This is a genomic window from Vibrio sp. F13 (assembly GCF_020806305.2).
In the GTDB taxonomy this organism is placed as follows: Bacteria; Pseudomonadota; Gammaproteobacteria; order Enterobacterales; family Vibrionaceae; genus Vibrio; species Vibrio crassostreae_C.
In genome coordinates this window covers 1,556,557-1,614,227 of the sequence record NZ_CP170176.1, presented here as the reverse complement: position 1 = coordinate 1,614,227, position 57,671 = coordinate 1,556,557, and the positions used below count along the sequence as shown (strand labels likewise).

At 44.7% G+C, this 57,671-nt stretch carries 48 protein-coding genes, 2 tRNA genes and 1 pseudogene (2 of these 51 only partly in view); 29 read left to right on the top strand and 22 right to left on the bottom strand.

The window, feature by feature from the left end:
- Positions 1-8,099, bottom strand: partial view of a VCBS domain-containing protein gene (locus tag LMH68_RS22020; RefSeq protein WP_413755921.1) — the 5' portion only. 754 nt of this gene lie to the left of the window's left edge; 8,099 of the gene's 8,853 nt are visible here — the first part of the coding sequence; it begins with the start codon at positions 8,097-8,099; its stop codon lies off the left edge, out of view.
- A gap of 233 nt (positions 8,100-8,332) precedes the next feature.
- Between LMH68_RS22020 and LMH68_RS22015 the strand changes: the two genes are divergently transcribed.
- The 5 genes from LMH68_RS22015 (at position 8,333) to copI (ending at position 15,876) form a co-directional block, all read left to right on the top strand.
- Positions 8,333-8,797, top strand: a complete 465-nt coding sequence (locus tag LMH68_RS22015; RefSeq protein ID WP_229648414.1) for a hypothetical protein — start codon at positions 8,333-8,335, stop codon at positions 8,795-8,797.
- 99 nt (positions 8,798-8,896) lie between these two features.
- Complete coding sequence (locus LMH68_RS22010) at positions 8,897-10,339, top strand: TolC family protein (RefSeq protein ID WP_229648416.1); 1,443 nt, start codon at positions 8,897-8,899, stop codon at positions 10,337-10,339.
- 11 nt (positions 10,340-10,350) lie between these two features.
- The gene (locus LMH68_RS22005; protein WP_229648413.1) at positions 10,351-12,093 is read left to right on the top strand and encodes an efflux RND transporter periplasmic adaptor subunit; all 1,743 of its coding nucleotides are present in this window, start codon (positions 10,351-10,353) and stop codon (positions 12,091-12,093) included.
- Positions 12,090-15,233 (top strand): efflux RND transporter permease subunit, encoded by a 3,144-nt coding sequence (locus LMH68_RS22000; RefSeq protein ID WP_229648412.1) that lies wholly within the window; start codon positions 12,090-12,092, stop codon positions 15,231-15,233. The genes LMH68_RS22005 and LMH68_RS22000 overlap by 4 nt, the downstream gene beginning before the upstream one ends.
- Before the next feature lie 103 nt (positions 15,234-15,336).
- On the top strand, positions 15,337-15,876 hold the full coding sequence (copI, locus tag LMH68_RS21995; RefSeq protein ID WP_229648411.1) for a copper-resistant cuproprotein CopI: 540 nt from the start codon (positions 15,337-15,339) through the stop codon (positions 15,874-15,876).
- A gap of 126 nt (positions 15,877-16,002) precedes the next feature.
- On the opposite strand, the gene LMH68_RS21990 is transcribed toward copI, so the two are convergent.
- From LMH68_RS21990 to LMH68_RS21980, 3 genes are all read right to left on the bottom strand, one after another.
- Entirely contained in the window at positions 16,003-16,260 is a 258-nt protein-coding gene (locus tag LMH68_RS21990) for a hypothetical protein (protein ID WP_004731488.1), read from the bottom strand.
- A gap of 324 nt (positions 16,261-16,584) precedes the next feature.
- Positions 16,585-16,659: transfer RNA gene (locus LMH68_RS21985), tRNA-Gly, on the bottom strand.
- A 38-nt stretch (positions 16,660-16,697) separates the two neighbouring features.
- Positions 16,698-16,772, bottom strand: a tRNA-Gly gene (locus LMH68_RS21980).
- A 525-nt stretch (positions 16,773-17,297) separates the two neighbouring features.
- On the opposite strand from LMH68_RS21980, the gene LMH68_RS21975 reads away from it, so the two are divergent.
- The 6 genes from LMH68_RS21975 (at position 17,298) to LMH68_RS21950 (ending at position 22,698) form a co-directional block, all read left to right on the top strand.
- Positions 17,298-18,461, top strand: coding sequence for a threonine/serine exporter family protein (locus LMH68_RS21975; protein ID WP_004731486.1), 1,164 nt, complete (start codon positions 17,298-17,300; stop codon positions 18,459-18,461).
- A 179-nt stretch (positions 18,462-18,640) separates the two neighbouring features.
- On the top strand, positions 18,641-18,979 hold the full coding sequence (locus LMH68_RS21970) for a zinc ribbon domain-containing protein YjdM (RefSeq protein ID WP_004731484.1): 339 nt from the start codon (positions 18,641-18,643) through the stop codon (positions 18,977-18,979).
- A gap of 99 nt (positions 18,980-19,078) precedes the next feature.
- Positions 19,079-19,501 carry an N-acetyltransferase gene (locus LMH68_RS21965; RefSeq protein WP_017067098.1) on the top strand — a complete coding sequence of 141 codons (423 nt, stop codon included), beginning with the start codon at positions 19,079-19,081 and terminating at the stop codon, positions 19,499-19,501.
- Between the two features lie 46 nt (positions 19,502-19,547).
- Complete coding sequence (locus LMH68_RS21960) at positions 19,548-20,000, top strand: GNAT family N-acetyltransferase (RefSeq protein ID WP_229647860.1); 453 nt, start codon at positions 19,548-19,550, stop codon at positions 19,998-20,000.
- Positions 20,001-20,140: 140 nt separating this feature from the next.
- Positions 20,141-21,502 carry a DUF1800 domain-containing protein gene (locus LMH68_RS21955; RefSeq protein WP_017081500.1) on the top strand — a complete coding sequence of 454 codons (1,362 nt, stop codon included), beginning with the start codon at positions 20,141-20,143 and terminating at the stop codon, positions 21,500-21,502.
- An 8-nt stretch (positions 21,503-21,510) separates the two neighbouring features.
- Positions 21,511-22,698 (top strand): DUF1501 domain-containing protein, encoded by a 1,188-nt coding sequence (locus tag LMH68_RS21950; RefSeq protein WP_102394537.1) that lies wholly within the window; start codon positions 21,511-21,513, stop codon positions 22,696-22,698.
- Positions 22,699-22,766: 68 nt separating this feature from the next.
- Here the strand turns inward: LMH68_RS21950 and LMH68_RS21945 are convergent.
- Positions 22,767-23,373 (bottom strand): annotated as a pseudogene (locus LMH68_RS21945) (LysE family translocator).
- Between the two features lie 102 nt (positions 23,374-23,475).
- Here LMH68_RS21945 and LMH68_RS21940 point away from each other — a divergent pair.
- Positions 23,476-24,357 (top strand): LysR family transcriptional regulator, encoded by an 882-nt coding sequence (locus tag LMH68_RS21940; protein ID WP_229647858.1) that lies wholly within the window; start codon positions 23,476-23,478, stop codon positions 24,355-24,357.
- Between the two features lie 60 nt (positions 24,358-24,417).
- Here the strand turns inward: LMH68_RS21940 and LMH68_RS21935 are convergent, their stop codons facing one another.
- From LMH68_RS21935 to LMH68_RS21910, 6 genes are all read right to left on the bottom strand, one after another.
- Positions 24,418-25,362: an ADP-ribosylglycohydrolase family protein gene (locus LMH68_RS21935; RefSeq protein WP_229647857.1), complete on the bottom strand. Its 945-nt coding sequence runs from the start codon at positions 25,360-25,362 to the stop codon at positions 24,418-24,420.
- 192 nt (positions 25,363-25,554) lie between these two features.
- Positions 25,555-26,481, bottom strand: a complete 927-nt coding sequence (locus LMH68_RS21930; RefSeq protein WP_102428564.1) for an amino acid ABC transporter permease — start codon at positions 26,479-26,481, stop codon at positions 25,555-25,557.
- A 138-nt stretch (positions 26,482-26,619) separates the two neighbouring features.
- On the bottom strand, positions 26,620-27,429 hold the full coding sequence (locus LMH68_RS21925) for a transporter substrate-binding domain-containing protein (protein WP_017062665.1): 810 nt from the start codon (positions 27,427-27,429) through the stop codon (positions 26,620-26,622).
- A 12-nt stretch (positions 27,430-27,441) separates the two neighbouring features.
- Entirely contained in the window at positions 27,442-28,239 is a 798-nt protein-coding gene (locus LMH68_RS21920; protein ID WP_017072207.1) for an amino acid ABC transporter permease, read from the bottom strand.
- Positions 28,239-28,985 carry an amino acid ABC transporter ATP-binding protein gene (locus tag LMH68_RS21915; RefSeq protein WP_102333483.1) on the bottom strand — a complete coding sequence of 249 codons (747 nt, stop codon included), beginning with the start codon at positions 28,983-28,985 and terminating at the stop codon, positions 28,239-28,241. The genes LMH68_RS21920 and LMH68_RS21915 overlap by 1 nt, the downstream gene beginning before the upstream one ends.
- A gap of 225 nt (positions 28,986-29,210) precedes the next feature.
- Positions 29,211-30,359, bottom strand: a complete 1,149-nt coding sequence (locus tag LMH68_RS21910) for an iron-containing alcohol dehydrogenase (RefSeq protein ID WP_017072209.1) — start codon at positions 30,357-30,359, stop codon at positions 29,211-29,213.
- A gap of 193 nt (positions 30,360-30,552) precedes the next feature.
- Here LMH68_RS21910 and LMH68_RS21905 point away from each other — a divergent pair, with 193 nt between their 5' ends.
- The 9 genes from LMH68_RS21905 to LMH68_RS21865 all read left to right on the top strand — a co-directional run bounded on the left by LMH68_RS21905 (position 30,553) and on the right by LMH68_RS21865 (position 37,011).
- The gene (locus LMH68_RS21905) at positions 30,553-31,437 is read left to right on the top strand and encodes an AraC family transcriptional regulator (protein WP_017067592.1); all 885 of its coding nucleotides are present in this window, start codon (positions 30,553-30,555) and stop codon (positions 31,435-31,437) included.
- A gap of 569 nt (positions 31,438-32,006) precedes the next feature.
- On the top strand, positions 32,007-33,254 hold the full coding sequence (locus tag LMH68_RS21900; protein ID WP_229647856.1) for a RidA family protein: 1,248 nt from the start codon (positions 32,007-32,009) through the stop codon (positions 33,252-33,254).
- Positions 33,255-33,579: 325 nt separating this feature from the next.
- Complete coding sequence (locus LMH68_RS21895) at positions 33,580-33,930, top strand: hypothetical protein (protein ID WP_210472245.1); 351 nt, start codon at positions 33,580-33,582, stop codon at positions 33,928-33,930.
- Between the two features lie 19 nt (positions 33,931-33,949).
- On the top strand, positions 33,950-34,414 hold the full coding sequence (locus LMH68_RS21890; RefSeq protein ID WP_229647855.1) for a GNAT family N-acetyltransferase: 465 nt from the start codon (positions 33,950-33,952) through the stop codon (positions 34,412-34,414).
- 115 nt (positions 34,415-34,529) lie between these two features.
- Positions 34,530-35,183, top strand: coding sequence for a DJ-1/PfpI family protein (locus LMH68_RS21885; protein ID WP_229647854.1), 654 nt, complete (start codon positions 34,530-34,532; stop codon positions 35,181-35,183).
- Between the two features lie 56 nt (positions 35,184-35,239).
- Positions 35,240-35,596 (top strand): hypothetical protein, encoded by a 357-nt coding sequence (locus LMH68_RS21880; RefSeq protein WP_229647853.1) that lies wholly within the window; start codon positions 35,240-35,242, stop codon positions 35,594-35,596.
- A gap of 94 nt (positions 35,597-35,690) precedes the next feature.
- Positions 35,691-35,840: a hypothetical protein gene (locus LMH68_RS21875; RefSeq protein WP_017067591.1), complete on the top strand. Its 150-nt coding sequence runs from the start codon at positions 35,691-35,693 to the stop codon at positions 35,838-35,840.
- 118 nt (positions 35,841-35,958) lie between these two features.
- Complete coding sequence (locus tag LMH68_RS21870) at positions 35,959-36,423, top strand: acyltransferase (RefSeq protein WP_229647852.1); 465 nt, start codon at positions 35,959-35,961, stop codon at positions 36,421-36,423.
- Between the two features lie 69 nt (positions 36,424-36,492).
- A complete protein-coding gene (locus tag LMH68_RS21865; protein WP_017062656.1) occupies positions 36,493-37,011 on the top strand; it encodes a GNAT family N-acetyltransferase in 519 nt (172 codons plus the stop codon).
- A gap of 115 nt (positions 37,012-37,126) precedes the next feature.
- Here the strand turns inward: LMH68_RS21865 and LMH68_RS21860 are convergent, their stop codons facing one another.
- Positions 37,127-37,573 (bottom strand): DUF417 family protein, encoded by a 447-nt coding sequence (locus tag LMH68_RS21860; RefSeq protein ID WP_229647863.1) that lies wholly within the window; start codon positions 37,571-37,573, stop codon positions 37,127-37,129.
- Between the two features lie 281 nt (positions 37,574-37,854).
- Between LMH68_RS21860 and LMH68_RS21855 the strand changes: the two genes are divergently transcribed.
- Positions 37,855-38,217 carry a RidA family protein gene (locus tag LMH68_RS21855; protein WP_017062654.1) on the top strand — a complete coding sequence of 121 codons (363 nt, stop codon included), beginning with the start codon at positions 37,855-37,857 and terminating at the stop codon, positions 38,215-38,217.
- 129 nt (positions 38,218-38,346) lie between these two features.
- Here the strand turns inward: LMH68_RS21855 and LMH68_RS21850 are convergent, their stop codons facing one another.
- Positions 38,347-39,933: a BCCT family transporter gene (locus LMH68_RS21850; protein WP_017062653.1), complete on the bottom strand. Its 1,587-nt coding sequence runs from the start codon at positions 39,931-39,933 to the stop codon at positions 38,347-38,349.
- Between the two features lie 477 nt (positions 39,934-40,410).
- Between LMH68_RS21850 and LMH68_RS21845 the strand changes: the two genes are divergently transcribed.
- Positions 40,411-43,578: a chitinase C-terminal domain-containing protein gene (locus tag LMH68_RS21845; RefSeq protein WP_229647851.1), complete on the top strand. Its 3,168-nt coding sequence runs from the start codon at positions 40,411-40,413 to the stop codon at positions 43,576-43,578.
- Positions 43,579-43,872: 294 nt separating this feature from the next.
- Complete coding sequence (locus tag LMH68_RS21840) at positions 43,873-45,336, top strand: sensor domain-containing diguanylate cyclase (RefSeq protein ID WP_229647849.1); 1,464 nt, start codon at positions 43,873-43,875, stop codon at positions 45,334-45,336.
- A 135-nt stretch (positions 45,337-45,471) separates the two neighbouring features.
- On the opposite strand, the gene LMH68_RS21835 is transcribed toward LMH68_RS21840, so the two are convergent.
- Positions 45,472-45,726, bottom strand: a complete 255-nt coding sequence (locus tag LMH68_RS21835; protein WP_017068159.1) for a YgjV family protein — start codon at positions 45,724-45,726, stop codon at positions 45,472-45,474.
- Positions 45,727-45,994: 268 nt separating this feature from the next.
- Between LMH68_RS21835 and LMH68_RS21830 the strand changes: the two genes are divergently transcribed.
- The 3 genes from LMH68_RS21830 (at position 45,995) to LMH68_RS21820 (ending at position 48,414) form a co-directional block, all read left to right on the top strand.
- Positions 45,995-46,582: a DUF4136 domain-containing protein gene (locus tag LMH68_RS21830; RefSeq protein ID WP_102333490.1), complete on the top strand. Its 588-nt coding sequence runs from the start codon at positions 45,995-45,997 to the stop codon at positions 46,580-46,582.
- 178 nt (positions 46,583-46,760) lie between these two features.
- Complete coding sequence (locus LMH68_RS21825; RefSeq protein ID WP_017064476.1) at positions 46,761-47,945, top strand: D-alanyl-D-alanine carboxypeptidase family protein; 1,185 nt, start codon at positions 46,761-46,763, stop codon at positions 47,943-47,945.
- A 175-nt stretch (positions 47,946-48,120) separates the two neighbouring features.
- A complete protein-coding gene (locus LMH68_RS21820; RefSeq protein ID WP_080582263.1) occupies positions 48,121-48,414 on the top strand; it encodes a YkgJ family cysteine cluster protein in 294 nt (97 codons plus the stop codon).
- 166 nt (positions 48,415-48,580) lie between these two features.
- On the opposite strand, the gene LMH68_RS21815 is transcribed toward LMH68_RS21820, so the two are convergent.
- From LMH68_RS21815 to LMH68_RS21790, 6 genes are all read right to left on the bottom strand, one after another.
- Positions 48,581-50,257 carry an RluA family pseudouridine synthase gene (locus LMH68_RS21815; RefSeq protein WP_229647848.1) on the bottom strand — a complete coding sequence of 559 codons (1,677 nt, stop codon included), beginning with the start codon at positions 50,255-50,257 and terminating at the stop codon, positions 48,581-48,583.
- A 150-nt stretch (positions 50,258-50,407) separates the two neighbouring features.
- Positions 50,408-51,028, bottom strand: coding sequence for a glutathione S-transferase family protein (locus LMH68_RS21810; protein ID WP_229647847.1), 621 nt, complete (start codon positions 51,026-51,028; stop codon positions 50,408-50,410).
- A 34-nt stretch (positions 51,029-51,062) separates the two neighbouring features.
- The gene (locus tag LMH68_RS21805; RefSeq protein ID WP_229647846.1) at positions 51,063-52,094 is read right to left on the bottom strand and encodes an NADP-dependent oxidoreductase; all 1,032 of its coding nucleotides are present in this window, start codon (positions 52,092-52,094) and stop codon (positions 51,063-51,065) included.
- A gap of 143 nt (positions 52,095-52,237) precedes the next feature.
- Complete coding sequence (locus tag LMH68_RS21800) at positions 52,238-52,828, bottom strand: TetR/AcrR family transcriptional regulator (protein WP_017062643.1); 591 nt, start codon at positions 52,826-52,828, stop codon at positions 52,238-52,240.
- 180 nt (positions 52,829-53,008) lie between these two features.
- Entirely contained in the window at positions 53,009-53,482 is a 474-nt protein-coding gene (locus LMH68_RS21795; RefSeq protein ID WP_017062642.1) for an FKBP-type peptidyl-prolyl cis-trans isomerase, read from the bottom strand.
- A 76-nt stretch (positions 53,483-53,558) separates the two neighbouring features.
- Positions 53,559-54,185 carry a thioredoxin domain-containing protein gene (locus LMH68_RS21790; protein ID WP_017062641.1) on the bottom strand — a complete coding sequence of 209 codons (627 nt, stop codon included), beginning with the start codon at positions 54,183-54,185 and terminating at the stop codon, positions 53,559-53,561.
- Positions 54,186-54,443: 258 nt separating this feature from the next.
- Here LMH68_RS21790 and LMH68_RS21785 point away from each other — a divergent pair, with 258 nt between their 5' ends.
- On the top strand, positions 54,444-55,079 hold the full coding sequence (locus LMH68_RS21785; RefSeq protein WP_029235219.1) for an OmpA family protein: 636 nt from the start codon (positions 54,444-54,446) through the stop codon (positions 55,077-55,079).
- Positions 55,080-55,188: 109 nt separating this feature from the next.
- Here the strand turns inward: LMH68_RS21785 and LMH68_RS21780 are convergent, their stop codons facing one another.
- The gene (locus tag LMH68_RS21780; protein WP_017062638.1) at positions 55,189-55,548 is read right to left on the bottom strand and encodes a glutaredoxin family protein; all 360 of its coding nucleotides are present in this window, start codon (positions 55,546-55,548) and stop codon (positions 55,189-55,191) included.
- A gap of 89 nt (positions 55,549-55,637) precedes the next feature.
- Positions 55,638-57,230 carry a nitric oxide reductase transcriptional regulator NorR gene (norR, locus tag LMH68_RS21775; RefSeq protein ID WP_017062637.1) on the bottom strand — a complete coding sequence of 531 codons (1,593 nt, stop codon included), beginning with the start codon at positions 57,228-57,230 and terminating at the stop codon, positions 55,638-55,640.
- A gap of 368 nt (positions 57,231-57,598) precedes the next feature.
- Here norR and hmpA point away from each other — a divergent pair, with 368 nt between their 5' ends.
- Positions 57,599-57,671, top strand: partial view of an NO-inducible flavohemoprotein gene (gene hmpA, locus LMH68_RS21770; protein ID WP_017062636.1) — the beginning only. 1,124 nt of this gene lie beyond the right edge of the window; only the first 73 of its 1,197 coding nucleotides appear in the window; the start codon lies at positions 57,599-57,601; its stop codon lies off the right edge, out of view.

Here is a 57,671-nt window from a genome sequence, read left to right as displayed (position 1 = left end):
GGAATTCCGATTGAGGCATGCAGGTCCTGATTGCCTGCACTGCCGGTAATTTTTGCAGGGGCAACTAGGGTTGGCATTGGTGGAACATCGCTGTGTCCATCAATGCGCATTTCAACTTCTTGAGTTGTAATGCCCCCGTGTCCATCATCGACTAATAGAGAAAACTTATCGGTCAATTGTTCACCATTATTTAAAGCATTAACATGGCTATTGCTGTTATTAAGTGTGTAGACCCAAGTTTGTGTATTGCTATTATAGGTAACAGAACCATACTGTGGCTGATGTTGGCTATCAATACTGACAGAATGTTGATCGCTATGATCAACATCGCTGATAATAATTTGCCCAGAGGTCGCATTTGCAGCATCTTCATCAATGTTATGTGCACCTGCGATAGCTTCAGAAACTGTTGGTTTATCATTAGTGCCATGCACATTGATGGTAATAATTTGTTTATCACCACCAGCGGTCGTTACTTCATATTGAACCTGCTCGACTTGCCCTGCCGCTAAGTGCTGAATATTGGCATTGGGAACCGAATAAGCCCAATCACCGGCTTTTCCAATGGTCAGATGACCGCCATAGGGATCACTGACCGCATGGGCATTACGAGTGGCGTAAAAATGATCTTCACTGGCATCAGGATCGATAACATTCAACACGCCAGTGACAAATATCGTATGTTGAGCATCACCTTGTACATGGCGATCTTCTGTAATTTGACCGCTTTTATCTCCGGTGAAGATCGCAGCATCGCCAGCTGCCGAGAGCGTCGTTGATGCGCCAGTGTGGGTCACACCACCGTGAGCATCTTTAACGTCATAGCTGAAGTGTACATCGCCGTTATAGTCTTTTTCTGGGGTAAAGGTAAATGTGCCATCGGCATTTAACGCAATAGCACCATGGTCAGCCTGTAGGTTTTCAATGGATAATTTGCCAATATCGTTGTCGTCAACATCGCTAGAATTGGCCAGTAGCTGTGCTGGGGTGAGGACTATTTGGGTATCTTCCAAGCCATTCGCTAAACGCACTTCAGCCGATGCGACGGGAGCATCATTGGTGCCATGAACGGTCACTGTAATATCTTTTTTAGCACTGCCATCGATAGATTCAACGGTAAAGGTTTGCTGGAAGCTTTCCCCTGCGCCTAAATGTTGGACTTTATCATTGTCAATGTTGTATGACCAATGGCCTTGTGCGTTGATATTGAACTGACCACCTTCGGTGGTGGTGATGGTTTGTGCGATAAAACCGGCTTGGTCGTGATCCGGGTCAATGACCTGTAACGTGCCACCACTGCTGAGCTGATTGGTGGTATTGCCAAAGGAAGTATGATCTTCGTAAACATGATTATTTAGGCTGGAGTAGGGCGTCACTGCAATTTTTGCTTGGTTATCTTCACCGGTCACTTTCACCATAATGGTGAGCTTCTGACCATCAGTGGTTTCGACTTCGTAGGGGAGCTCCATCGACTCGCCAGCATGTAGGCTACTGATTAGATCGTCCGGATGATGATTGGTACCAGCATCTAATTTGAATTGATAAGTGCCATTAGGCCAAACATCAAGGTGACCAGGTGCAAAACCTTGACCTAAATACTTCCCGCTAAATACAAACTGAGTGTTATCGCCACTATCAGGGTCAATCAGCTGAAGCTGGCCTCTATAGGATTTAAATTCGCTATCCAGCGCTTGTGTTTCAGTGAGCTGAATGACATTAGAAACCAGTGTGGCTTTATCATCTGTCCCGGCAATCGTAAGCGTGGCGGTTTGTTGCGTACTTCCACCATGGCCATCTTCTACTTGATAAGTGATAGCGATTTGTTGCGACTGACCATTGGCCAAATGGTTAAATGCGGGATTGGTGGCATCAACAATTAATGTATGACCATCAGTATCTAAGGTAATGCCCGTTGGACGTTGGCCCGACTGAGGTTGACCATCGATGGCATATTCAAGGTGACTGATGGTTAAAGCGTCGCCGTCTTTGTCTGTGGCACCTACTAGCAGATTGAGGGTGTGATGATTATCGGCCCCCTCACTGACACTGTCGGTTAAAGGCGTCACATCAGGGGTGTCGTTAACCGCAGCTAAGTTGGTGGTTGCACCTGTATGTGTAATACCACCGTGGGCATCCTTAACGTCATAGCTAAAGTGTACATCGCCGTTATAGTCTTTTTCTGGGGTAAAGGTAAACGTGCCATCGGCATTGTTTAGAATGGATCCATGGTCAGCATGCAGGTTTTCAATGGTTAGTTTACCGGCGTCATTGGAATCCACATCGACGGTATTCGCTAACAGTTGCGCGGTGGTTAAGGTTTGGCGTGTATCTTCACTGCCATTTGCAAGCACCACTTCAGATGAACAGTAAGGTCTGTCGTTACTGCCGTGAATGGTGATGACAATATCGTGTGTTGTACCATCTTTTGAATGGACTGTAATCGTATCGGTTAAGCTTTGCCCTTCACCAAGTTGGTCAATTGCAGTGCCACGCGTTGTGGGTCTAGCACCTATACCTGATAGATGCCCGGCATCGGCATGGTAATGCCAGGTGCCATCGGTGAGTAAGATTAGATCGCCATAGGTGCCGTGATAGTCGTAACCATTGCTGCCTTGGCGTTCAAATCCTGACTCGCCTACATCGGGGTCTGTGATGGTCAGCTTGCCATCAGCATAGAGTGTTGTATTGCCAAGTGTGGCGATGCCTGAGTGAGCATAGTCGGGTGACATGTCGACACCCGCGCTGTTTTCGGTTATTGAACCAGTATCAACGCCAGCGATTTGGGCTTTATCGCCAACAGCCGAGAGCGTCGTTGATGCGCTAGTGTGGGTCACACCACCGTGTGCATCCTTAACGTCATAGCTGAAGTGTACATCGCCGTTATAGTCTTTCTCTGGGGTAAACGTAAACGTACCATCGGCATTGTTTAGAATAGAGCCATGGTCGACATGGAGGTTTTCAATGGTTAGCTTACCGGCGTCATTGGAATCCACATCGACGGTATTCGCTAATAGTTGCGCGGTGGTTAAGGTTTGGCGTGTATCTTCACTGCCATTTGCAAGCACCACTTCAGATGAACAGTAAGGTCTGTCGTTACTGCCGTGAATGGTGATGACAATATCGTGTGTTGTACCATCTTTTGAATGGACTGTAATCGTATCGGTTAAGCTTTGCCCTTCACCAAGTTGGTCAATTGCAGTGCCACGCGTTGTGGGTCTAGCACCTATACCTGATAGATGCCCAGCATCGGCATGGTAATGCCAGGTGCCATCGGTGAGTAAGATTAGATCGCCATAGGTGCCGTGATAGTCGTAACCATTGCTGCCTTGGCGTTCAAATCCTGACTCGCCTACATCGGGGTCTGTGATGGTCAGCTTGCCATCAGCATAGAGTGTTGTATTGCCAAGTGTGGCGATGCCTGAGTGAGCATAGTCGGGTGACATGTCGACACCCGCGCTGTTTTCGGTTATTGAACCAGTATCAACGCCAGCGATTTGGGCTTTATCGCCAGCTGCCGAGAGCGTCGTTGATGCGCCAGTGTGGGTCACACCACCGTGAGCATCTTTAACGTCATAGCTGAAGTGTACATCGCCGTTATAGTCTTTTTCTGGGGTAAAGGTAAATGTGCCATCGGCATTTAACGCAATAGCACCATGGTCAGCCTGTAGGTTTTCAATGGATAATTTGCCAATATCGTTGTCGTCAACATCGCTAGAATTGGCCAGTAGCTGTGCTGGGGTGAGGACTATTTGGGTATCTTCCAAGCCATTCGCTAAACGCACTTCAGCCGATGCAACTGGCGCATCATTGGTGCCATGAACGGTCACTGTGATATCTTTTTTAGCACTGCCATCGATAGATTCAACGGTAAAGGTTTGCTGGAAGCTTTCCCCTGCGCCTAAATGTTGGACTTTATCATTGTCAATATCGTATGACCATTGGCCCTGTGCGTTGATATTGAACCGACCACCTTCGGCGGTAGTGATGGTTTGTGCGATAAAACCGGCTTGGTCGTGATCCGGGTCAATGACCTGTAACGTGCCACCACTGCTGAGTTGACTGGTGGTATTGCCAAAGGAAGTATGATCTTCGTAAACATGATTATTTAGGCTGGAGTAGGGCGTCACTGCAATTTTTGCTTGGTTATCTTCACCGGTCACTTTCACCATAATGGTGAGCTTCTGACCATCAGTGGTTTCGACTTCGTAGGGGAGCTCCATCGACTCGCCAGCATGTAGGCTACTGATTAGATCGTCCGGATGATGATTGGTACCAGCATCTAATTTGAATTGATAAGTGCCATTAGGCCAAACATCAAGGTGACCAGGTGCAAAACCTTGACCTAAATACTTCCCGCTAAATACAAACTGAGTGTTATCACCACTATCAGGGTCAATCAGCTGAAGCTGGCCTCTATAGGATTTAAATTCACTATCCAGCGCTTGTGTTTCAGTGAGCTGAATGACATTAGAAACCAGTGTGGCTTTATCATCTGTCCCGGCAATGGTAAGCGTGGCGGTTTGTTGCGTACTTCCACCATGGCCATCTTCTACTTGATAGGTGATAGCGATTTGTTGCGACTGACCATTGGCCAAATGGTTAAATGCGGGATCAGTGGCATCAACAATTAATGTATGACCATCAGTATCTAAGGTGATACCTGCGGGGATTTTCCCTGCCTGAAGTTGACCATCGATGGCATATTCAAGGTGACTGATAGTTAAAGCGTCGCCGTCTTTATCTGTGGCACCTACTAGCAGATTGAGGGTGTGATGATTATCGGCCCCCTCACTGACACTGTCTGTTAAAGGCGTCACATCAGGGTTGTCGTTAACCGCAGCTAAGTTGGTGGTTGCGCCGGTGTGGGTCACACCACCGTGTGCATCCTTAACGTCATAGCTGAAGTGTACATCGCCGTTATAGTCTTTCTCTGGGGTAAACGTAAACGTACCATCGGCATTGTTTAGAATAGAGCCATGGTCGACATGGAGGTTTTCAATGGTTAGCTTACCGGCGTCATTGGCATCCACATCGACGGTATTCGCTAATAGTTGCGCGGTGGTTAAGGTTTGGCGTGTATCTTCACTGCCATTTGCAAGCACCACTTCAGATGAACAGTAAGGTCTGTCGTTACTGCCGTGAATGGTGATGACAATATCGTGTGTTGTACCATCTTTTGAATGGACTGTAATCGTATCGGTTAAGCTTTGCCCTTCACCAAGTTGGTCAATTGCAGTGCCACGCGTTGTGGGTCTAGCACCTATACCTGATAGATGCCCAGCATCGGCATGGTAATGCCAGGTGCCATCGGTGAGTAAGATTAGATCGCCATAGGTGCCGTGATAGTCGTAACCATTGCTGCCTTGGCGTTCAAATCCTGACTCGCCTACATCGGGGTCTGTGATGGTCAGCTTGCCATCAGCATAGAGTGTTGTATTGCCAAGTGTGGCGATGCCTGAGTGAGCATAGTCGGGTGACATGTTAACGCCAGCAGTATTTTCAGATATAGAGGCAGTATCAACGCCGCCAATAATAGCCGCATTATTTGTCCCATTGACGGTAATAGTAACTTGATGTGGCGTGCCATCGCCAGAATGAACGGTGATGATGTCAGTGGTTTTTGAACCTTGCGCTAACGCTTGCACGGTTGGGTTTGTATTGTCTAAATCATAGGTCCAATCACCGTTATCTTTAAGATGTAGGGTACCTAATTGACCTGCGATATCGGTATTTGAGAAGTGCGCTTCGCCTGTATCGGTATCAGTAATAGTCAGAGTCCCAGACGTTTGTAATTGCGACTCTTCCGTTACCGCACCAGAGTTAGTGCCTGCAATCACAGCTTTGTCATTAGTCCCATTTACAGTAACAGTGATTTGATGTGGCGTGCCATCGGCAGAATGAACGGTGATGATGTCAGTGGTTTTTGAACCTTGCGCTAACGCTTGCACGGTTGGGTTTGTATTGTCTAAATCATAGGTCCAATCACCGTTATCTTTAAGATGTAGGGTACCTAATTGACCTGCGATATCGGTATTTGAGAAGTGCGCTTCGCCTGTATCGGTATCAGTAATAGTCAGAGTCCCAGACGTTTGTAATTGCGACTCTTCCGTTACCGCACCAGAGTTAGTGCCTGCAATCACAGCTTTGTCATTAGTCCCATTTACAGTAACAGTGATTTGATGTGGCGTGCCATCGGCAGAATGAACGGTGATGATGTCAGTGGTTTTTGAACCTTGCGCTAACGCTTGCACGGTTGGGTTTGTATTGTCTAAATCATAGGTCCAATCACCGTTATCTTTAAGATGTAGGGTGCCTAATTGACCTGCGATATCGGTATTTGAGAAGTGCGCTTCGCCTGTATCGGTATCAGTAATAGTCAGAGTCCCAGACGTTTGTAATTGCGACTCTTCCGTTACCGCACCAGAGTTAGTGCCTGCAATCACAGCTTTGTCATTAGTCCCATTTACAGTAACAGTGATTTGATGTGGCGTGCCATCGGCAGAATGAACGGTGATGATGTCAGTGGTTTTTGAACCTTGCGCTAACGCTTGCACCGTTGGGTTTGTATTGTCTAAATCATAGGTCCAATTACCGTTATCTTTAAGATGTAGGGTGCCTAATTGACCTGCGATATCGGTATTCGAGAAGTGATCTTCGCCTTTATCGGTATCTGTAATAGTCAGAGTCCCAGACGTTTTCAGTTGCGACTCTTCAGTTACCGCCCCTGAATTTGTACCTGAAATAACAGCAGTATCATTAGTGCCATTAACGGTAATAGTGACTTGATGTGGTGTGCCATCGGCAGAGTGAACAGTGACGATGTCTGTTGCAGTTGAACCTTGGCCAAGTCTTTGAACTACTGGGTTATTGTTGTCTAAACTGTATGTCCATGCACCGTCTTTGGTGATGCTTAGCGTACCGAAATTACTAGTCACTTGTGAGGCTTGAAAGTGGTCCTCTCCAAGATCAGAGTCCGTTACCGAAAGCTGCCCTTGAACTTGTGTCGTTAAATCTTCAGTTAACGTGCCAGCATCCACACCCGTAATTACGGCATTGTCGTCGTTTCCGCCAATCGTCATATCGATCGTTTGCGGTGTGCCATCTTTGGTGTGAATTGTGAAACTTTCATGCAGTGAAGTGGCTGCGGTTAAAGCTTGAACATTAGAGAGCGAGTTATCAACTTGATACTGCCAATGTCCATCAGCATCGATAGTTAATGAACCATATTTACCTGAGATAACTTCCGGCGTAACCGAACTTTCATTTTGGTCAGGGTCTATGACATCGATTTTGCCGTTCGCATGTAACAAGCCTTGTGAATCAATATTGTGATCTTCTGTTACCACTCCTGTTAAGTCTCCAGAAATATTTGGCGTGTCTTGCTTACCTGTTACCGGTATCTGAACAATGATGCTCGAGCCGTTAGATAGATGTAACGCAAAATGATCAGTACCTGGTTGGTGCTGGTTTAACAGGATGTATTGAGGAGAATTTGGATTCAATACGAATGTGTATTGACCATTTGCATCAACATGAAGCTCTCCGTAGGTACCTTTTATGACTTCTGGCATAAAGGTGACGGGTAAAGCGGGTGTCGTCGGCGCATTTGAATGAGTCGGCTGACCGTTACTTCCTGAGGAGATAGTCGGCATCGATACCGAAGGAATGTAATGGACTTGCGGGTGAGAAAGCGTCGACAAATGATGAGAAGGAACCAAGTTAGAGCTCGAACCATGGGCGGCATGACTTGCACTTAAGGTTGAGTTTACGTCGTTGTCACTCGCCTGAGCGTCTTGGAGAGCAACCGCTGATGAGTCCGCCTTGCTATGGTCATCGGTGACATCTTTTTCGGTCACGTTATTTGCGGTTACTTGATCTGCAGCGTCGCTGGCATTGTCTATACTTTCTGCAGCAGCGTGTTTAGCCAATGATGGCAAAATCATCATGAGTGACTGAAAAAGTGGGATATTCACTTTTAGATGTGAATGCAGTCTGCGCTTCTTTTTTTGTGTTGGTTTCTTTTGTTCTAGCTCGTTACTTTTCTTATTTTTGATTTCTGTATTTTTCTTGTTTGCTTCGACGTTTTTTTTGTTAGCCATTTTTATCATCCGTGAATCGTGGTTGCACTATCTTAAGTAAAATACACAGATAGAGGTTTCGCTAGCTAATTGGATAATTTTTAAAGAAAAAACTGCAAAGTCGAAGAATTATCTCATTTTGATGAAAGAGAGGATGAATACTTTTTCAACGGTCAGGTAAATATCGGCACAATGGCATTGACCTTACCCTAAGGGGAACGTTTATAGTTGCGTTGTAAATTCAAAGGTAAACTATGACAAACACATTCCGAAAAACTTGGATTATTGTTTTCAGCATCATTGCGATGTTGATGTCTAGCTATGCCTCAAGCTCCTCAGCCTTGATGACTGAAGTAATGATGATGGAAATGGGGTCGAGCAAGTCGGCTTGTTACCACAGCGATACTTCGGTTAATGATTCAATGGCAGGGTGTTATGTGATGAGTGAAGAAGTACACGCTGAAGACTCTAACATGAGTGCCCATGCTTTGATGGCTCAATTCGATATGTCTTCAATGAGCGAAGACGGCAGTCCGATGATGGGTAACCATTGTTCGAGTGCCGATTGCTGTGCCTCAATGTGTTCTGCAAGTCCCTATCCAATCCAGGCTGTTCAAGCCGTTGATCAACTTTCCTTTTCATTAGCTCGTTTTCAATCGGTCACGATTGGCCAGAAAGTCGCACGCGCTCAATCTTTGCTACGCCCACCTTCCGCATAAATCTATATCTAAAAATACAGCTATATCAGTTAGATAAATCTGATAAGCCATTCTTTTTTATGCGCTAATTAGTGCTAGATATGGACATTCATTGTGAATATGAAACCAACAACCTCTGTGTTTGTCATGAACACGAGCTTAGTGGTTGCTGCTGCCTTGCCTATGGCCTTGTTTTCAAGTGCTACGCTCGCGGCTACCACGGCGTCAGCTTCAAATGCTCAACACATTTCAGCACATGACCAAGCAAGCTCGACGCAGCAACTCAATACACTGATTGAGATTGCTTTAAGCGAAGATGGAAATCGCAAACAGTACTTTGCTCAGTCTCAAGCGATGCGAGAAACGGGCATTGCCAGCTCGACCTTAATGGACCCGAAATTGAAAGTTGGATTTGGCGGTTTGCCTGTCGATAGCTTTCAATTCGACGAAGACCCGATGACCAATATATCGGTAGGGCTGATGCAGCAGTTTGAGCGTGGCGATACGCTTAACCTTCAACAAAAAAAGGCAGGCCAACAGGCAGATGCTTTAGCTTTGCAGGTGCAAGCAAGAGAATTGACGGTTGCGAATAGCATGACGCAGCTTTGGCTTAAGTTAGGTTATCAGCAAAAGGCTGAGTCGGTGATTCGTCAAAATCGTCGTTTGTTGGTTGAGCTTGAAAACTATGTACAAACCAATTACTCGATTGGTAAAAGCGAAGCGCAAGATCTGCTTAATGCTCAGCTCCAAGTGAGCAAGCTTGATGAGAAACTTCAGGCAAACCAGCAGGTTCAGCGTCGTCTAATCTCTCAGCTTTCTGAATGGTTGGGTTCTGATTGGCTAGGCTCTCAGGTTCTTGATTCTCAGGGCACACTGAATGCAACTAACCAAATCGATTGGTCGTTGTTGGAAAGCAAATTAGCGACCAATATCGATTCAACCAAGCACTACCAGCTACTGACTGACCATCCTTTGGTTAAGATCTCCGATGTCAGTATTTCCTCCAATCAAACTCAGGTCGAGTTAGCCGAGCAAGCTTATACCCCGCAGTTTGGGGTGGAAGTGATGTATGCACACCGTCAAGCCAATAACATGGCGGGTGAACCTGCTTCTGATCTGGTGAGTGCTTATCTGACAGTCGACATCCCGCTGTTTACAGGGAGCCGACAAGATAAGAACTTATCGGCTGCTCAGTATCAAGTTGGTGCGGCCAAATCTCAAAAAGACACCTTACTTTCCCAAATGAACGCGCAAGTGAACGCATTGCTGGTGGACAGATCAAATCTGATCCAGCGATTAGATCGCTATCAAACGTCCTTGCTTCCTCAAACCGCAGCCCAAATCAGCGCGGTTGAGAGGGGCTATCAAAACAATACCGCTCAGTTTAACGATGTCATTTTAGCAACGATCGATGAGCTGGCGCTTAAGTTAGAGCAACAACGTTTGATCACCGATCTCAACATCGTTAACAGCAAACTGGCGGCGTTAGTCAGTGGCTTTGAATACCAAGTAAACCAACCACAACTCAGCTCAAGCGCAACTAAACACACAGCCAATCAATAAGGGAATAGACAATGAGTACAGTAAAAGTAGCAACAATCGCTTTATTGGTCGGTGGTGCATTGGGTTTTGGTGTGAACCATTTTCTAATTAATCCAACACATAACATGTCAGCAATGGCAACGAGTACAGGCGCAGATGTAAGTAAACAGGCCAGCGATGAGCCTTTGTATTGGGTAGCTCCGATGGACCCAAATTATCAGCGTGATAAGCCGGGCCAGTCGCCAATGGGGATGGATCTTATCCCTGTGTATGCAGACGATGTGAACGGCGGAGCTAAAGATAAGCCCGGAACCGTGTTTATTGATTCTTCCGTGGAAAATAACCTTGGCGTGAAAACCGCACAAGTCACACGAGAAGCGCTATCACCGCGCATTGAAACCGTGGGTTATGTGGCGTTCGATGAAAGTACATTGTGGCAAACCAACGTAAGAGCAGCTGGTTGGGTTGAGAAGCTCTACATCAACGCAGTGGGTGAGAAGGTAAACAAAGGTGATGTACTTTTCACACTCTATTCTCCAGAGCTTGTTAAAGCACAAGAAGAGTTGATCAGTGCTTATAAAACGGGTCGTAAAGGTTTGATCAAGGGCTCGACTGAACGCTTGGTCACCCTAGGTGTAGATAAAGCGCAGATACGATCCATCGCTCGTAAAGGGAAAGCCTCGCAAACCATCGAAATCAAAGCGCCTGCGGATGGTGTCATCGCTAGCCTGAATATTCGAGAAGGTGGTTATCTTTCACCTGCACAAGCGGTGATCAGTGCTGGCCCATTAGGCGAGGTATGGGTTGATGCTGAGGTGTTTGAGCGCCAAGCACACTGGATCTCATCAGGCAGCAATGCCGAAATGACACTGGATGCGATTCCCGGTAAGGAGTGGCAGGGCAACGTCGATTATGTCTACCCAATTCTGGACCCGAAAACTCGAACCTTGCGCGTTCGTTTGAAGTTCTCCAATCCCCATGGCGAGCTTAAGCCAAATATGTTTGCAAATATTGCGCTGAAACCCATTAGTGATGAAGCGGTTCTTACTATCCCAAGATCTTCGGTGATTCACTCCGGTGGTATGACTCGAGTGGTGATGTCAGAAGGTTCTGGCAAGTATCGCTCTGCTCGTATTGAGGTTGGTCGTGAAGCTGGCGAAAAAATAGAGGTGCTTCAAGGGCTAGAGCAAGGCGAAAACATTGTCACTTCTGCACACTTCATGTTGGATTCTGAATCGAGCCAATCAGCTGATCTGTCACGCATCAATGGTGTTGAAGAAGAAGCTGAAACCGTATGGGCGAACGGTGAAATTTCCGACGTTATGCAAGGCAGTCGCATGGTGACGATTAACCATCAGCCTGTTCCTGAATGGGATTGGCCGGGCATGGTGATGAATTTCACCTTTGCGGAAGGCTTGGACATGAGTGACGTGCAACGTGGTAAGGCGATTGATTTTGAGATGAGAAAGACAGAGTCAGGGCAGTACGAGGTTGTGGATTACAAGGTCAACAAACACAAGATCGCCGGCGAAGTTTGGGGAACGGGTGACATTACAATGTTGATGGCAGATTTTGGCATGATCACCGTAAAACATCAGCCTGTCCCTGAGTGGAATTGGAAAGCGGGTGAAATGAATTTCCAAGCCAGTGATGACCTTGATTTATCGGAGTTTGCCGAGGGTCAAACCATTCGGTTTCTAGTAGCGAAGCAGGGTTCAGATTATGTGCTCAAATCTCTCGAACCGACGAATAGCAAGGGTGAGGGCACATTATGATCAATGCAATCATTCGCTGGTCTATTAGCAACCGCTTCTTAGTGCTGGTTGCTACTGTAGCCATCGTATTTGGCGGCTTATACAGCGTTAAAAATACACCGGTCGATGCCATTCCAGATTTATCAGATGTTCAGGTAATTATCAAAACCAGTTATCCGGGGCAAGCGCCGCAAGTGGTCGAGGATCAGGTGACTTATCCATTAACCACCGCCATGTTAGCTGTACCGGGTGCTGAAACGGTTCGTGGCTACTCGTTCTTTGGCGATTCGTATGTCTATATCATCTTCAATGATGATACTGATATGTATTGGGCGCGTTCTCGCGTGTTGGAATACTTAAGCCAAGTGGCGCCTAATTTGCCATCAAGTGCTAAGCCAACATTAGGGCCAGATGCAACCGGTGTGGGTTGGGTTTACAGCTATGTATTGCAAGACAAAACTGGTCAGCACGACTTAGCGGAACTCCGTAGCCTGCAAGATTGGTTCTTGAAGTACGAGCTACAAACCGTAGATGGTGTATCTGAAGTCGCGACCGTTGGCGGTATGGTGAAGCAGTATCAAGTGCAGATTGATCCGGCCAAATTACGTGCTTATGACCTAACGCTTCAACAGGTCAACAAAGCAATCCAAGATGGTAATCAAGAAACCGGTGCGTCTGTTGTTGAGATTGCGGAAGCCGAGCACATGGTTCGTACGACGGGTTACCTGACAAGCATTGAAGACATTCAATCTTTGCCGCTAAAAGTGACCGACAAAGGTACTCCGCTGCTATTAGGTGACATTGCTGATATTAACCTCGGCCCGCAAATGCGTCGTGGTATCTCGGAACTCAACGGTGAGGGCGAGGCGGTTGGCGGCGTTATCGTGATGCGCTTTGGTGAAAATGCCAGTGAAGTGATCGACTCGGTTAAATCCAAACTCGCTGAACTGCAAGCTGGCTTGCCTGATGGTGTTGAGATTGTCGCGACTTATGACCGTTCGACTTTGATTGATTCAGCCGTTGAAAACCTTTGGAAGAAGCTGGCTGAAGAGTTCATCGTGGTCGCCGTGGTGTGTGCGCTGTTCTTGTTCCATATCCGCTCGTCGTTGGTTATCGCACTAAGTCTGCCTGTTGGTATCTTAGGTGCATTCATTGTGATGCATTGGCAGGGTATTAACGCCAATATCATGTCTCTTGGCGGGATCGCGATTGCGATTGGCGCCATGGTGGATGGTGCCATCGTGATGATCGAGAACGTTCATAAACACATTGAACGGACTCCGCTCACTGACAAAAACCGTTGGCAGGTGATTGGTAAGGCAGCAGAAGAAGTTGGCGCTCCGCTATTCTTCTCTCTGATTATCATTACCTTGAGTTTTGTGCCTGTGTTCGCGCTAGAAGGGCAAGAAGGCAAGATGTTCTCGCCACTTGCCTTTACCAAGACGTATGCGATGGCGGCAGCCGCTGGTTTGGCTATCACGCTTGTGCCTGTGTTAATGGGTTATTTCATTCGCGGCAACGTGCTACCTGAACATAAAAACCCAGTAAACCGTAGCCTAGTGGCGATGTACAAACCGCTTCTGAACCTCAGCCTAAAATATCCAAAGGTGATGATTGTTATCGCACTTGGCTTAATGGCATCTGCTTATTACCCAACCAGTAAGCTTGGCTGCGAGTTCATCCCTCCTTTGGACGAAGGGGATTTGATGTACATGCCAACCACGTATCCGGGCATCTCAATAGGTAAGGCTCGTGAGTTGTTGCAACAAACCAATAAGCTTATTAAAACCATTCCAGAAGTCGAAACCACGTGGGGCAAAATTGGTCGAGCAGAGACAGCAACCGATCCTGCGCCACTGACCATGATTGAAACCGTGATTCAGCTTAAACCACGAGATCAGTGGCGTGACGGTGTCACCACTGAGTCTCTGCGTAAAGAGTTTGATGATCTGATTCAATTCCCCGGTTTGACCAACGCTTGGGTCATGCCAATCAAAACGCGTATCGACATGTTGGCGACCGGTATTAAAACGCCAATTGGTATCAAAATCGCAGGCCCAGATCTGAGCGTGATTGAGGATATTGGCTCTCAACTTGAACCCATCCTCAATAGCGTGAGTGGTACGGCTTCTGTCTACGCTGAGCGTGTTGCGGGTGGTCGTTATGTGACGATAGACATCAAACGTCGTTCTGCTGCGCGATATGGCTTGAGCATTAAAGAAGTGCAACAGGTTATTTCGACTGCGGTTGGTGGCATGAACGTGGGCGAAACCGTTGAGGGGCTAGAGCGTTACCCAATCAATGTCCGTTACCCACAAAGCTATCGTGATTCTGTCGTTAAGTTGCAGAACCTGCCGTTAGTGACACCAAATGGAGCGCGAATTGCTTTGTCTGATGTTGCAGATATTCGCTATGAAGATGGACCACCAATGATTAAGACGGAGAACGCGCGTCCTAATGGTTGGGTGTTCGTTGACATCGAAGGTCGCGACCTTGGTTCTTATGTTGCAGAGGCGCAAACAGTCGTTACAGATCAAATCGTCTTACCTGCTGGTTATTCATTGGCGTGGTCTGGTCAATACGAATACATGGAGCGTGCGAAGGAGCGTTTGAGTGTCGTTGTGCCAATCACCATCGCCATCATCATGTTGTTGCTCTACCTCAGTTTCCGCCGTGTCGGTGAGGTGATGATGATCATGCTGACATTACCACTCGCGATGGTTGGTGGTTTATGGCTAATGCATATCCTCAATTACAACTTCTCCATTGCAGTGGGGGTGGGCTTCATCGCCCTTGCCGGGGTAGCTGTTGAGATAGGTGTGATCATGTTGGTCTACCTAAACCAAGCATGGCACTACAAAAAATTGGATGCGGAGCAGAACCAGCAAGCACTTCAGAGTGAAGACTTAACGGATGCGATTCGTGAGGGTGCAGGACTGCGTGTTCGCCCTGTGATGATGACAGTACTTACGGTGATCATTGGCCTCATTCCAATTATGTATGGCGAGGGAACGGGCTCTGAAGTGATGCAGCGAATTGCCGCGCCGATGATAGGCGGAATGGCGTCGGCACTGTTGCTTACCCTACTGGTTTTGCCTGCAATCTTTAAGCTCTGGAAACAGCGAGAGATTACTCAGAGCCAAAACGAGACAAGTAAATAACGCACTGACTATAAAGCCCTTACTTGCGAGACCGGAGTAGGTAAGGGCGCACCACATGAATATGTGAAACTAACATAAAACAGAATTAATCTAAGGAACGACCATGAAAAAGACACTAATTGCTATCGCTCTAACACTGACCACTGCAACGGCTTTTGCTGAAATGGATCACTCAATGATGAAAAATGGAGAGATGGATCATTCAAAAATGGATCACAGCATGATGAAGGATGGAAAGATGGACCATTCGATGATGAATATGGAAGGCATGTCTGAAGTGGGTATGCCTGCGACAGGCGCAAAGCCGGATAAAGTGGTTCATGTTCTGCTAAGTGACGATATGAAAATCACATTTAAGAACAAGGTTGATATTGAGCCAAACGACGTGGTGCAGTTTGTTGTGATGAATACGGGCAAGATTGATCACGAATTCTCGATTGGTTCTGCTTCAGAGCAGCTAGAGCACCGTGAAATGATGAAAAACACGGGTAATCACGCCCATGACTCGGGTAGCACAGTTACAGTTAAGCCGGGTAAAGCGAAGCAATTGCTGTGGCATTTCCATGGTGATAATAACGTAGAGCTCGCGTGCAATATCCCTGGTCACGCTGAAGCGGGTATGGTGAAGTCGTTAACGCTTTAGACGTTAATCAATAGCGCTTTGTTGAATTAGAAATTCAATGAGGGCTAGAAAATTAAAGATAAGTCTTAACTTATACCTAAAGCGCTTTGCTGTGAGGGATTCGCTGAGGCTTATCTTTATTTATAGTCACTGTAGCAAGATAGAAGTTTCAAGCAGATGGTGTGCTTCGCCGCTCAGATGCGGTAGCTCTGCCATGATCTTTTTAAACTTGTCATCGATTGACTCTGCTTCATTCAGCGATCGAAAAGCCAGTACAGCCTGTTCAGGCTCGCTGTTCACATAACCTTTCAATGTATCTAGCTGAATTTTATTGGCATTTTCAACTTTTGCTAGCGCGACATTAATTGCTTCGATGTTAATTGTTAACTCATTGCTTTTAAACATTTTTATTATTTATGGGTTGTTGCTAATGCGCGCACATTAACACAACTGTTTTTTCGGATATTGACCAAGATTATTAAATTGGAACAATTTTGAAAATCATTAAAAGATGAACTGCGATGTGTGATTTGGATAGGTGTCAGAAATACGAAGCGATTTAAGGAGTTAATAGTTTTGGTTGGTCACTTAGCGTTGATTCGTCAGTCTAAGCTTAAATAAAATAAGTTTAATCAGTATAGATTTAATGACTGTGGAATTAACTAACGGAGAAAGTTTTTGAATAGCGTGTCGCTGGAAGAAAGTGCGTAATGAAGCTTAAGGAGAAGTTGGAGCGTGCAGCGGGAATCGAACCCGCATCATCAGCTTGGAAGGCTGAGGTAATAGCCATTATACGATGCACGCACACTGTCTTATGAGTCAGACTGAGGCGTTAAGAGACTTGGAGCGTGCAGCGGGAATCGAACCCGCATCATCAGCTTGGAAGGCTGAGGTAATAGCCATTATACGATGCACGCACATCGTCTTAACGAGTTTGATAATGCCACATCTAACTGAAAACGAAACCTTTTTCTTTCATTTTTATTCTAAGTGCTCGCATAACCACCACTCCGCTAGTTTTTCCATCATGTTCGGCGCTTTCAGAGTGAATAAAACGTGACTAAAATCTCGTTAAAAGGAGGGCGAGAAATATTAGTAGATGTCATGCTGCTTTTTGCGATAAATCCGAGTCAATTTATAAACACGCTTTGGTGGTGCTTAGTTGTCATAAATCTCATGAAAATTAAGGAATTTGGAGTGTTAACATAAACTGATTTTTATTTGTGTTTTGGCGTCCACTAATAACAATCTGAATGCATAAATTTAACTTATCAGCCTGTCAAAACATTCAGTAAACTAATCCCAAATGAGTAGAGTTATAGGCACTTATAAGCCTTTGCAGAAAAAAGTAACGAGTTCAGTTGATAATTCACGCAAAAGTCTCGTCATTCCGTCTATCGTTTGGTACATTTGCCGCACATTTTGTCTCCCCTAAAATTCCCATGCCTTCTCAGTTCCGAATTAACAAAATTGTTGAAATTGGTGACACTCTTCACCGCAGTGGCTGTGCTCCTTACAAGCTAGAGAAATACACTCAATTCTATGCAAAAAAGCATGGTGTGGATGTGATGATCCAAGCAACGCCAACTGCGATTAACTATCAATTTCCAGACGATAACAACGCCGTTATTCTTAAGCGTCTAAAGCCTGCGTCAATTAACCTGAGTTTGTTGGCCAATACGATCATTCGTATTAACCAGCCAAGCAGTGAGCCTGTACCAGAACCTGTCGGTTACTCAAAATTTGTGACTGCACTTGCCAATATGGGTATTCCGCCTGCTTATTTGATGCTGGTGGGCAGTACGTTGGAAGCGGTGGGCTTTTCTGCGTTATTGGGTTTGATGGTGTGGGTATGTCAGCAAGTTCTTCATTCACGTCGTGCTATCGCGGTTGAGTTCATCTCGGCACTGCTAACCGGTATCTTCGTGGCGTTTCTGGCGAGCACAGGGTTGCCGATTCCGGTGTGGGCGTTGTGTATCGCCTCGATTGTCTTGTTTGTCCCCGGGTTATCCATAGCTAACGCATTAGAATGTTTGGCGTTTAATGACTTGGTTTCTGGTACCAGCTTGCTAGGGCAGAGCGCCTTAACCCTGATTAAGCTGTTTGTCGGGATTATCATGGGGCTCAACATCGGTGAAGCGATATGGGGACAAGCGGTCTCCATCGACTATACCAACGCGGTACCGATGTGGATGCACATATCTGGCTTGGTGCTGATCTCTGTGTCTATCGGTGTGATGTTCAATGCTCGCCCTAAAGACATCTTACTTGGTTTGCCAGTTGCCGTTCTCGGTATGTGGGGCCCATTCTATCTAGGTTTTGATAGTGGTTGGGTTGTCGGCACTTGGGTGACGACGGTTCTTATTACTTTGTACGGAACTTGGATTGCCAAGAAGATGGAGCTCACGGGTTCTATTTATATCGTGCAAGGGATCATCATCTTGGTTCCGGGTAGCCGAGTATTAGTGAGTGCCAGCCAGTCGGTGTTTGAACAATCGATTTTGCCTATCCCGAGTATTGGTTTATCGGCGTTATTCATGTTCTCGGCAATCGTGGCAGGGCAAATTACCGCTTACTCGATTTACTCACCAAAAGTCGAACGTTAAGCCGTTCCGCTTTTCAAACCTTTAAACAAACACAGCTTAGCGGCTGTGTTTGTTCGTTTTAGGTGCTGCTCTTTTTTGAAGACAATTAGCTCTCCGTAAAACTTGTTAGATTTATGCTCGCTAAGCCTGACAAGAGCCATTAAAATGGAACAAATTCTATTTAAATTAAGTATTAACGTATGTCTCTACCTCCTTGCCCGCAATGCCAATCTGAATATGTTTACCCAGACCAAAACAACCTAATCTGCCCTGAGTGCGCCTACGAATGGAACCCAGAAGAAGAGCGTTTAGAAAGAGAAGCCGCGCGTGTTAAGGACGTGAATGGCGTTGTATTGGAAAGTGGCGATAAAGTTACCTTCATTAAAGATCTAAAAATTAAAGGCAGTTCTAGCGTATTGAAAATTGGTACTAAAGCTGTGATTCGACGCATCAATGAAGGCAAAGATCACCAACTAGATTGCAAGCTGGATGGTGGCGGTGAAATGCTGGTTACGGCGAAGTACGTTAAGAAGCAGTAACCATTGTTTCAAATAATTGTCGTAAATCTTCAATAAGTTTAAGTCGCTTCTCGACATACTGATTCGCATATTAAAACGCAATAATTTTAGAGAATTAAGATGATTAGAGAGTACAACCCAGCTGATATTGAGGTCGTTTTAGATATTTGGTTAACCGCCTCGATCAAGGCGCATGACTTTGTGGCTCCTGAGTTCTGGGAGTCTCAAGTAGGTAATATGCGCGACATATACATTCCTGCATCAATAACTTACGTGTATCAAGTAGACGGTGAGGTTTGTGGCTTTTATTCGCTTTATGAAGGTATCTTAGCGGCGATATTTGTGAGCCCACAGCATCAAGGCTGTGGTGTTGGTAAGCAACTTATCCAACACGCGAAGCTTGAATGCCCGAATCTGTCTTTGAATGTGTATAAAGAGAACCAAGCGACCATTGAGTTCTACTTGTCTCAAGGTTTCTCTATTGTGAGCGAACAAACTGATGAGCACACAGGACATCAAGAATACACCATGCACTTATCTTAAGCTTGATAACTAAACCCGGTAGAAAAGTAACAGGAATCAACATCATATGGACATGGTTAAAGCTGCTCTTTCGCATTCAACAAGAGCTGCTCAGTCATCAGATTATGAATTTCTGTTCGAGCTAAAAAAGGCGGCTGAATATGAGCCAATCAAGGCTGTTTTTGGCTGGGATGACCAAATTCAACGAGACATACACGCCGAAGAGTGGGCAGAGGAAAGGCCTGAAATCATTGAGTATCAGGGCAAAGCGATTGGCAGTGTGTTGCTGCAAGATAAAGGTGACCACTTCTACTTTTGCCGATTTTTCTTGCTGCCTGAATATCATGGTAAGGGTATTGGAAGCCAAGTTTTGACTGATTGTTTAGCTCACGCAGACAAGCTCAGTAAGCCAGTAGAGCTGTGTTATTTGCAAGGTAATCGAGTTGGGGAGTTGTATCTCCGATTTGGTTTTGAAATCACCTCGCAAAACGATCAGTTTGTGTATATGTGGCGCAAGTAGATATACATTTAAAATGATCACACCGTGTCTGTAACTTGATAGGCACCTGACACCCATCTAACGTAAAACCTTATAAAGCTCCCTATGCTTGATGACTAAGCGATTACACTTAGAAAAGATCGAGCGTAAGGGAGTGTGCAATGAATTATTACCCGACTTCAAAAATCGTGGGTGAACAAAGGTTTGGCTTTGGGCCAAAACTAGGTCAAACAACCTATTATTCTCCTGTAGAACAGTTGGATAAAAAGCCATTCGTTCACCAAGCTATACAAGACTTACCGAGTACTGAATCTACTCTGATTAAAGTAGGAGAGAATCGTGTACAACGAATGAAGGCCAAGGGTGACGAACAACAGATGCAAGCCACGAAGAAAGAAGCGCAGTCTTTTCTTCGAACGCAGTATCGACAACAAGCTCAAGCTCGCCACCTGCAAAGTGTTGAAACTCCTTATGGTTTTCAAGAGCGCATCATTCAGTTTTGGAGCAATCACTTCGCCATCTCGGTCGATAATCGAAAACTGATGCCCTTGGCCGCCAGCATTGAAAACGATGTGGTTCGCCAGCATTGGAATGGTAACTTTGGCGAGATGCTGATGGCTTCTTCTAAACATCCTGCGATGCTTCTGTATCTCGATAATCAACTCTCGATTGGTCCCAATTCAAAAGTCGGAAAGCGCCGTAATAAGGGGCTCAATGAGAACCTCGCTCGTGAGATCTTAGAACTCCACACTCTTGGCGTTGACGGTTCTTATACTCAGCAAGATGTTATTGCTTTAGCAAAAGGCATTTCAGGCTGGGGCATTAAATTCAAATCTCCTGATGCTGGTTTTCGATTCGCTAATAATCTGCATGAGCCAGGAAGTATCACACTGCTTGGAAAGTCCTATTCTCAATCCGGGGTCTCGCAAGGAGAGTCGTGTTTAAAAACCTTAGCGACCCACAAAGACACTGCTGCGCACTTGGTTGATAAGCTTTGCCAGCATTTCATTGGCGACATATCTAAAGAACTCTCAGAGCAAATGGTTGCTGAATATCTGAAAGGCGAGGGAGATTTACTGCCTATCTATCGCTTGTTATTGAACAGCGCTGAGGCGAGTAAACCTAACCCTAATCGTTTTAGACCGCCGAAGGAGTGGCTGTTTGCCGTTCTTCGTAGTGCCGATATTTCTTTAAACGAGAAACAGGCATTCAATGCACTCAACAATTTAGGGCAGCCTCCTTTTAAACCGGGTTCACCTGCAGGCTGGTCGGATCAAGACAGAGACTACAATAGCCCTTCGGCGTTGACTCAACGTATGCAAGTTGCGAATAGGCTTGCGTCTGCTGCAATAAAATCGGCTAAAGCGTCAGGAGTTAAGCCGAAAGCGGTAGTGGATAAAGTGATCGCGGGTTTATATGGCGATGCTATTGATGAACACACCCAAATTGTATTGAACAAAGCCGACAGCGCTGCAATGCAACTTTCCCTGTTGTGGCTAAGTCCGCAGTTTCAATATCGTTAGGAGTGGGTATGAAAAAGTCAGATTGTTCTCAGAATAAAGCGCCACATAGTATTAACCGCCGCCAGTTCATGGGTATTGCGGCGGCTGTTGGCGTCAGTGCGATGCTGCCATTTCCAAGCTTTGCCAAAACAGGTTCAGACAATATCTTCATTTGGGTATCACTGCGTGGCGCGATGGATGGTTTAAATGTTGTAGTGCCGCATGCCGATCCGGATTACTCTAATTTGAGACCCAACATCGGATTAAAACCTGAACAGCTAGTGAAGTTGGATGATTTCTTTGGGCTTCATCCATCTCTAAAGCAGTGCCATCAATGGTATGAGAGTAACGAACTCAGCTTTGTACACGCTTGTTCAACCGCTTATCGTGAGCGTTCACATTTTGATGGACAGAAGATATTAGAGAATGGTACTTCCGACCCGTTTAACACCGTAGGGTGGATTAACCGTTTACTCACGTTGAGCTCAGAAAAATACGATGGAATTGCGATTGATTCGGGCTTACCACTCATCATGCAGGGCGAATCGACCGTGGCAAGTTGGTACCCAAACCGCTTAAAAACACGCGATAAACAAACGGAATTGCTGGAAGAGTTGTTTCAAAGTGACCAAATGCTGTCTTCAAACTTTGAAAGTGTCATGAAGATAGATCAACTGGTGGGAGACCAAGGTGTCGGCAAACAGTTTAAATCATTGATGGGTAAAACAGGCGACATATTATCGGCTGATAACGGACCAAACATCGCAGCGTTAGAATTGGGTGGATGGGACACTCACGCCAATCAAGGCAACGTAAATGGACGGTTGAGTAATCAACTTAAAACTTTGGATGGTGGGTTAGCGGCTCTCAAGACTTCACTAGGTGATCGTTGGCAGAAGACAGTGATCATCGCGGCCAGTGAATTTGGTCGAACAGCAAAAGAAAACGGCACCAAAGGCACCGACCACGGCACTGGCAACGTCATGTTTGTTGCGGGTGGTGCGCTGCCATCGTTGAAAGGAGTGGGGGGTAAGGTTATTGCCAATTGGCCGGGCTTGAGCCAAAGCCAGCTATATGAGGGCCGAGACCTTAATCCAACGACTGATATGCGCTCGGTTATCAAGGGCGTGCTCTACCAACATTTATCGGTAGAAGTGAAACAACTCAACATTATCTTCCCTGATAGTGCCGATATTAGACCGATGAATCTTGTTTAGAGATTTACCAAGACCCTGTTAGATGCGATTCAGTCGTTTGAATCGCATTCTATTTCTGACTCGCTTGTTTACGATTTAATTGCCAACAGTGCTCCGAACGTCACTAAGCCAAATCCACACGCTTGATTAAGCCTTTTCTTTGCTCTCAATAGATGCTTTTGCAATGTACTCGAAGTAAACAGCATAGCGACAATCCCAAACCACAAGCCGTGAAGAACGATCATGTAAAGCTCATAGCCGAGTGCGACATGCTGGTTTTCTGCATCAGGTGAGATGACTTGGCTGAAGATGCTCAAAAAGAACAACATGGTTTTTGGGTTGAGCACGTTACATAAAAAGCCTTGGGCTAAATAGCTCCAAACACTGGTGCTTTGCATCTTCGATAGGTGCAAGCTTGTTGTCTGCACTCAAGATACCTTTTAGTCCTAGATAAATAAGGTAGGCTGCACCTGCGTATCTAATCATGTCAAACAGCTGCTCATTCTGTGAGATTAAGTAACTGATCCCAAGCATTGAATAACTGATGTGAACACAAATCGCTAAACTCACACCGATTGCAGTCCAAATCCCTGCTTGTCTTCCTTGATTGACACTGTTTTTCAAAACTAAAACGAAATCAGCGCCTGGACTAATAACAATCAATAGTCCCAATACTGCTAGGCTTAACCACTCCATAATGACTCCAACTCTTTATATTTGATGAGCGAGCATTGTATGGTTTTTTATTGCTGCGTATAATCGAAATGAATTCCATCTGTCTGTGAGAAAAAATCACACATGAGACATTTGAAAGCATTTCATATTTTCCACGTAGCAGCGCATTCGAGCAGTTACAGTGATGCGGCGGATAAACTCAATATCACACATGGCGCAGTGAGTAAGCAGATCAAGGTATTGGAAAATCACTTATCTCACGCCTTGTTCTATAAACAGGGCAGGAATGTGTGTCTCACCAAAGAGGGGGAATTACTCAAAGGTTACACAGAGCAAGCGTTCCAAGCCTTGGAAACTGGAGTCCATAAGCTGAATCATCAAGCGTTGGAGGTTTCATGCGAACCCACATTGACCATGCGCTGGTTAATGCCTCGACTCGGTGATTTCTATAACGAATCCGGAATTGATGTTCGATTGTCTACCGCAGGTGGGCCTGTGACATTAGGCGCAACTGGATTAGATATGGCCATTCGCCGAGACGACTTCAACGTAACCGAGCATTACAAACAGATACCGTTAGTTGAAGAGTGGGTTGGCCCTGTGTTCTCGCCTGATTACTGGCAACAGGTCAAAGACAAGCTAGCCGATGTAAAATTACTGCACAGCAGCACGCGACCAAACGCTTGGAGCCACTGGGCATCCATCACCAAAGATAGTGAATTTGATCGCCGATTGGTGTCACAAACTATATCAAACCAGACCTTTGCACACTTCTATTTCTGCTTTCAAGCGGCTGTTGATGGGCTAGGAGCGGCTCTTGGTTCTTATCCATTGGTGGTTGATGATTTGAATAGAGGCAACTTAATCGCACCGTTCGGCTTTGTGCCTTCCGGTCATCAGTACATATTGCTCACACAAGATAACAAGCGCGATGAGCCAGAAAGCCCGTTTGTGGTTTGGCTGAAAAATGAGTTATCGCAGTGTGTTCCAACCTTAAAGGAATGACAGTCTTCGACCTAGAAGTTTACTTGTCTTATGTCAGACTCTAGTTCGTTATTGTGGAAATCACTCAATAGGTAAAGACAGCACGCCGCCATTGAGTTCGACTTGGTTTAACCATTCTGTTGGAATCGCTCCGGCTTCTTCATAGAAGCAAGCCGCTAATACCGCGCCAATCACGATCGCACGCCCGCAGCTATCGCCCCCACATAAAATGTTGTCGCGGATACCTTGTTTAAAGCTCTGAGCGCCAGCAATGATGCGAATCAGCAGCGGGAACGCGGCACTCAATTCGCAATGCAACCCGAACTTTTTCGCGGCATCTGTTATTGAAAGCTCAGGCGCTGAGAGGGCTTCATCGATTTGATCGTGTATAAACTTGCTGCAGGTTTGTCGTACCATCTCTACTGATTGTAATGGTGAATTGCCTTGTATCGCGGCTTGAATCAGTAGGGTGATGGCTTGTGCCCACTCTACCGCTTTATCATTATTATTAGTGACTCGTACCGCACTCTCTACCATTGCAGGTAAGGTGTGAGAGGTGTAAGTACACGCCACTAATGGAATGATCTTTGAGACTGCGGGGAGCTGTGTATCATCCGCGCCACAGGCAGTAATCGGGGCATTTGCCAATTCTAATTGATGGATGTTCAACAAGCTCATACGAGTCGCTTTATCAATATAGCCTCGCCAACTACCACCAAAATCAAACCAGAATCGGAAGTGCTTGATGTAGCTCGCTTCATCGTACTGTTGGTTGTCGACTAAACTGTCGACCATCGCCAATAGCTGAGCACCATACTGTGATTGTTCACCTGCGGTTTTTCCTTGGTGAGCAAAGTAGCCCTTGTCTTGATAATCGAACTGATTCGGTGAGCGAAATTCTGGCTCAAAACCTGCTACGTGTAAGATCCTCTCTTGGTCATATAGCCAGTGCAGCCCCATTGAAGCAGCGTCTCCAACTAATGCGCCGACAACGGCGTAAAAAGCTCTTTCTTTATGATTGTCCATGTTGAGCGATGTCCTTGAGATGAATCAACGTAGTTCGATACGTTAAGTATAGTGATTAGCCGAGCATTTTGCTGTGTTTCTAAGAAGAAATATGAAGGAATAAATTCTGACTGATCAATAACTTAAATCAATCAGGTGAAATGGGTAAGGGTGATGAATAGCTGGGCGAGTCGGTACTTCTTATTAATGACGTTACTGATGGTTAAGGTAAGCACTAGAACGTTGCTCAATCACTTTGAACAGACGCGAAAGCACAAAGCATAAAGCAAAATATACGAAGCCTACAATCAGCCAGATCTCGAAGATCAAACCGGAAGAGTTCGCCATTTCAGTGCCAACAAATGTCATCTCTTGAATCGAAATCAGGGATACAATCGAGGTATCTTTTACTAGAGAAATTGCCTGACCTGCTAAAGGCGGTGTGATGGCCGTTAATACTTGCGGGCCAACCACAAATCGATACTTAGACAACGCCGATAAGCCGAGTGAATCGGCCGCTTCCCATTGCCCTTTAGGAATACTTTCTAAGCCAGCTCGAATCACTTCTGCGATGTAAGCCGAAGAGAGCAAACCAATACAGATAACACCAGACGCCAAGTTTTCCCAAAGGTTAGCAGGACCAAACAGAAAGGCTTGAACAGCGTTAATCTCGCCGTTGTGTTCACGTAAGATACTTTCTAAACCAAGTAATGGAATCAGTTGGTTAGAAACGAAGAAATAGAATATGAAGACAAAAACCAGTGGTGGAATATTTCGAACCAGTTGGATAAAAATCAGTGCAGGCGTACGAAAGAAAGCAATTTTAGAGTGCCTAGCAACGCCAAGTAATGTGCCAAAAGAGAGTGCTAAAACCATGCTCCAAACACTCAAGCGCAGTGTCGCGATCAAGCCTTGGAAAAAGTAAGGAATATTGCCTTGAGAAGGCGGAATGAAAATCAGGGTAAACGCATCTTCCCAGCGCCAATGGTAGTTAATACCAACAGCGGAACGATAATAAAGCCAACCTGCGAACGCGAAAATGATCGCAAACAACACTCCATCTAATAGATTGAGGCGTTGATACCAAGGCTTCGTGTGAAGGTTGGGCTTGGGCGTTGATAATGCGCTAGTACTACTCACGTCATTCCTGTTTAAACAATGATAATTAATATGCTGTGAGAGTGGCTATGAGTTTATAGCTATCTCGGGTGTTTCTTAAAAGACAGTACCAGCAAGGTACTGCCTTGATTGGTTCTTTAGCGTCTAATTGGCAGTTGATTACTGACCTTGAGCAATCTGGTCTTGCCAATCTAGAGTAGAGAACCAGTACTCGTAACGCTCTTTCAACCAACCGTCTTCAGTACGTGCTTTGATCCACTCGTTGAAGAATTCTGTCTTGTCAGTTTCACCTAGGCGAACTGCAAATGCTTCATTACCTTTTGATAGGCGTTCTTCGAATGGAATAAATAGCGTGTCTGCGTTTTTAATCGCTTCATGTTCTGGTTTCGGGCTAGACGCGATAACTGCGTGCGCGTTGCCGTTTAACACTTCTTGGAATGCTTGAGCATCGTCATCGAACTGTAGAACTTTCGCTTTAGGGAAGGTTTCACGAGCCACTTGAACTGTGAACGCACCACGACGCGCAGCGATTTTTACACGGCGAGAATCAAAATCAGAGATTTGTGTATAACCTTCTGCTAGCTCTTTATTCGCCGCCAGTTGGACGCCGGAGTGCGAGTAAGGTTCAGTGAACAATACGCTTTTAGCGCGAGCTTCAGTGATAGACATACCGCCAATGATTACATCAAACTTGTTCGAAAGTAGAGAAGGGATGATGCCGTCCCATGCCGTAGGAACGAACTCGACTTTCCAACCCGAATCTTCGGCAAGGCGTTTCGCCACGTCGATTTCAAAGCCAACAAGATCGCCTTGTTTGTTACGCATCGCCCAAGGAACAAACGTCGACATACCAACGCGTAGAGAGCCACGTTCGTTGATTTTGTCTAGGTTAGGCGTTTCAGAAGCAAGAGCAGGCAAACTGACGGCAAGCGCAAGTAGGGCTGTAATCGCGGTTTTAAATAGCTTCATGCTGATAAATCCTTATTGTGTTCGCCAGTTAGCTCCGAGCTTATGCTCAAGCCAAGCAGCAACGGCAGAAAGTGAAAGTGTAAGAGCAAGATAAATGATCGCCACAGAGAACCAAATCTCGAATGGCATCGCGGTTTCAGAAACAATGTTTCTGGCTTCAGTCGTCAGGTCAAAAATAGCCATGACACTCACAATTGAAGAGTTTTTAATAAGAGAGATCACTTCATTGGTCAAAGGTGGCAAGGTGCGTTGCACCACCTGAGGAAGAATCACATCCCAGTAAGTATAGGTCTTTGATAAGCCCAAGGATTGAGCTGCTTCAAATTGTCCTCTCGCAATACCATTTAAACCAGCACGAAATATCTCGGCGGTGTAAGCGCCTTGGAAAAGTGCCAAGGCTAAAACGGCAGTACTAAAGCGATCGAGCCCTAATACGGGGCCAAATACAAAATAGAGCAAATAAATTTGTACTAATAACGGCGTGTTACGAATCAACTCAACATAGCTGGTGGCTAAGGTGCGTCCAACCACCGAATTGGAGTTTCGCAATAGGGCTGTGGTTAAGCCAATCACCAGCGTTGCAACCAAAGAAATCAAAGAGATATTGATGGTAACTAGTAGCCCTTCAACTAATTCTGCAGGCCACCATTCACCATCTTCATAGAAAGCAATATAGTCCGGCACACGCTCCCATTGCCAGCTGTATCCCATGGTTTGTGCACCAGAGTCGAGAATCCAAACAACAGCAGCCACCAGTACAACAATCTGTACCAAAGCAGATAGGGCGGGTTTAATAATTCGAATCAACATCAATAAGTCAGGATCTGATTTAGGAACGCTTGAGTACGTTCATGTTGAGGGGTTTCAAAAAGCGATTGTGGAGTATTCGATTCCACAATTTGTCCTTCATCCATGAAGATAACGCGGTCGGCCACTTGTTTTGCAAAGCCCATTTCGTGGGTCACACACACCATAGTGATGCCTTCGCTCGCCAGTTCAACCATCACATCGAGCACTTCGTTGATCATCTCCGGATCAAGCGCTGAAGTGGGTTCGTCAAACAAGAGTAATTCCGGCTTCATACACAGGGAACGGGCGATAGCCACGCGTTGTTGCTGGCCGCCAGAAAGTTGCACTGGGTATTTGTTGGCTTGTTCTGCAATGTGCACACGCTCTAGATAGTGCATTGCTATCTTCTCGGCTTCTTGTTTGCTTTTTTTAAGCGTACGAATTGGCGACAGAGTTAGGTTCTCAAGCACGGTAAGATGGGGGAATAAATGAAAGTGCTGAAACACCATTCCGACTTGGCCCGGTGTGTTGAACTTACTCGGGAGTACTTGTTCTAGCACGGAAAGTTCGCCACTTTCGAAAGGTTCTAGCTGATTGATACAACGGATCAATGTTGATTTACCCGAACCAGACGGCCCGCAAATCACCACTATCTCTCCTTGTTCAATATTTAAATCGATATCCTTTAGGGCATGAAAATCACCATACCACTTGTTAAGTGACTTAAACTTAACCATTTCCTTGAGATTGTTCAAATCGTTGTTCATACCTAGTAAAGAGACAGGTTTACCTTAACAATATAGAAATATGATTGCACATAAAATTAGGGACTTATGAGAATTTAATAGCATCTTGTAGGGCAAATTAAAAAGCAGCGCCCAAAATGAACGCTGCTTCTGTTGTACGAAAGAAAAAAGTAATGGGTTCAGTCAGATGTGAAAATTCATCGTTGTATGACCAATATCTTTACTTTCTCTCTATTTTCCCGATTCTTAGTGAATCGCAGACTCTAGAATCTCACGTGTTTTCTCTGGCGTGATTGCTTGGTTCTCACCAAGTTGTAGGTAGCCGTGTGATTCAAGTTGAGCAACAACATTGTCAATCGCCGTTGCTTTGTTTGTTTCGTAGCCGTCGAACATGGTTGCTACGTCTAGGCTGTGGTAGAACGCTTCGATTGCAGCGATTGTGCGTTCTGCTAAATCAGCACCCGCTTCTAAGCCAAATACGTTACGACCCATTTGCTCTAGCTTGCCACGTTTCGCTTCGATTTGGTTACGAAGTAGTGAAGGTTGAACAATCGCAAGCGAACGTGCGTGGTCTACGTGCCATAGTGCAGTGAATTCGTGGCCAATCATGTGAGTTGCCCAATCTTGAGGAACACCTGTACCAATCAGGCCGTTAAGCGCTTGGTTTGCTGTCCACATTAGGTTTGCACGCCATGCATCGTTGTCACGCTCGTCGTATTGCTTACCCAGTACAAGTAGGTTCTTAAGCAGTGTTTCTGCGTAACCGTCTTGAACCATTGCGTCTGTTGGCATCGTGATGTATTGCTCACATACGTGAACCCACGCATCAACTAATCCGTTGATCAGCTGGCGCTCAGGTAGAGACTTCATTACATCTGGGTCCATAACCGCAAACTTAGGCTGTACTGCAGGGTTCAGGAATGCCAGTTTCTCTTGAGTCGCTTTACGCGTGATTACCGCGCCCATGTTAGATTCAGAACCTGTCGCAGGAAGAGTCAGTACCGCGCCGATTGGCGTCGCTTCAGTTACTTGGTGTTTGCCCGTTAGGATATCCCAACCGTCGCCGTCGTATTTAGCCGCTCCAGCAACGTATTTAGAACCGTCGATTACTGAACCACCGCCAACAGCGATAATGAACTCTACGTTTTCTTCTTTAACAAGAGCGACTGCTTTGTCTAGCGTCTCTTTGGTTGGGTTTGCTTCAACGCCAGAGAACTCAATCCAAGAGTGATCTTTTAAAGACTCTACAACTTGGTCGTAAACACCGTTGCTCTTGATTGAGCCGCCACCATAGATGACTAGTACTTTCTTTGAAGTATCAACCGCTTGGCTGATAGCGTTGATTTGGCCTTGACCGAAATGGATAACAGTAGGGTTAACGTAAGTAAATTGCATCAGAGATTCCTTGTGTAAAGCGAAATTTGTTATTTTGGTTTATTGCTCAATTTCCATATTTGCATATTAGTACAGTAATCTAGGTCAATGAAGAGCTGTTCCTCCAAATAAATTGCCTATTTCTACAAACTTGATATTCTTCCTCTGCTTTAGCTTACTTACTCTTAGCACTTGGAATGGAAAGTCGCCACTTATGAAAACACTCGCTCAGTTGTTACAGTCATATGTAGAACACAAAGGTTGGGATGATCTCGAAGGGATCAGAGAAACTGAAATTAGCGGCGTGTGGTTGTATAGAAGCAGTGGCGGGAATCAGCGTCAGCCATTTACTTACCAGTCTGGCATTATCATGCTCGGACAGGGTAAAAAGAACATCTACATTGGCGAAAGGCCAGTGACTTACGCTGCAGGTGATTATCTTGTGGTGGGTGTGCCAATGCCGTTAGAGTGCGAAGCCTTGCCTGTTAATGGTGAACCATTGCTTGGCTTGTCGATTAGCATTGATTCTCAACGCTTGCATAGCTTAGTCAAAAAGCTCGAAGATCAAGGCTTCTTAGAGAGCTACTGCAACAAGCACAAACAGAACTCGAGTGGCTTAGAATCGACGCCAATGGAAGAGCAAATGCTAGAGAGCTTTACCCGATTGGTGAAAACGCTGCATTGCGACATTGAAGCCAACATATTGGGCGATGCCATGGTAACGGAGATTGTCTACCGCGCATTAACCGGTTCAGAAGGGCGTGTGCTGTTTGATTTAGCTCATCATGATGGCCATTACGCACGTGTTGCCAAAGCGCTGTCTAAAGTGCATGAAGAGTACGACCAAACCATCACCGTTCAATCGCTTGCTGACGAAGCCAACATGAGCGTGTCTGCCTTCCACAATGCATTCCGTAATGTCACCTTTGAATCACCTCTTCAATACTTGAAAAAGGTTAGACTTAATAAAGCCAAAGAGCTGATTCAACTAGAAGGCCTTCGTATTAGTGATGCTGCACGTCGAGTCGGTTACTCCAGCCCATCTCAATTTAGCCGCGAATTTAAGCGCCACTTCAATACTACTCCAAGAGCGGTTTAGTTCTTCTTTCAACGAAACTATGTGTTGAGAGCTATAATGCCAAAAGCTATGGTGACGATTGCTCATATTTGTTGAATTATATGAGTAAATGTATCTAATCATAGGCATTGTCAGATTGTAGGTATTTGATTCTCGAATATATTATTAACGTACTTATATAAAATAAGCTCTCGAAAATAATTAATTAAATAGCCTAAGAGTTTATGCACAGGTATAGGGGAGAAACTCACTAACTTAGCTATTAACGAAGTTTTAGTGTGAACAACCTATCAAATATTATCTAAAATTCTGGAATTACTCACCGTACTATCAGAGAGAGTATTCAGGATTATTGAATAGACTTAAAATTAAAGATAATTTAGCAGTTGATAAAGCCTAGTACGACGGATAATTAGTCGTTTGATGACTAATTATTCTGTAACTTGCTGATTTGTAGTCAACTGAGAGTCTGATTGATATCACGTTTACCTTAAAATAATTCACTTAATATGGCGCTACTTTAATCATTCTTTCCAATACGATTGTTAAATATAAATACGTATGACTATATTATTAAAAGGATAATTCCGATGAGTAGCGATATCATTAAAATTTCAAGAAATACTGAAAACGCACCAATTAATTCTGTATCTACACAAACGGTCGCTTTTTCTCATTATAATAACTTTTCAGCTCAATTACCTGTTGACCCTAAAACAGGTGAAGTAGTGATTGGTGATATTAAAGACCAAGCAGCACAATGCTTAAATAATATTAAGGCCATTGTTGAAAGCATCGACCATGTTATGGATGATGTTGTGAAGATTAATGTTTTCGTTAAGAATATTTCTGATATCGATGCTATTGATGAAGTTTACAAAAGCTTCTTCCAAAACAGCCTCCCTACACGCACAGTCGTGGGCGTAGCTGCGCTACCGAACAGTGACGCTTTAGTTCAAATGGATGCGCTTATTTCAAACGGCGAAGGCACTAAACCACAAGCACCTTGCGCGCTAGTTAAGGTATCAAGAAATACAGATAACGCGCCTCAAAGTACTGTATCGACGCAGACTGCGGCTTTTTCTCACTACAACAACCTTTCGGCTCAATTGCCTATCGATGTAGCCACAGGTGAGTTGGTTGATGGTGGTATCAAAGCGCAAACAGCACAATGTCTATCAAACATTAAAGCTATTTTAGAAAGCATCGGACACGTCATGAATGATGTGGTTAAAACGACTATCTACCTAAAAAATATCGCAGATGCGGAAGTGGTAAATGAAGTATGTGCTAAATTCTTCCCAAGCTACGTTCCTGCTCGCACCGTTGTTAACGCAACTGAATTACCAATGGGTGCTTTAATTCAAATTGATACATCCATTTCACATGGCGACGGTACACCGCCACAACTGCCAGAAGACACTCGCTTACTGGTTATCGAAGCTAATAATACGGTTGATGCGCCATTTATGGCTTATTCGCACACAGTCGCTTTCTCTCACTACAATCATATTTCAGGTCAACTGCCTGTAGATCCGAAAACCAATGAAGTGGTTGCTGGTGGTATAAAAGAGCAAACTGAACAATGTCTTAAGAATATTAAGGCGATCATTGAAAGTGTTGAGCACAGCATGGACGATACGGTGAAAATTAATATTCAGCTTAAAGATGTTTCAGATATTGATGCGGTGAACGAAATCTACACTACGTTCTTTAATGCTGAGTTACCGGCAAGAACGGTAGTAGGGGTTTCAGAGATTCCTATGAACGCTTTAATTCAAATTGATGCCGTCGTTTCTAACTGCGAAGGTACACCTCCACAAGACATTGTTGCTTAAACATCGTTACACACATCGATAACAGCGTTGAAATTTCGGCTCTAGTTCCTAACTTGGAATTAGAGCTGATTCAGTTTGAAGGCCTGCGATTAAGCGACAGTGTATACCGAATCAATGACTCTAATTCATCACAAGTTGGGCGCGAATGTAAGCGCCACCTCAATACATCCCCACGAGCGGTGTAATGCTTCCTATCAGCAATAAAGGTTGTTAAACATGCGGCACTTCATATAGTGCAATCTTGCGCATAATTTTTGATTGACCGAGAAATCTAAATTTTATAAATACCTGTTATTGAGGTACTAAGATTCTGGAGGAGGTTCATTTGCTCGATTTGTTAAAGAAAGTGGTGCTTATCAATTTGATGGCTGCAATGGTCGTTTATGTGCTGTCGCAGTTTTTTCCTTTCTTTGCTTCTACTCGACTCGTCGACTTCTTATTTTTTGTCGTTATTGTCATTTGGATATTGGCAAAACTTCTGTGGGAGGGAGGCGTTCATAGCAAAAAAACGCGCTTAGATGATCCTATTACAGACAAAGTCTACAAAATGGTCGACGGGCACGATTTTGCTAAAGACCAACAAGAACACTATCGAATGAATTATCAAACGGGCTTAGTGTTATTCATTGCTGGCTTACCGGCGTTTATTGCGTGCTTTGTTCTGCAATTCTTTTAAGTACGGGTAAGAGGCCGTAATGGAAGAATATTTAGAGCTGGACTTGATGACATTAGAGTCAATTTCAAAAGAAGCGGGCTTTCCAATAGATAGAGATGTGTATTTAGCATCGCGCACTCAATCAATGGAACAAGGACTGCTTGTCGAATATCGGCGACAGAATAAGCTAATTGGCTACACAACGTTGAGTGATTTAGGGGATGGAAAGTGGTTTGTCCCTATGTTTGTGGTACACCCAGACTATAGAAGTAAAGCCGCTTTTCTTGCTCTATTTCGTGGCATTGTAAATATACTGAAAGAGCGCGATTCAAGGGTATTAGTAAGCAATGTTTTACGCCTAAATGAACTGTCGGTGCAGTTTCATAAGCGATTAGGGTTTGAAATAACACGTGAGAATCACTTAGGTTATGAATTTACACTAGCGTTGACTCCTGAAGTAAAAAAAAAATGGGCTAACTTCGTCGCTGTTACCTTGGGGTCATAAATAATTGTGGATCGAGTTTGACCTCAAGTGTGTGGTGGTTAATATCACCTTTCTATCAAACGCATCACTATTAACGCTTCTTATCTTTCGAGAGTAATCAGCAAGGGCATGTATTATGTACAAAGTCGGAATCGTATTATTTGATGACTTCACCGATGTAGACTTCTTCTTGATGTATGACTTACTAGGAAGAACGACAGACTCTTGGGAGGTTAAGGTTCTCGGAACCAAGCTCGAGCATCGCTCACATTTGGGTATGACCGTGAAAACCGATGGTCATTTGAGTGAAGTTGCGCAGCAAGACGTTGTGCTGATCACAAGTGGTTATCGTGGTATTCCGGCTGCATTGAGAGAACCAGAGTTCATGAACTCATTACAGTTGGATCCGAGCGAGCAGTTAATCGGGTCGATTTGCGCTGGATCTTTTGTGTTGCACGAACTCGGTTTACTTAAAGGCAAGAGGCTAACAACAAATCCGCATGCAAAACAAACATTAGAAGCGATGGGTGGAGATGTTCAAGATCTACCTCTAGTCATCGAAGGCAACATTGCTACAGCTGGTGGGTGCCTTTCTCTGGTCTACTTAATTGGTTGGGTGGCCGAGCGGTTATTTGATTCTAACAAACGTAGGGCGATACAAAATCAGCTCATCCCTGCAGGGCAGCTAGAGCTCTTCGAAGAGCTTATCTCTAGAACCATCCAGTCTGCAGAGGCTGATAACTTACACAACAAGTCATTCAAAGCTGAGCTTACAGACGCGGTGAGTTAAATCATCGTCATGGTATTTTTACAAAAAGCGTTTAACGAGAGAAAGAAAACCAGTTTATGCAATTTCGAATTATTTTACTGCTATGCCTTACCCTAATAGGGTGTTCGTCCAATCAAGAGTTGGTACCCGACCCAACAACCATCACGCTATTTTATGGTGATACATCCATCGCCGCAGGTGTTTTAGAGGATAAAACATTCAATTCAGTCCTTGCCGATAGGGTTGAAAGCGTTACGTTTTCGGGCTCAATATCAAAGAAAGACTCTGGCTATTTTGTCGATATGTTAGTGATTCGAGAAACAAAAGAGCCACGTTCAACACGACAGCTTAACACCTCGCTTCTAATGAAACCGGGAGAGTTAGTAGATGTTGGCGGCGTGAATAACGATGTGTTCAGGGTAATCCTCGAGTAACAAAAATAAAGTGTTTAATTAATCTGATTTTTTGCTTTACCTCAACCTAACTTCAAGTCTTAAGCTTCTCTTACTGATTAAGAAGGAGCTTATTATGCAAAATAACTACATAAAAGAACTCGCCGTTAAAACTTACCAAGAAGACCTTCAAAAAGAGTACGTTAGATCTAAAGCTCAGCCATTCCACGCCCCAAGTTTTATCGGTGGGGTGCTGTTGTCAGTTGTGCTGGTAGGACTGTTTTAATTTATGCAGAATTTCTGATCCATTGCCAACTCTCAACATATCTATTTGCTGCACTTTAATGGCTACGGCACAATCTCTTAGGTTGAATTGTGACGCTAATGTCGAGAGGAAGTGAAGTATGGCAAGTCCAAGAGTATTAAAGTCACAGATTACTGATATTACCTGTGGCGAGAATGTCACTATCATCGAGCCAAGTAACGTTTATGGCTGTGAGCTTAAAGATGATGTGTTAGTTGGCCCCTTTGTTGAGATTCAAAAGAACACCGTGATAGGTGCGAGAAGCAAGATTCAATCTCACACCTTTATCTGTGAGTATGTGACCATTGGAAGTGACTGCTTTGTTGGTCACGGAGTCATGTTTGCCAACGACTTATTCAAAGAGGGCAAGCCAGATCCTAATCCTGAAAGTTGGGGGCGTACCTTGATAGCTGACAACGTCACGATCGGTTCTAACGCTACGGTTCTGTCTGTCAGCATTTGCGAAGGTGCAGTAATCGGCGCGGGCAGTGTGGTAACGAAAGACATCACCGAAAAAGGTATCTACGCAGGTAACCCAGCCAAGAAATTGAGAGGTTTACCGTAACCGTATTAATAAGCCGTGGTTCATGAATCATAAGGTGCGGCTTTTTAGGGAAACATTAGAGTATTTGTCATGGATGTATTTTTACACTTACTTCAACCGAATGACGCGAGTGCGCTTTTGGATTTTGAGGTCGAAAATCGAGAGTGGTTTGAGCAATTTATTCCAGTTAGGGGTGATAGCTTCTATTCAAATGCAGGTGTGACCGAGCAAATCACCAGCTTTCTAACTGAATACGAGAATGGTGAGATGATTCCTATGTTGATCAAAGATGCCAATGGCACTGTCTGTGGAAGAATCAACATCCGCGATATCGACCAGATCGCCCATAGTGGAGAGCTAGGGTATCGAGTAGGTCGTTCCTTTGCTTCAAAAGGCATTGCGTCTAACGCAGTAAAGCAGTTTCTACTCTATTTGGAGGAACAGACCAACCTTAAATATGTTGATGCCTATGCGTTAGTGGGCAATATCGGTTCCAACAAAATCTTATCCAATACCGGTTTTGAATTGGTCGAGTATGTTGAGAGCTACGCGGTGTTTAAAGGAGAACATCAAGATGCTAATTTTTATCGTAAGGTTTTAGCTGACTAGGTGACTATCAGTGCCTTATACATTAGAAGCTGGCAGCGTCCTTCTAGCCAGCTTCGAGTCTTTTTATTTAAAGGTTTAAGGTTACTTCTAGGTTTGGCCACTTCTAGATTTACGGTTACTTCTGAGGTTTGTTATGTTCGATTACGCTAATCGCGATAGCCAAAAACAGGATATCTTTCACTAGGAAGAAGTTAGTGACTAAGATGCCATCCGATACTTTCCAAGCGTTTGGCGTTGTAACCAGGAAGCTAAGTGTCACAACAAAGATAGCCGATGCAGCAATGCCTGAGTAGAAAGCTACTGTCGGCTTCTTAAATCCAACGATCAATCCAATCGCGACGATGATCTCCGCGCCACCCACCATGTTAGACACAGCTTGTACTGAGAACAGATTGTAAAACCAGTTCATTGCAGGATGGTTTGCGATTAAAGGCTCGATAAGCATTGCTTCGGTTGGCGTAAACTTGTAAATACCAATCCAAGCTAACACCAACGCTACGCCAATCACGCCTAGGTTATATCCCACATTACTCTGTTTTAAATCATAGGTTTGAACATGCATAAAAGTACTCAATTTAATAAACTCCCTGAATATGACCGCAATAGCTCAGATTAAATTTCGCATTGAGAATAATAATTAATATATTTATCTAAAAACTTAATAGGTAGCGACTTATTGTCTCGATAGGAACTCAAAGGCTAGTGATGTTGAGAACCAAAGCAATGGGTAGGCGATAGTGCTGTTCAAAAGGTAACGCGAGCTTTCTAATTTTTGTTTTCAATATTCATGATTTGGATTAGATTACGCTGATGTTCACCCTAATTATAAGAAGAGTATAACCAGTGAAAATTCATAGAATTAACCCGACCAAACGTTGGTCTGATGTAACTGTTTTTAACGGTATTGCAAGCTTTGTGGAAGTGGCAGAGACGGATACAACAGCAGGAATTAAGAGTCAGGTTCAGCAAATCTTCGAACAAGCCGAAGAAATGATGAGTTTGGTAGACAGCGACAAATCTCGCGTATTGTCAGTGACTATTTATCTCACGGATTTCGCTAACTTTGATGCACTCAATGAAGTTTGGGAAGCGTGGTTCCCTGAAGGCTGCGCGCCAAGCCGTGCATGCGTGAAAGCAGAACTTGCTAATCCTGAGCTACTGGTTGAGATGTCGTTTATGGTTGCTGCGGGTGAAAAGTTTCAATAAGCCGAACTATCGATTGAAATAAGCTATCGTAGATAGAAGTAACGAACAGATAAAACAAAGCCACTCAGGTGAATCACTTGAGTGGCTTTTTAGTGTTCTACGCTACCCGAAACTAAATCGGGTCAGGTATTAAGCGATACCTTGATCTCTTGCCATCTGCTTCGCGATCTTCGGCGCGTGCCATAGACACGGGAGCAAGATAAACGATACCGGAACCGCTGTGATTACAATGAACGACTGTAGAGCGGAGATGCCGCCTGAACCCATCGAGATAAGTGTGATCGCTACCGCACCCATGATGATACCCCAGAAGGTACGTACCGCTGCGTTTGGCTCTGTCGTACCCGTCATTACCACACTGATTGTGTAAGTCATTGAGTCACCTGTTGTCACGATGAACGTGGTCGTCAGGATCAGGAACAGAATTGCAATCAAAGTCGGGAACGGCAGTTGAGCGGTAATGGCCAGTAGCACAGCAGGAAGGTTAAAGCCTTCGAATGCACTAGAGATCACACCTGGGTTCTCTAATTCAAACGCTAGACCACTACCACCAACGATGCTGAACCAGAAACACGTTACAAGCGGTGCAACGATGCTAATAGAAACGATCATTTGGCGAATAGTACGGCCACGTGAGATACGAGCAATGAAGATCGCCATCATTGGGCCATAACCTAAGAACCAACCCCAGAAGAACACAGTCCAGCCACCTAGCCATGCTGTATCTTGGCGGTATAGCGCCATTGGGATGAAGTTATCAACCATTTCGCCCATACCTTGCAGGTAGCCATCAACGATGAAGCTCGTTGGGCCAACAAGAAGGATGTAGCCGATTAGACACACAGACAAGATGATGTTGTAACGGCTTACCAGTTGGATACCTTTGTTCACGCCGCTCAAAGCAGAAAGCGTGTACATTGCGATAGCAAAGATAATAACAACACTTTGAGTTGCAAAGCTGTCTGAAATGCCAAACAGTTCGCTCAGTGCGTAGCTGATTTGTAGGCCAAGGAAGCCGATAGGGCCGATAGTACCTGCGGCTACAGCCACGATGCTGCATGCGTCGACAACGTTACCAACCCAACTGTTAATCGCTTTGTCGCCAAGTACTGGGTAAAGCAGAGTGCGAGGCTTAAGAGGAAGGCCTTTGTCGTAATGCAAGTGCATTAACACGATGGAAGACAAACCACCTAAGATTGCCCATGCAAGGAAACCCCAGTGCATGAAAGATTGTGATAGAGCATTGAACGCCATCGCTTGAGGATCTGCGTTGCCATACAGTGGCGGAGCTGAAACAAAGTGAGCGATAGGCTCTGCGGCTGCCCAGAACACACCACCGCCGGCTAGCAGCGTACATAGGACGATAGACATCCATTTAAAGGTGGTCATTTCAGGTAGGGCAAGCGTTCCTAAGCGAACGTGGCCGGTGCGACCTAGTGCAAGCACTAAACCGATAATGAAGTTGAGAAGTAGTAGGACTTGCCAGAAAGCACCGAACCACTTAGTTGAATAACTAAAGCCGATGTTTACAAGTTCGGACAACACGGAGGTGTTGGTGAAGGCTAGGATGACAAAGAGGGTTAAAAAACTGCCACTAAGCCAAAAGACTGGGTTTCCGAGTTCCAGTTTTTCACCCAAAGATTGAGCTTTATTGAAATCGATAGAAGTAGATTCTGCGTTGATGTTTTCGTTGGCGACTTGCGTCAAGTTGGACATTATTTCTTCGCTATATTTGGCTCTTTCGAGCCTATGTATTTCTCCCACACTTGCATTGGAAATGTGAGGTTCGTCAAAAAAAATCCGCGATACTACCACAATTGTTAAGAAAAAGTGGGCAAATTTAGAAAAGAAATCAGTTCTACGGCGAAATCAATCCCTTTTGGTTAGTTTTAAAACGAAATTTCAGAACGAACAAATAAAGCAGATATGAATAGAGTTTTGTAATTAAGGATACGAATTAGGCGATATTTTTTAGCGTACCGAAATAAATTTAATATTAGTTGTTCGTGCAAAATAAGTGTTGACTCATTGCATGCTATAAACAAATTAATGCGAGTCATTTTATAAATATCGAATATTTTAGGTGTTAAATTGGCACTGTTACCTACAGTTGTTTTGCGAAGAGATTTAAGTGATGAGAAATATGACACTTAAATTAAGCATCTTGAAACAATAACTTAAGGGACAGCTAACATGCACCTAAACCAAGGAAGAGTGGCCAAGAAGGTTTTTACACTCAGTACTCTCACCGCGTCATGCTTAATGGCGTTCAACAGCTACGCGGCTGTGGATTGTTCAACGTTAGAAGCGTGGGATTCCGCCACGGTGTACACCGGTGGTGATCAGGTTTCACATGACGGCAGCGCGTACTCAGCGAATTACTGGAATCAAAATAACAACCCGAGCCAATTTGAGGGTGACTATGCACAATGGAAAAAGATTGATGTGTGTAGTGGTGGCGGAGGTGGCGGTACGCCAAATGAAGTACCAACGGCTTCATTAACGGCACCCTCTGCTTCTGACGTGATTACTGAAGGCGATAATGTTGTATTGAGTGCAACAGCACTAGATTCTGATGGCAGTGTGGCTTCGGTTGAGTTCTTTGTTGATGGCGCATCTGTTGCGGTAGTCACAGCGGCACCTTTCGAAGCGACTTGGGCTGCAACGTCGGGTAATCATCAGGTTTCTGTTGTTGCAACGGATAATGAAGGCGCAGCAAGTGTTGCAAGTGCGGTTTCTGTTTCTGTTGATTCAGCACAACCAGGGAATGAAGCACCGACAGTTTCAGTTGCACTTTCAGTGACATCTGTTGATGTTGGTGGTGTAGTCACACTGACAGCAACGGCAGCAGATAGCGATGGCACGGTTGATAAGGTTGATTTCTACGTAGCGGGTGCTCTTGTGGGCACTGCTGCAACGAGCCCTTACACGTTAGATTACACAACAACTCAAGCGGGTTCTTTAGCGGTTTACGCGAAAGCAACAGACGACCAAGGTGCGACTGCAGATTCTGCGTTGGCATCTTTGACCGTGAACGGCGCTCCAACAGTGAGCACATGTCGCCCTGATGGCTTATATCAAACTCAAGGTGTCGATGTTCCTTACTGTACAATTTACGATGATGAAGGCCGTGAGAAAATGGGCGCAGACCATCCCCGTCGTGTCATTGGTTACTTCACAAGTTGGCGTGCAGGGGATGACCCACAAGCTGCTTACCTAGTAAATGATATTCCTTGGGAACAACTCACACACATTAACTACGCTTTCGTGAGCATCGGTTCAGATGGCAAAGTAAACGTCGGTGATGTAAACGATCCAAATAACGCAGCGGTTGGTAAAGAGTGGCCGGGTGTGGAAGTTGATCCGGCATTAGGCTTCAAAGGTCACTTCGGTGCATTAGCGACAGCGAAGAAAAAACACGGCGTGAAAACGTTAATCTCAATCGGTGGTTGGGCTGAAACAGGTGGTCACTTCGCGACTGATGGCAGCCGCGTGGCTGATGGTGGTTTCTACACCATGACGACCAATGCTGATGGTTCTATCAACCATCAAGGTATCGAAACATTCGCGACTTCAGCGGTCGAAATGCTGCGTAAGTACCAGTTCGATGGTCTAGATATCGATTACGAATACCCAACTTCTATGGCTGGCGCAGGTAACCCATACGACAAAGACTTCATGGAGCCGCGTCGTCAATACCTGTGGGCGTCGTACCAAGTGTTGATGAAAGTGCTACGTGAGAAGCTCGATGCGGCGTCTGCGCAAGATGGCAATCACTACATGTTAACGATCGCAGCGCCTTCTTCTGGTTACCTATTACGCGGTATGGAAACATTCGATGTAACCAAGTACCTCGATTACGTAAACATCATGTCTTACGACCTTCACGGTGCGTGGAACGATCACGTAGGTCATAACGCAGCCTTGTTTGATACGGGTAAAGATTCAGAGCTAGCGCAGTGGAACGTATACGACACGGCGGCTTACGGTGGTATTGGTTATCTGAACACGGATTGGGCTTACCATTACTTCCGTGGTTCTATGCCAGCAGGCCGTATTAACATCGGTGTGCCTTACTACACTCGTGGTTGGCAAGGCGTAACGGGTGGTGAGAATGGTCTTTGGGGCCGAGCAGCACTGCCAAACCAATCTGAATGTTCAGCGGGTACGGGTGAAGGCGAGAAAAACAACTGTGGCCATGGCGCTATTGGTATCGACAACATGTGGCACGATACCGATCCAAAAGGTAACGAAATGGGCGCGGGTTCTAACCCTATGTGGCACGCGAAGAACCTAGAGAAGGGTATTTGGGGCTCTTACGCTGAAGCTTACAAGCTTGATCCTGTGAATGATCCTTCAGATGTTCTAACGGGCACTTACACGAGAAACTACGACAGTGTGGCGGTTGCCCCTTGGTTGTGGAACGCAGAGAAGGGCGTATTCCTTTCAACAGAAGATAAACAGTCTATCGACGTGAAAGCGGACTACGTTATCGACAAAGAGATCGGCGGCATTATGTTCTGGGAACTAGCAGGGGATTATAACTGTTATGTTCTCGATGCGAATGGCAACCGAAGCTCTATCGATACGACTGAGCAAGCGTGTAACAGCGGTAACGGTGAGTTCCACATGGGTAACACCATGACGAAAGCTATCTACGATAAGTTTAAGTCTGCAACACCATATGGAAACAAAGTAGCGACGGGTGCTATTCCAACAGAAGCGCTAGATATCGCGGTATCGGTTGGTGGCTTCAAAGTCGGTGACCAAAACTACCCAATCAACCCTAAGATCACGTTCACGAACAACATAGGGCAAGCTCTTCCGGGTGGAACTGAGTTCCAATTCGATATCCCAGTATCTGCACCTGATAACGCGAAAGATCAATCGGGTGGTGGTTTGACCGTGATTGCTTCAGGTCATACTCGCGCGGATAACATCGGTGGACTAGATGGAACCATGCACCGAGTGGCGTTTACGTTGCCGACATGGGAAGAGCTTCCTGCTGGCGGTGTGTATGAGTTAGACATGGTGTATTACTTGCCAATTTCTGGCCCTGCTAACTACGCGGTGAATGTCGGTGGCGTTGATTACGCGTTTAGCTTCGAGCAGCCAGATCTACCATTAGGTGATATCAGTTCAGGTGGCGGTAACCCTGGCGATGGTGGCACCAATCCAGGTACATGTGATACGGCAGGTTTAGCGGTTTACCCAGACTTACCTCAGAAAGATTGGGCAGGTAACCCAAGCCATGCAAACACAGGAGACCAAGTGGTTCACAACGGTAGTGTTTACCAAGCAAACTGGTGGACAAGTTCTGAACCGGGTAGCGATGGTAGCTGGACTCAAGTTTGTTCTTAATTTAATGCTAAGCAAACTATTTATAGACAATAGAGTGTAGTAATAGGTAATAAACACAAATGCTTTTAAGTCTATTTATCAGGAATTAGTATCAATTAAGTAATCAATCTAGACGTAAAATCAAAAAGCCGAACTGAATCCAGTTCGGCGTTTTTGTTATAAGTCACAGATTACGTATAGAAACCCTTAAAAATATCGACACTCGTTCAGTAAAAAATAAAAACATGATATAAAACAGTCTGTATATAAGAGAAGTCACAGCGTTACCTGAAATTATAAATCTACGGGGTAATCTTGAAAGTCAGACGTAAATACATTCTTAATTTTTCAATTGCGCTCGCCGTCGTGTCGATGATTCTTTCTGCCTTTCAATTTAATCGAACTGAAAGGTCATTGTTGGAATCTAACCAACTGTTTTTTCGTACGATTGTGAACGCGAGTTACGATATTGTCGACACCACAGTTAATGAGGCGATAAAGACATATCTTAAAGGAATTACGGATACCGTTGCGTCTCATGTATGGCATACCACGGCAGAACAAGAAGTTGAACAGGTAAGCCAAATTGCCCGTGAATTGCATATTGGACAATCGGGTTATATCTATTTGATGTCACCCCAAGGCGTCCATCTCTACCATCCATTCTTGCAAGGTCAGAAGCGTGGGCATCTTACTCATATCCAAAAACAGCTCACTATTGACTCTGGCATGATCGAGTACTTTCACGCTAACCCTCATGAGATAAGCCGCAGAGCCAAAGTCGCTTATTCGATGAGGCTACCGAGTGGTAATACTTTGGTTGCGACGACCTATAAAGAAGAATTGATGTATTTGGTCGATCTTGAAGGTTTAAAAGATAAACTTAGAAAGTATGCGTTTGGTGATAGCGGATATGTGTACATTGTCGATCTGCAGGGTAACTTAGTGCTTCATCCAGATTATGAGCACAAATCATTGAAATCCTTAATAGGCTACTCGTCTGAACTGCTTATTGATCGAATCGCCACCAAACCAGAAGGTCAATTCAGTTACTCGATTTCCAGTGATAGTGGCACGACCAACAAAAAAATCTTCTATAAGTTTTACCCTTATCTTAATTGGGTCATTTCTGCAGGTATCTTAGAGCAAGAGCTTAATCGAAATCATAGCCTATTGTTTATTAGCTTGATGGCTTTGGTTGTAAGTTTGTTGAGCATTATTGTCGTGTTGGTGCTTTACCTGCGGCATCGTCATCTTAGAATCTTGGATGTGGCAAGCCTCGATTACCTTACTGGGCTTCCTAGTCGACGGAGTTTTATCGAACAGCTAAAACTGAAAATTACTCAAAGGTCGCCTTATCCGCTAACAAATGTCGGTGTCATTTTGCTGGATATTGACCATTTCAAGCGGGTGAACGATCAATATGGTCATGCTCAAGGCGATAGGGTTATCTGTGAGGTCGCAAAATCACTGAAGAGATTTGTTAACCGTCGTCGTTTGATTGCACGCTATGGCGGTGAAGAGTTTATTTTGGTGACGTTTGATTGTGATGAACATGAGTTATTCGAATTATCAGAGGCGTTACGGTTATGTGTTGAGCAACTTCAAGGCTTAGTGTCGCCAGTAACAATCAGCGCTGGTTGTTGCCATGCTCAAGCACTGACTGACATTGAAACCGCTATCGATAAAGCCGACAAAGCGCTTTATCAAGCAAAAGAGAGTGGACGTAACAACACTCAAGCGTATCGAGAGAACGAATATCACGTTGCTTACATGTGATCGGTTGAAAGCCTCATTGAATTGAAAAGTTTTGTTCACACAAATCGAGCTCTTGAGAACGACAAACACAAAAAAGCCCAAATAGATCGCTCTATTTGGGCTTTTTCAGAATTATTTGAAAGGCTAATCGTTAATTTAAGCTTTCGCTGCTTTCATCGCTTCCGTTTTTTTTTCCTTTTGCATTTTTGCAAGGAAGTAGATGTTTACACAAGCGATAAAGCCGTTGGTGGCTGCAACTGGCCATGCGTCAATCATGATGCCGTATGCTGTGAAGAGTGCACAGCCAATAAAGTTAAGGACACGCAGACGAACGATATCTTTCATTGTTAATGAAATTGCGACCATAATAGACGCAGCGTAACCTAAAATTTCAACCATATTGAATTCCATTGTTTGACCCTCTTAAATTTGCCGATACTTTGTCGGTACCAATTCTTCTCTTCATGAGATGATTGAGGAAGCTCCGTGCCTCGAATGGTCTGGTTTTGTTTAACGGGGAGAACTATACCAACTCTGTTTTTGTGATTAAACCCCCAAAACAGACAGAGGTGAAGGTTAGCGATTACGCAAACGTTTAATGACCTTTCTATTAACATAATTACTATTTATGTTGGAGGTTGAATTGATAGTTATTCTTATATAGGTAAGGAAGCCTCGAATGATAAAACGATCCATTTGTGCAACAAAAAGCATAAAAAAAGCAGCACTATTGGCTTTGATGGCTATTGGGCTGACCGCATGCTCTACGCAAGAAATACCACCCACACACAATTATGGTGTGGTCACTAGCGGTGACTTTGGTTTCATGAAACACGGCGTGATGACGTACTCCTGGCACCCTGAGTCAGAAAAGGTTTACCTTTCTCAAAAATACGATGAAACCGTGGTAACCGATTTAGTGCGTGATTCGATTCAAGAACAGCTCTCAAGTAAAGGTTATCAGTTAAAGCAGGATGGTGTCGGTGATGTTGTTGTAGGCTTTGGATTAGCGGAAGAATCGGAACTGAACGATGAGTCTATCTTCGATGCGATTAAGCTATTTACTGGTGTGCCATTTTACGATGGTGAAGGTAAAGTCGCGGAGAAAGGGTCGTTGTACATTGCGTTTTTCGTACCTAACTCAGAGGTCGTACAATGGCAAGCATTAGCACAGTCTGGCATCCAACCTGATTTAGAGCCAAGCGAGAGCAAACAGCGTATTACTGGCTTTGTTGAAATGTTATTTAGACGCATGCCTGAGCGATAGCATTAGGCGTTGAATGCATTCGTGGAGTAAATATTAGTTGTGGAAAATATGGTCAGATCGCAGATTATACTTTTTTATTTGTAACGAATGGTACAAATACGTAAAGCAACGTAAAGTTCGCGCTTCTTTTGCTAGCATTTGTCTATACTGCTCAAAACGTTAACTTAGGTTTGATTCAATGAAACTGTTTTCCAAATACTCTCTCCCTCTATTAAGTATATTCATTGTAAGTAACGCCGCGATGGTAAGTAATGCAGCTATCGCAGCACCTTCTATAGTACCAAGCCCACCTAGCCTAGGCGCAAAAGGGTATGTGTTAATTGATTTTAATTCTGGTGATGTGCTGGTAGAAAAAAACGCACATACGAAGTTAAACCCAGCAAGCTTGACCAAACTGATGACCAGTTATGTGGCAGGTCAAGAGATGAAGCGAGGCAACATCTCTGCTGATGATCAGGTACGAATCAGTGAGAACGCGTGGGCGAAGAACTTCCCAGACTCTTCAAAAATGTTCATCGAAGTAAACACCGATGTAGCAATGATGGATCTTTATCGTGGCTTGATTATTCAATCCGGTAATGATGCTAGCGTTGCGATTGCAGAGCATGTTGCAGGCTCACAAGATGCATTCGTTGACCTGATGAACTCTTGGGCTACCTCTCTGAAGCTAGAAAACACCCATTTTGCCAATGCACATGGTTTGGATGCAGACGACCTCTATTCGACTCCTTACGATATCGCGTTACTCGGTCGTGCCATTATTCGTGATTTACCGGATGTGTATGGCTTATACAGCGAACGCTCTTTCAGTTACAACGGCATCACTCAACATAACCGTAATGGCTTGTTGCGTGATAGAAGCTTAACCGTTGATGGCATGAAAACGGGCTACACCTCTGGTGCTGGCTACAGTTTGGCGAGTTCAGCGACACAAGGTGAGATGAGACTTATCGCGGTTGTGATGGGCGCATCAAGCGTTAAGAGCCGTGAATCAGACAGCAAACAGCTGTTGAGCTACGGTTTCCGTTTCTTCGATACACTAAACCCGCATAAAGGCGGCGATCAAGTGGCTGAAGAGAAGGTATGGTTTGGTGAGCAAGACACATTGAAATTAGGTGTGGCAGAAGACACGTTCATTACGTTGCCTAAGTCAGACAGTAAAAAGCTGACTGCATCTATCGAGCTTAACTCTGAACTGAAAGCGCCAATTGCAGAAGGTCAAACTCTAGGTGTGGTTCATTACACCGTTGATGGCGAAGATGTTCAAACTCAGCCTTTGATCGCGCTTGAAGCGGTTGAACAGGGCGGTTTGTTCAAACGTTTAATAGACTACGTTAAGCTGTTCTTCGCGAGCCTGTTCTAAATAGAGCCTGTGGCGATAAGCCGCGCTGAAAAGTCGAAATATTATGGGTGTTGTGAGTGAATCACAGCGCCCTTTGTTATTTCTACATCAATGAAAACGCCGCGCCGCACTATCTTTATTAGCCGTAGCGGGCGGTTTCGATTACTATACGCAAAATTTAGCAGTGTAGTCACTTATGACGATAGATATAAAGAACGTAACCGAACCCGAAGTAACCTGTGCAAATTGTCAGGCATGCTGTTGTCGTTTAGAGGTTATGATCATCACAGATACGGGCGTACCTGAAGAGCACATCGCTTATGATGAATGGGGCGGTGAAACCATGAAGCGCTTAGACGACGGCTGGTGTTCTGCGGTAGATAGAGAAACACTGATGTGTACTATCTACGAAAACCGACCATGGATCTGTCGCGAGTTCGAAATGGGCTCTTTCGAATGTGTTGACCAGCGCAAAGATGTGATGGGCTAGGCGTCTGCAGTATTGAACTCAGTAACTAAAGTACGCTAATGAACTGTGATAATCACATTAAAATTAAATATCAGGGTTCTATACCTTAAGCAGTTGTAGAACCTTGATGCGTTTTATGAGATCAAATATTGAGTGAGATAAGAGTCTTAGCTCGATAAGTTAGAGTTTAGAACTCGGAAGGCACTTCAAACTCCATCCATTCACCGGTTGTCGGGTGAATCAACTTGAAGTAGCCAGCGTGCAGGTGTAAGCGCTCGCGTTTGTATCCGTATAAGTCGTCACCACGAATAGGTACAGCAAGCCCTAATGGATGAGCACAGTGCACTCGCAGCTGGTGGGTTCGCCCTGTTTTAGGGTACAATTGAACCTTGGTTTTGCCATTGTGAGTGCTAACCACTTGCCAATGGGTCTCTGCATTTCGGCCGTGTTGGTGACAAACCAGTTGTCTTGGTCTGTCCGTGATGTCGCCGCGCAAAGGAAGGCTGATATTGCCAGATTCGCCCGTTATCTCGCCATCTAACAAAGCGGTGTAGCGTTTCTCTACGGTTCTATTAATGAACTGCTTCTGAATATGCTTGTTTGATTCCGCCGTGAGCGCCAAGATCAACAAACCTGACGTCGACATATCCAACCTATGGATAATCAAAGGACCAGTCGCATCCGGGTAACGCGCTTTTATGCGGGTATAAACTGAATCTTCGATGAACTTACCGGGAACCGACAAGAACTCTTCAGGCTTATTGACGACTACGATTTCATCGTCTTCATAAACAATATTAAAAGACTTACCAACCGCAGGGTTCACGATAAGCGGGTTATCTTCTAGCTCTATGCCACTTAACTGGTGTTCGAGGATCTCAAAGCTTTTACTCTGACAAACAGGGTAGAGGTTTGCGTGTTGTCGAATGATGTCTGTAGGCGGTAATCCCCACCAAAACTCAGATAATGCTAACGGCTTGAACCCGTGTTCAAAGGCGAAGTTAAGCAGCTTTGGTAGGCAGCAGTCACCAGAGCCTTCAAGCGCGTCTTTACCATCGAGCAACTCGAGTAAATTCTTAGATTGCTTGGCTTGATTGATAAAGCGATAGTGAGAGAGGCGTTGAGTTTCCAACTGTTGTGAAACTGCTTGGTGATCTTGCTTACGGTTTTTCAGTTCGCTTTCAATCAAATCAATTTGTGATTGGCGCTCTGCGATCTTCTGTTTCCACTCAATACGAAGTGCTTTTAGGTCACGTTTCTCTTGGCTACTTTGATTGCCCAGTTGTTTGAGCAAATTCGCCGCTGACTCTAGATTCCCTAATGCTTTTTCTTGATTGGCTTGTTCTCTGAGTTCGTTACGCTGAGCTTTGTTTGCGGCCATTGCTAACTGAAAGGCTTCGATAGCTTTTGCTGATTCGATTTTTAACCCTTCAAGCTCGGCCAATAATGTGTCTAGATTGTGCGACTGTTGCAGCTTTTCAATGTCGTCCGAGAGCTGCAATTGGCGAGCAAGGTTCGCACTGTTTTGAGATTGAAACTGTTTTGAATCGAAGGCTGGTGGAACAAAGTGAATGTTGTTTAACTGAGAGACCAAAGCCGGATCTAACTGTAAGCCTGAAAACGCAGAAAGGTAACCTAACCCTTGTGTGGTTGGATTCTGAACAAGAAGCACAGCGTAGAGATTACCTTGCGAGGTTTCATTCACACCACAGTCGACAAGTGATTGCTGAAGCTGCAGCATAGCGAATTCACACACAGGGTGCGGGGTATAGTAATACGGAAACGTAAAACGAGTCGGTAGCGCTAAATCGACATTCGTGTTTGCTAGGTGCAGAGGTGTGTATTGAGCGAGGTTTGTTGGCATTAAGATCAAACTCTATGGCTGTTCAGTTAGAGTTCGGTATTGTTGTCGAAATGAAGGCAAATGAGAAGCCAAAGCGAAAGATAAATCGACTTTGGCTTCATTTAGTTGCTTGTGCTTATCCTAAGCGCGCAGAGCTTGATTGAAACTCGATCAGTTCGAGTGTTCTAGCTCTAGTTGCTCGGCTTTTTGGTAAGCAGGGTGGCTCGTTAAAAGATCACCGTATTTAGCAATGTTAGGGTAGAGCGCAGTGGCACCGAAGTTACCCACGATTTCTACGATGAACGACATCATGAAATCGGCACCCGTCAGAGTATCAGCAACAAGGTAAGTTTTACCTTCAAGTGCTTCGTTGACAAAGGTTAGGACCTTTTGGTTTTCATCATCAGCGTAGCCGCCAAGGAAATTTGTCTCGCAACCGTCTTTCATCACAAAGATTTTAAGTAGCATTGGCAGGATACCAGAGCTTTCAGCGAAGTGAAGCCACTGTAAGTATTCCACGTAGTCAGCGGTGCCGCGCACTGGTGCGAACTTACCTTGACCGTATTTATCGATTAGGTACTCGGTGATAGCACCAGATTCGCTGATCACAACACCATCGTCTTCAATAACCGGAGATTTACCAAGAGGGTGAACAGTCTTCAATTCTGGTGGTGCTAGAAACGTTACACTGTCTCGTTGGTATGGTTTGATTTGATAATCAACACCAAGCTCTTCCAGTAGCCAGATGATTCGTTTTGAGCGAGATTTGTTTAGGTGATGCAAAGTAATCATGATTTTACCTAGTTAACTGGTTCAGTTTTTAAATTTATTTAGCTTCGTTTGTTTTGATAACAAGCTTACCGAAGTTTAGGCCTTCCAATAGACCCATGAATGCTTGTGGCGCTTCGTCTAGGCCTTCAACTAGGTGCTCACGGTAATGCATCTTGCCTTGAGACAACCATTCTGTCATTTGAACAGCAAATTCGTTGTAACGGTGTGCGTAGTCATCAAAGATGATGAAACCTTGCATCTTAATTCTTTTAACAAGCAGCATACCCATCAGGCTAGACATACGATCTGGTCCTTCAGGCAGTGAAGTCGCATTGTATTGAGAGATAAGGCCACACACAGGAATACGAGCACCTGTGTTAAGCAGAGGCATTACTGCATCGAATACCTTGCCGCCAACGTTTTCAAAGTAAACGTCGATGCCGTTGTCACACGCTTTAGCCAATTGCTCCGCGAAGTCGTCAGCTTTGTGGTCGATGCATTCATCAAAGCCGAGAATCTCTTTCGCGTACTGACACTTCTCTTGACCGCCTGCAACGCCGATAACACGACAGCCTTTTAGTTTGCCGATTTGTCCAACGGTTGCGCCTACAGCACCTGTTGCTGCTGCAACGACTAGCGTGTCGCCTTCTTTAGGTTGGCCGATATCAAGCAAGCCCATGTAAGCGGTAAAACCAGGCATACCCATGATGCCAAGCGCGTAAGAAGGGTGCGTTGGTTCTTTGCCGAGTTTGATTAGGCCTTCACCGTTAGACACACCAAGATCTTGCCAACCTGTGTAAGCCAGTACCCATTCGCCAACTTCGTAATCAGCGTGGTTTGATTCTTCAACCTGACATACGGTTGCGCCAACCATCACCTCATCAATCTCGACAGGGTCTGCGTAAGATTTAGCATCGCTCATACGACCACGCATGTAGGGGTCTAGAGAAAGGTAAACTGAGCGAAGTAACATCTCGCCGTCTTTGATGCTTGGCGCAGCTATTGTCTCTAAACGGAAGTTGTCTTGAGTCGGTGCGCCAACTGGGCGAGAAGCCAATACGATTCGGCGATTGTCTTGTTGAGTCATTGGATGTCCTTAATTGTGTATTTTATACATTTAGAATTAGACCAGTCGTCTAGTCTTGTTGTCTAAAAATCCCGCCGTCATCAAATTGATAAGAGGGCGGGTGATTTTTTTAAGTTAAAGCCAATAAAGCGCGCTGCGCGTTATTAGCTTTCACCTTTTAAAATTCGTTCGGTAAGGCTCAAAGCTGACTGTAAGCTATGTGAGCTTTGGCTCAGCTTGCTCAATAAGCTGGCGCCTAACCACATTGAGTATAGGTTCTGAGCTGCTTCTTGGCTCTCTTCAACCTTTATGGAGCCATCTTCAATACCGCCGACAATGCACTGTTCGATGGTATTCGTCACTTTTTCTGCACCCTTTAATAGCGCTTGGCGCATAGGATCAGAAAGATCAGAAACTTCCGCGCTGAGTTTAACGACCAAGCATTTATGAGCATTGCAGGTGCCGTTTTCAATCTGTGACCATCGAGTGAAATAACTGACAATTCTCTGGTAATGGTTGCCTTCACCATGAACCAAAATAGTTTCAACTCTGCTGATGTAGGTCTCAAAATAGTGCTGGATCAGAGCCTCGCCAAATTGCTCTTTCGATTTAAAGTAGTGGTAAAACGACCCTTTCGGCACGTCCGCTTCTTTAAGCAATTGCGATAAGCCAACGCCGTTAAAGCCGTTGTTCACTATTAATTGGTAGCCAACATCTAAAACATGCAGGCGTGTGTCATTCGTTTTTTCGTTCATGGGCGGTACTATAAGTTAAATTAGACCAGTCGTCTAGTGGTCGGTTTTCGAGGGTATATTTGGTCGTTGTTACAGTAGCTAAATAGCTAAATAGCTCAATATCTAAAGAGGCTTCAAATGTTCAGATATAAAAAAGCCCCGACATAGCGCGTATGTTGGGGCTTAAATCAGTAACTTCGATTATTTGATAGAGATGAGTTCTACATCAAAAATCAGAGTCGATGATGGTGGGATAGGGCCTGAACCGCCTTTACCGTAAGCTAGAGTGCTTGGAATAAATAGACGAACTTTTTGGCCTTCAACCATGTAAGTCAAACCTTCTTGCCAGCCTTTAATTACTTGCTTAAGAGCAAATGAGATTGGCTCGCCGCGCTCAACAGAGCTGTCGAAAACAGTGCCGTCGATTAGCGTACCGTGGTAGTGAACCGTTACTTTGCTGTTCTTAGTTGGGTGCTCTGTGCCTGTACCTTCTTCAAGAACAAGGTATTGAAGACCGCTTTCAGTCGTAATCACGCCTTCTTTAGTGCCGTTTTCAATTAGAAATTGTTGGCCTTGTTCGAAGTTTTCTCCGCCAGACTTATGATTCGTCCAAGTACGGTAAATCATGAAACCCGCCAAAAGAAAGACAATGACCGGGATGACAAATTTAGACATAGTAAAACCTATTTATATTGAGTGCTGAATTTCGTAGTTAATACAAAATGTGTTAATCAGTTGACTAAAGCCGTGATTATGGTTGAGTCAAAAGGTAGTTGATCGTTTTTGCAATGCCAGCAACGTCTTGGTGACCTGCTGTTAGTACTTGGTATTTACCGTTGATGATAAAGGTTGGTACTGAGTTGATCTGACCTTTTACTGAGATCTCTTCTGCTTGCTTAACGTAGTCGAAAAGAGCGACTTGCTGTTCTTTATTCAGCTGGTATGGGCTAACCAAACCACGAGAAGTAAACGCTGTCTCTAGTGCTTGTTGACGCTGCTCAGGTGTTGCATCTGCACCCATTTGAACGGCACCAAATAGGTCGTCCATGAATGCGTGGTCAGGCGTCGCATCAAGCTGCATCACTGCTGTGTAGTAGATCATTGCGCTGATTTGAGCGCTTTCGTTGAACGTCACGTGCATCTTGCCAATAGTTTGGTCTGTTAGAGATTCAATCTCTGGAATGGCACTTTCCATTTGACGGCAGTGACCACAGTTAAGAGAGAAGATTTCAGTGATCGGAGACAAGTTAAATTCTGTTAGAGCAGTAGGAAGCGCTTCGTATTGAACGCCTTTTTGTGGCTCGTCTGTTTCACTACAACCCGCGATAATGAGTACGGCAGCGAGTGCTGTGATGAATTTAGTAAATGGTTTAAACATAATGTTTGCTCTAGCGTTGAGAAGTCGTGAGATTCTAACTATTTAGTGCGAATTGGAAAACAATTATAAGGTAAATAAATGCAAACAGTTCGAACTAGCGGCTGAACACAAGCTAGTAGACGGTTAACTGTGATCAACAGCACTTTTTTGGGTTCTGCTTTCTTTTCGTCTAAAGTTTTTCCCTCGGTGCCGATATAGACATTAGTGAATGGTTTATCTGCATGAGTGGTTGGTGAAGTAATGAGATATTTAGCGATAATGTTAAGCATAGCTTTGGCTGGGTGTGAAGCCACGTCACCAACTGACTTACTTGGCGGTGACATGCTAGAGACTGCACCACAAACCGATTACGACTTGATGCATCCTGAATGGGGTGTGGTTCAAACGACTCATGTAGCAAGCAATCGTGGGTACTCTATCCAGAGTAGCACTCATCAACACAGAACCATCACGACCAACTACGGACGTGGCGTTTCGACTAACGACCCACTGGAAGTCTTTTTAAGACAAAACCGCATCGATTTTGAAGTGTTGCCGGGTAACCATGTGATGGTAAAGCTTGAGCAGCACGTGAACTTTAAAACAGGTTCAGCATTCCCTGAGCCAGCGTATAATCAATGGCTAGATACGCTAGGCAGCTACCTTGCTCAACGCCAAGATATTGATGTGGTGATTGAAGGGCACACCGATAACACGGGCACAGATCGAATCAATGATCCGCTTTCAGAGCAGCGAGCAAAAGAAGTGAAGGCTCGATTAGAGAGTAACTACGTATCAAGTCGTTCCATCTATACTCGTGGCTTCGGTGAGTATGTTCCAGCTTGTACGAACGCTTCTGCGCAAGGCAAGGCGTGTAACCGCCGTGTTGAATTGATGCTGATTGTCACGAAGTAGTCGTTTGAAATTTCGCGCCCAATTTGAAGCGATTAACGCCAAATAACAGATATAAAAAATCCCTCACATTCGAGGGATTTTTTGTATCTGACTTTTGTTGCTTTATTGCTTATGCAAACTGCTTTTCTAAGTAAGTCACGATATCGGAAGATTCGTACATCCACTCAGTTTTACCGTCTTTTTCGATACGTAGACAAGGCACTTTCACACGACCGCCGCCAGCTTCAAGCTCAGCACGGTGTTGCTCGTTGTTTTTTGCATCACGAAGTTCAAATTGAACCGACTGACGTTTCATCGCGCGGCGCACTTTCACACAAAATGGGCACGCTTCGAATTGGTATAACGTGTGCGTTTTTGCTTGCTCATTTACTTTGCTTTGTTCTTCTTGAGAACGCTTCACACCACGTGGGCTGAAAACAAAATTCAATAACAAGATGACACGACCTAAGAACCAACGGATAAACTTCATAACTCTCTCTACATATTTAAAATTAGCGTTACAATTTGCAGCATTATATACACAAGTTTTGTCAGATGCTCGCAACAAACCGCTAATATCTATTTTGTCCGTTCGATCGTATGAGACTTAGCCACATTTAGCCCTAAACGCTTAGACAGTCGAGTCAGATTTGCTCGGTCTGTTTTCAGAACTCGCCCTGCTTGTGCCCAGTTAAAGTTGGCATCTTCCAACACCTCAGTAATGATACTGCGTTGAAAATCGTCCGTTGCACCACGTAGCCCTGCAGAAAGGTCGATCGTTGGTGTCGATAATGGTGTGTTTTTCACCTGAGTCGTCGCAATTGGCTGATCTTGGTCTAGAGGACCACAATCTTCCTTGGTGATTGTCACCAGGTTTTTATTGGTGCTGCGCGCTAACGCTTTCAATGCGGAACGACTGATCACATGCTCAAGTTCACGCACGTTACCCGGCCAACCATAACGGTTTAGGAAAGAAAGAACGTCGGAGCGGAACTTAACTTGGTTGATACCAAGCTTACGACGCGCTTGTTCTAAGAAGAAACCCGCTAATAGGCTGATGTCGTCACCACGATCTTTCAGTGCTGGCACCGCGATAGGATACACACTCAATCGGTGGTACAAATCGGCTCTGAATCGACCGTCTTCAACTTCTTGTTTTAGATCTCGGTTTGTCGCTGCCAATACTCGCACATCAATGGTTTGAATGTTGTCTTGGCCAACCGGTTGGATTTCGTTGTTTTGCAGCGCACGTAGGAGCTTACTTTGAGCGGCCAAAGGCAATTCACCAATCTCATCAAGGAACAGTGTGCCACCATCGGCTAAAGCAAATTTACCTAAGCGGTTTTTGTCTGCGCCAGTGAACGCGCCACGAACGTGACCAAACAGTTCACTCTCTACTAAGTTTTCAGAAATTGCAGCACAGTTTACGTAGACGAGTGGGTTACGTTTACGTTGAGATTGGTGGTGCAGGGTGCGAGCCACAAGCTCTTTACCAACCCCGGTGTCACCATGAATCAAGATATTAAACTCAGATGGAGCTACAACAGCGATGTCGTTCTTAAGCGCGACCATGGTGTCACTGTTACCAATCAACTCACCGCCGTCACGTTCCCACGCTTCTACGTTCAATTCTTCGAGTAATTGCTTTGACTGTTTTGCTTGATGCTCAAGTTGCGAGAAGGTCAGTGCCATCTGCATGGTTGAGGCTGCAATAGCTGCCAGTACTTCAAGGTTACGCGCCGGAATATTCGCGAAGACATCAGGTTTCAAGCTGTCTAGAGTCAGAATACCTAAGAGCTTATCGCCAAATAGCAAAGGCAAGCCCATACAAGCATGCATTGGTAAATCGCCATCATGGTCAATAAGCAAACCATCGAAAGGATCGGGTAAGGAGCTGTCAGCATCGAAACGAACAGGAGACCGAGACGCGCAGATCTCTTCAAACCGTGGGTGTTCTGAAATGATAAAGCGACGACCGAACGTATCTCGGCTGAGCCCTTGCATTGCGATAGGTACTAGCGTGTCGCCTTGAAGGCTTAAAAGCGCGACACAATCACACGTTATGGTTTTGCGAATGGCATCGATCAGGCGATTGAAACGATCTTGATCGTTGACACCACTTGCGAGGCCAATGGTCATTTCCATGAGGGTAGATGCGGAGATATCTTGCATAAAAAACTCTAACTGTGTGTGTTTATCTACATAATAGAGTCTTATTGACTTAAAAAAAAGGTCTTTTTGACATTTTTATAAGATGAGTTTTGAGAAGAAAACCAGTAATGACGGGGATTGATAAAGTTGGCACTGATTGTGCTGAAGATACAGAGAAGCCCAATTATAGCGCTGATTAAACAGACTATTCTTGATCTCAATCAATCAGGTTGCATTAATCAGGTTTCGCGATTTTTTGAAATGAAAACGAGTCAAAATAACTCAGTTTCTAAAAATAACTAAGGTTTCAGAAAATCGATAAGTCATTCTTAATTTTTAGTAGTCAAAATGACATATAGGTCATAAGGCTCAGTGTTCGGAGTAAATTCATGCTTAACAATGCACATATCGAAATCATCAAATCTACTATTCCTCTACTTGAGAGCGCAGGCCCAGCTTTAA

Excerpts from the sequence above, each read along its gene's own strand:
- LMH68_RS22015 (WP_229648414.1), top strand. The coding sequence starts at position 8,333 with ATGACAAACACATTCCGAAAAACTTGGATTATTGTTTTCAGCATCATT.
- LMH68_RS22010 (WP_229648416.1), top strand. The coding sequence starts at position 8,897 with ATGAAACCAACAACCTCTGTGTTTGTCATGAACACGAGCTTAGTGGTT.
- LMH68_RS22005 (WP_229648413.1), top strand. The coding sequence starts at position 10,351 with ATGAGTACAGTAAAAGTAGCAACAATCGCTTTATTGGTCGGTGGTGCA.
- LMH68_RS22000 (WP_229648412.1), top strand. The coding sequence starts at position 12,090 with ATGATCAATGCAATCATTCGCTGGTCTATTAGCAACCGCTTCTTAGTG.
- copI (WP_229648411.1), top strand. The coding sequence starts at position 15,337 with ATGAAAAAGACACTAATTGCTATCGCTCTAACACTGACCACTGCAACG.
- LMH68_RS21990 (WP_004731488.1), bottom strand. The coding sequence starts at position 16,260 with ATGTTTAAAAGCAATGAGTTAACAATTAACATCGAAGCAATTAATGTC.
- LMH68_RS21975 (WP_004731486.1), top strand. The coding sequence starts at position 17,298 with ATGCCTTCTCAGTTCCGAATTAACAAAATTGTTGAAATTGGTGACACT.
- LMH68_RS21970 (WP_004731484.1), top strand. The coding sequence starts at position 18,641 with ATGTCTCTACCTCCTTGCCCGCAATGCCAATCTGAATATGTTTACCCA.
- LMH68_RS21965 (WP_017067098.1), top strand. The coding sequence starts at position 19,079 with ATGATTAGAGAGTACAACCCAGCTGATATTGAGGTCGTTTTAGATATT.
- LMH68_RS21960 (WP_229647860.1), top strand. The coding sequence starts at position 19,548 with ATGGACATGGTTAAAGCTGCTCTTTCGCATTCAACAAGAGCTGCTCAG.
- LMH68_RS21955 (WP_017081500.1), top strand. The coding sequence starts at position 20,141 with ATGAATTATTACCCGACTTCAAAAATCGTGGGTGAACAAAGGTTTGGC.
- LMH68_RS21950 (WP_102394537.1), top strand. The coding sequence starts at position 21,511 with ATGAAAAAGTCAGATTGTTCTCAGAATAAAGCGCCACATAGTATTAAC.
- LMH68_RS21940 (WP_229647858.1), top strand. The coding sequence starts at position 23,476 with ATGAGACATTTGAAAGCATTTCATATTTTCCACGTAGCAGCGCATTCG.
- LMH68_RS21935 (WP_229647857.1), bottom strand. The coding sequence starts at position 25,362 with ATGGACAATCATAAAGAAAGAGCTTTTTACGCCGTTGTCGGCGCATTA.
- LMH68_RS21925 (WP_017062665.1), bottom strand. The coding sequence starts at position 27,429 with ATGAAGCTATTTAAAACCGCGATTACAGCCCTACTTGCGCTTGCCGTC.
- LMH68_RS21920 (WP_017072207.1), bottom strand. The coding sequence starts at position 28,239 with ATGTTGATTCGAATTATTAAACCCGCCCTATCTGCTTTGGTACAGATT.
- LMH68_RS21915 (WP_102333483.1), bottom strand. The coding sequence starts at position 28,985 with ATGAACAACGATTTGAACAATCTCAAGGAAATGGTTAAGTTTAAGTCA.
- LMH68_RS21910 (WP_017072209.1), bottom strand. The coding sequence starts at position 30,359 with ATGCAATTTACTTACGTTAACCCTACTGTTATCCATTTCGGTCAAGGC.
- LMH68_RS21905 (WP_017067592.1), top strand. The coding sequence starts at position 30,553 with ATGAAAACACTCGCTCAGTTGTTACAGTCATATGTAGAACACAAAGGT.
- LMH68_RS21900 (WP_229647856.1), top strand. The coding sequence starts at position 32,007 with ATGAGTAGCGATATCATTAAAATTTCAAGAAATACTGAAAACGCACCA.
- LMH68_RS21890 (WP_229647855.1), top strand. The coding sequence starts at position 33,950 with ATGGAAGAATATTTAGAGCTGGACTTGATGACATTAGAGTCAATTTCA.
- LMH68_RS21885 (WP_229647854.1), top strand. The coding sequence starts at position 34,530 with ATGTACAAAGTCGGAATCGTATTATTTGATGACTTCACCGATGTAGAC.
- LMH68_RS21880 (WP_229647853.1), top strand. The coding sequence starts at position 35,240 with ATGCAATTTCGAATTATTTTACTGCTATGCCTTACCCTAATAGGGTGT.
- LMH68_RS21875 (WP_017067591.1), top strand. The coding sequence starts at position 35,691 with ATGCAAAATAACTACATAAAAGAACTCGCCGTTAAAACTTACCAAGAA.
- LMH68_RS21870 (WP_229647852.1), top strand. The coding sequence starts at position 35,959 with ATGGCAAGTCCAAGAGTATTAAAGTCACAGATTACTGATATTACCTGT.
- LMH68_RS21865 (WP_017062656.1), top strand. The coding sequence starts at position 36,493 with ATGGATGTATTTTTACACTTACTTCAACCGAATGACGCGAGTGCGCTT.
- LMH68_RS21860 (WP_229647863.1), bottom strand. The coding sequence starts at position 37,573 with ATGCATGTTCAAACCTATGATTTAAAACAGAGTAATGTGGGATATAAC.
- LMH68_RS21850 (WP_017062653.1), bottom strand. The coding sequence starts at position 39,933 with ATGTCCAACTTGACGCAAGTCGCCAACGAAAACATCAACGCAGAATCT.
- LMH68_RS21845 (WP_229647851.1), top strand. The coding sequence starts at position 40,411 with ATGCACCTAAACCAAGGAAGAGTGGCCAAGAAGGTTTTTACACTCAGT.
- LMH68_RS21835 (WP_017068159.1), bottom strand. The coding sequence starts at position 45,726 with ATGGAATTCAATATGGTTGAAATTTTAGGTTACGCTGCGTCTATTATG.
- LMH68_RS21830 (WP_102333490.1), top strand. The coding sequence starts at position 45,995 with ATGATAAAACGATCCATTTGTGCAACAAAAAGCATAAAAAAAGCAGCA.
- LMH68_RS21825 (WP_017064476.1), top strand. The coding sequence starts at position 46,761 with ATGAAACTGTTTTCCAAATACTCTCTCCCTCTATTAAGTATATTCATT.
- LMH68_RS21820 (WP_080582263.1), top strand. The coding sequence starts at position 48,121 with ATGACGATAGATATAAAGAACGTAACCGAACCCGAAGTAACCTGTGCA.
- LMH68_RS21815 (WP_229647848.1), bottom strand. The coding sequence starts at position 50,257 with ATGCCAACAAACCTCGCTCAATACACACCTCTGCACCTAGCAAACACG.
- LMH68_RS21810 (WP_229647847.1), bottom strand. The coding sequence starts at position 51,028 with ATGATTACTTTGCATCACCTAAACAAATCTCGCTCAAAACGAATCATC.
- LMH68_RS21805 (WP_229647846.1), bottom strand. The coding sequence starts at position 52,094 with ATGACTCAACAAGACAATCGCCGAATCGTATTGGCTTCTCGCCCAGTT.
- LMH68_RS21800 (WP_017062643.1), bottom strand. The coding sequence starts at position 52,828 with ATGAACGAAAAAACGAATGACACACGCCTGCATGTTTTAGATGTTGGC.
- LMH68_RS21795 (WP_017062642.1), bottom strand. The coding sequence starts at position 53,482 with ATGTCTAAATTTGTCATCCCGGTCATTGTCTTTCTTTTGGCGGGTTTC.
- LMH68_RS21790 (WP_017062641.1), bottom strand. The coding sequence starts at position 54,185 with ATGTTTAAACCATTTACTAAATTCATCACAGCACTCGCTGCCGTACTC.
- LMH68_RS21785 (WP_029235219.1), top strand. The coding sequence starts at position 54,444 with ATGTTAAGCATAGCTTTGGCTGGGTGTGAAGCCACGTCACCAACTGAC.
- LMH68_RS21780 (WP_017062638.1), bottom strand. The coding sequence starts at position 55,548 with ATGAAGTTTATCCGTTGGTTCTTAGGTCGTGTCATCTTGTTATTGAAT.
- norR (WP_017062637.1), bottom strand. The coding sequence starts at position 57,230 with ATGCAAGATATCTCCGCATCTACCCTCATGGAAATGACCATTGGCCTC.